Genomic DNA, 50,043 nt, shown 5'->3' on the forward strand with positions numbered 1-50,043 from the left:
ATGGCGCAGGTTGGGCTTGATGCGATCGATCCGGACACCCTGGTCGGCGAATTGGGCATCGGGCATCAGCAGATGGTCGAAATCGCCCGCAACCTGATCGGCGATTGCCATGTGCTGATTCTCGACGAACCGACCGCGATGCTCACGGCGCGTGAAGTCGAAATGCTTTTCGAGCAGATCACTCGCCTACAGGCGCGCGGCGTCTCCATCATCTATATATCCCACCGTCTCGAAGAACTGGCCCGAGTCGCGCAGCGCATCGCTGTGCTGCGTGATGGCAACCTGGTGTGCGTCGAGCCGATGGCCAATTACAACAGCGAGCAACTGGTCACGCTGATGGTCGGGCGCGAGCTGGGCGAACACATCGACATGGGCTCGCGCAACATCGGTGCCCCTGCGTTGACGGTCACAGGCCTGACTCGTTCCGACAAGGTGCGCGACGTCTCGTTCGAAGTGCGTGCCGGGGAGATCTACGGGATTTCCGGCCTGATCGGAGCAGGGCGCACTGAACTGCTGCGGCTGATTTTTGGTGCCGACGTCGCTGACAGCGGCACAATTGCACTGGGCTCGCCCGCGCGAGTGGTGAGCGTACGTTCGCCGGTCGATGCGGTGCGCAATGGCATCGCGTTGATCACCGAAGATCGCAAAGGCGAAGGCTTGCTGCTTAGCCAATCGATCAGCGCCAACATTGCCTTGGGCAACATGCCGGAAATTTCCAGTGGTGGTTTCGTCAACAACGGTGACGAAATCTCACTGGCGCAACGGCAGATCGACGCGATGCGCATCCGCAGCTCGAGCCCGACGCAGTTGGTGTCGGAACTGTCCGGTGGTAACCAGCAAAAGGTCGTGATCGGTCGCTGGCTGGAGCGTGATTGTTCGGTGCTGCTGTTCGATGAACCGACCCGTGGCATCGACGTCGGTGCCAAGTTCGACATCTATGCCTTGCTCGGTGAGTTGACGCGCCAGGGCAAAGCCCTGGTGGTGGTGTCCAGTGACCTGCGTGAATTGATGCTGATCTGCGATCGGATCGGTGTGTTGTCGGCGGGGCGTCTGATCGACACCTTCGAGCGCGACAGCTGGACCCAGGATGATTTGCTTGCTGCCGCGTTCGCCGGCTACCAAAAACGTGATGCGTTGCTCAATGAAGCGGCGCCTAGGGATCTCCCATGAAAACTGCATCTCCTGCCAGCAAGCGTGGTGGCAACTTTTACGGACTGGGCACCTATCTGGGGCTGGCCGGTGCACTGCTGGCGATGATTGCGCTGTTCTCGGTCTTGAGCAGCCACTTTCTGTCCTATAACACTTTCAGTACGCTGGCCAACCAGATTCCCGACCTGATGGTGCTGGCCGTCGGCATGACCTTCGTGTTGATCATTGGCGGCATCGATCTGTCGGTGGGCTCGGTGCTGGCACTCGCGGCATCAACGGTCAGCGTGGCCATGCTCGGTTGGGGTTGGAGCGTGTTGCCGGCGGCGTTGCTCGGTATGGCGGTGGCGGCATTGGCGGGCACCGTGACGGGTTCGATTACCGTGGCCTGGCGGATTCCTTCGTTCATCGTTTCTCTCGGTGTGCTGGAAATGGCCCGTGGTCTGGCTTACCAGATGACCGGCTCGCGCACGGCTTATATTGGTGATTCGTTTGCCTGGCTGTCGAACCCGATCGCTTTCGGTATTTCACCGTCGTTTATCATTGCCTTGCTGGTGATTTTTATTGCGCAGGCAGTTTTGACGCGCACCGTGTTCGGTCGTTACCTGATCGGTATCGGTACCAACGAAGAAGCGGTGCGGCTGGCGGGGATCAATCCAAAACCCTACAAGATTATGGTGTTCAGCCTGATGGGCCTGCTGGCCGGTATCGCCGCGCTGTTTCAGATTTCTCGCCTGGAAGCGGCGGACCCGAATGCCGGCTCAGGCCTGGAGCTGCAAGTGATTGCCGCGGTGGTGATCGGCGGCACCAGCCTGATGGGTGGGCGCGGTTCGGTCATCAGCACGTTCTTCGGTGTGCTGATCATTTCCGTACTGGCGGCCGGTCTGGCGCAGATCGGTGCAAGCGAACCGACCAAGCGCATCATCACCGGTGCGGTGATTGTGATCGCGGTTGTGCTCGATACCTATCGCAGCCAACGCGCCAGTCGGCGGGCTTGAAACATGGCGACAATCAAGGATGTGGCGGCGCTCGCGGGGATTTCCTACACGACGGTGTCTCACGTGGTGAACAACACACGACCGGTCAGTAAGGAGGTCCGGTTGAAAGTCGAGGCGGCCATCAAGAGTCTCGATTACGTGCCGAGTGCGGTGGCGCGCTCGCTGAAGGCCAAAACCACTGCAACCATTGGCTTGTTGGTGCCCAACAGTCTCAACCCGTACTTCGCCGAGTTGGCGCGGGGCATTGAGGATTACTGCGAGCGTAATGGCTACTGTGTGATTCTCTGCAACTCCGATGACAACCCGCAAAAGCAGCGCAGCTACTTGCGTGTCTTGCTGGAAAAACGCGTCGACGGCTTGATCGTCGCGTCGGCCGGCGGTGACAGTGGTCTGGCGCAGGGGCTGGCCGGGGTAAAGACGCCAATGGTGATTGTCGACCGTGGACTGGATGGCGTGGATGCCGATCTGGTGCGCATCGACCATGAGTACGGCGCTTACCTCGCCACCCGTCATCTGTTGGAGCTTGGCCACCGCGATATCGCGACCATTGGCGGTCCTGCGAGCACCAGCGTGGCGCAAATGCGTCAGGCCGGTTTTTGCCGGGCGCTGAAAGAGGCGGGCATCGAAGTGTCGCCAGCGCGCATGCTCGAGAGTGATTTCACCAGCACCGGCGGTTACAACGCGGCGACGACGCTGCTTGCGAACGATCCGCCGAGCGCAATTTTTGCCGGGAACGACATGATTGGCATCGGGGTGCTGCGAGCGGCGGCTGAGCGCAAGGTGCGAGTGCCGAGCGAGCTGTCGGTGATCGGCTTCGACGATATCCAGATGAGCCGTTACGTGTACCCGGCACTGACCACCGTCGGCCAGTCGATCCTGCAACTGGGCGAGATGGCGGCTGAAGTGCTGCTGCGAAGGATTGCTACCCCAGGCCTGGTCACTGATCAACGGATCGTGACCCCGAGTATTGTCTTGCGCGAATCGACTGCGCCGCTGTCCGGCGTGTTCACCGAGTACCGCTGAAACCGAATTGACGAGTAGTGATGTATGCCAGCAAATGTAGTGGTAATAGGCAGCCTGAACATGGATCTGGTAACCCGGGCGCCACGGCTGCCCCGGGGCGGTGAAACGCTGATCGGACATTCCTTCGCCACCGTCTCTGGCGGCAAGGGCGCCAACCAGGCGGTGGCTGCCGCACGCCTGGGCGCTGAAGTGGCGATGGTCGGTTGCGTTGGTAGCGACGACTACGGCGTGCAGTTGCGAAACGCGCTGCTGGCCGAGCAGATCGACTGTCAGGCGGTCAGCGTCGTCGAGGATTCGAGTGGCGTGGCGCTGATTGTGGTCGATGACAACAGTCAGAACGCGATCGTGATTGTCGCCGGTGCCAACGGCGCCATGACGCCGGCGGTGATCGACCGCTTCGATGCTGTGTTGCAAGCAGCCGACGTTATCATCTGCCAGCTCGAGATTCCGGATGCAACCGTGGGCCATGCGCTCAAGCGTGCGCGTGAACTGGGCAAGACCGTAATCCTCAATCCCGCCCCTGCCAGCCGTCCATTGCCGGCAGACTGGTTCGCAGCCATCGATTATCTGATTCCCAACGAAAGCGAAGCTGCTGCCTTGAGCGGGTTGCCGGTTGATTCGCTGGAAACTGCAGAAAGCGCGGCAAGTCACCTGATCGCGATGGGCGCAGGAAAGGTCATCATCACCCTTGGCGCTGAGGGCTCGTTGTTCGCCAACGGCAAAGGCTTCGAGCATTTCCCGGCGCCGAAAGTGAAAGCGGTCGATACCACGGCGGCGGGGGACACCTTCGTCGGTGGTTTTGCCGCTGCGCTGGCCGCCGGCAAGTCCGAGGCCGAAGCGATCCGCTACGGGCAGATTGCCGCCGCTCTGTCGGTTACTCGCGCCGGCGCGCAGCCTTCCATTCCAACCATGTCCGACGTACAGGCCTTTAAACCCGCATGAAAAAGACTCCTTTGCTGAACGTCGCGCTGTCGCGACTGATCGCATCTCTGGGCCATGGCGACATGGTGGTGATTGGTGATGCCGGCTTGCCGGTGCCGCCGGGTGTCGAGCTGATCGACCTTGCGCTGACCCATGGCGTCCCGGACTTCGTCAGCACCCTGAAAGTCGTGCTCAGCGAGATGCAGGTGGAAAGCCATGCGCTGGCCAAGGAAATCTTCGACAAGCAACCGACGGCGTTGCCCGTGCTCGACGCGTTGAATGAAGAAGGCGCACTGGGTCGTCGCGATCTGCTCAGTCATGAGCAATTCAAGGTTCTTAGCCGACAGGCACGAGCGATTGTTCGTACAGGCGAATGTCAGCCGTACTGCAACATCGTTCTGGTGGCTGGTGTAACGTTCTAACTTTCGATTTCACATGCACAAGGAATGCGCCATGCAACGCTATGCTCAAAAACTGCACCAACTGCTCCGGAGTCTGCTGCTTTTGTCCCTGATATCTGCAACCGGCGCTCACGCGGCGGAAAAAATCGACCTGATCATCGACACCGATCCGGGTGCCGACGACGTTGTTGCCTTGCTGTTCGCGCTGGCTTCGCCAGACGAGTTGAACATCCGTGCGCTGACCACCGTGGCCGGCAACGTACGCCTCGACAAGACTTCGCGTAACGCGCGTCTGGCTCGCGAGTGGGCAGGGCGCGAGGATGTACCCGTCTACGCCGGCGCGCCGAAGCCGCTGATGCGTACGCCGATCTACGCCGAGAACATCCATGGCAAGGAAGGCCTGTCGGGTGTCACCGTGCACGAGCCGAAAAAAGGCCTGGAAGAAGGCAGTGCGGTCAATTATCTGATCGATACCCTGAAAAAAGCCAAGCCGCACAGCATAACCATTGCCATGCTTGGCCCACAGACCAACCTCGCACTGGCTTTGATTCAGGAGCCCGAGATTGTGCAGGGCATCAAGGAAGTGGTGATCATGGGTGGCGCGCACTTCAACGGCGGCAACATCACCCCGGTGGCGGAATTCAACCTGTTTGCCGATCCGCAAGCTGCTGAAGTGGTACTCAAGAGCGGCGTGAAGCTGACCTATCTGCCACTGGACGTGACCCACAAGATTCTTACCAGCGATGCGCGTCTGAAGCAGATTGCTGCGCTCAACAACAACGCGAGCAAAATTGTCGGCGACATCCTCAACGAGTACATCAAAGGGGATATGGAGCATTACGGCATTCCGGGTGGCCCGGTGCATGACGCTACTGTCGTGGCTTATCTGCTCAAGCCAGAACTGTTCACCGGTCGCTCGGTGAATGTCGTGGTTGATAGCCGTGAGGGGCCGACTTTCGGTCAGACCGTCGTCGATTGGTATGACGGTCTCAAGGCTCCGAAGAATGCATTCTGGGTGGAAAATGGCGACGCTCAAGGTTTCTTCGATCTGCTGACCGAACGCCTGAAACGCCTGAAGTAAAACCCCGCCCGCAGGTGCCAGCCTGCGGGTTTATTCCCCCAGCGCGTGCTCGGTCTGTTCGACCGGGTACCGCTCGAAAATCTGCTTGATGAATTGCTGGGCCGCTTCGGTGCCCAGCTCTTTGACCAATAGATCGATACCAATAAGCGCCAACTCTTCGGTGGACCCCGGGCTGTAGGAACTGTGTCCGTCTGCCCATTTGGCTTTGATGTCGGCGTCGATGCTTACACTGGTCATGATGAGGCTCGAAAAGTCGGGAGGTCTGTGTACCGAGTTAACCATTTTGTCGGGCATTTGGCACTGCGACTTAGGCATGAGCGCAGTGCTATGCGACACTTGGTCTTTTCCGGCGAATCCAAGGACAGTGCTGTGCAGATCGATTTGAATACCCCTGACGGCCTTACGCTTGATGCTGTGCGTCGATTGCTGGCCTCGGCCAGCGATGATGAGCACACGCAGTTGCGAGTGACCAAGGGCGGTATGGCTTACATCTCTTCAGGTGTGACGGGCGGGCAGGATATCGATGGCTTGTTGTTTCGTCTGGAAACCTGGGCCAAGGGGTCGGGTTACGTTGGCAATGTCGCGGCCAGTGACGAGGTGTGGGTGATGCAGATTTTCAACGCGCTCAAGGAAAACTGGCCAAATCCGCCCTATGACTACATCGACGTCTACTGAGCTCGTTAATATTCAGTCACGATTGATTGAAGAGCCGCGTGCGCCTCTCAGGCACACTCTGCGTTTTTCCGATTGTGGGGCAGGGTGATGGCATTTGTCATGAAACCAAACGCCGGATCGGCGGTCGCACGATCTCAGCTAACTATTTGAAAACAAGGAGGCTTCATGCCTTTGAAGTTCGCATCACTGGGTGCACTAATGGCCGTTGCCATGTTGGCCGGTTGCAGCACAACCTCCAGCGAGTCGGCAAAGGATCCTGTGGCGACCGAAGCCGGTCATAGCCGCTGTGAAGCAACGGCTGCGGAGTTCGCCATTGGCAAGAAAGCTTCGCCCGCCCTGTTGGAGCAGGCCCGCGCCAAGGCCGGCGCGCAAAATGCCCGCTTCCTCAAGCCGGATGACATGATCACTCTGGAATACCGCTCTGATCGCTTGAACCTGAATACCGACAACAGTCTGGTGGTTACTCGCGTCAACTGCGGCTGATAGCCGGCAGCTTTTGTTGCAGGCATAAAAAACCCCGTCACATGGACGGGGTTTTTTTAGTGCGCGTAGAAATTACTCTGCGCGAACTTGTGCTGCTTGCATACCCTTTTGGCCTTTCTCAGCCACGAAGGAAACGGTCTGGCCTTCTTTCAGGCTTTTGAAACCGTCGCTTTCGATAGCTTTGAAGTGTACGAACAGGTCGTCACCGCCACCTTGAGGAGTGATGAAGCCGAAGCCTTTTTCATCGTTGAACCACTTAACGGTGCCGGTTTGGCGATTAGACATGGTGTATCTCCAAGAAACATATATTTTTCAGTACTGTGCTGCTCAGGCCAACTGGGCACACCGGGATATCATAGTCGAAATGTTCACTTTGTAACCCCCCGGACGTGCTGTTTGCCAATCAGTCGTGTTTTCTTTACGAGTCTTTTCGTCTGAAAGCCCCGGTTTAAAAGGCTTTCATCGAAAAGTAAAGACTATAAAAAAACCTGTAAAACCTGCATAAATCGATCAGAAAAGCTCAAATCAGCAGCTTTTTCTCAGGTTAAACCCGGCCCAAAATGAATTTTTTGTCACTTTTTCGCCGGGGTGTTGGCCTTGCATTTGGCAATCTGGCCCAGTGCTTTCTGTTGCAGTTCAGGCGTTGCCTTGTTGTCCATCAAAGCCTGAATGTCACTCGCCGGATAAGACTTGATGGCATCAGCGCCACACGCGCAGTGAGCCTTCGCCGCTGCAGCGCCGATCTGAGGCGTCGCGGCCTGCGAGCATTGCGCCATGTATTTCTCACGTTCGCCCTTTGGCCAGTCTGCGTGAGCGCTCAACGGCAGTAGCAGAACGATAGGGGCGACTACTGCGAACAGTTTATTCAGACGCATGGAAGGATGCTCCTTGTGGGTCAATGTCTTGTTATCTGATGGCTGAATGGCCAATCAAGTTCAGCACTCTGGCATAAAACGGACGATTTGCCTCACGGCAAGCCCAGAGTACATCGGCGACCGTTCATCTGTGCTAGCATGCCCGACTCGGGCGTTTGCAGGCTTCGGATGACCTTTGGTCCCGGCAGCGGCGGCGCACGAAAACTCCCGATTTGAATCCCAGTCACTCTGGTTCGGTTTTCCGGTTGGCCGCAAGGCTCCTGCCGCTGTAAGGCAGGCGTTCGTCATTGAATGGCCTGGATCGGATCTTGTACTGGCTCATCCCAACCCACGTGACCTTTGGTAGGGGTCACCACTAGGAGAGGAGGCGCCATGCCAACTATTACTCTTCCCGACGGCAGTCAACGTTCATTCGATCATCCGGTTTCCGTAGCCGAGGTCGCCGCATCCATTGGTGCTGGTCTGGCCAAGGCCACTGTGGCCGGCAAGGTCAATGGCCAACTGGTTGACGCCAGTGACATCATCGACAGCGACTCGACGCTGCAAATCATCACGCCAAAGGATGAAGAGGGGCTGGAGATCATTCGCCACTCTTGCGCCCACCTGGTTGGCCATGCGGTCAAGCAGCTGTACCCGACGGCTAAAATGGTCATCGGCCCGGTCATTGACGAAGGCTTCTATTACGACATCGCCTTCGAACGTCCTTTCACTCCGGACGACATGGCTGCCATCGAGCAGCGCATGCAGCAGTTGATCGAGAAAGATTACGACGTCATCAAGAAAGTCACTCCGCGCGCCGAAGTGATCGAAGTGTTCAAGGCTCGCGGCGAAGACTACAAGCTGCGTTTGGTCGAAGACATGCCGAACGAGCAGGCCATGGGCTTGTACTATCACGAAGAATACGTCGACATGTGTCGCGGCCCGCACGTGCCGAACACTCGTTTTCTGAAATCCTTCAAGCTGACCAAGCTGTCGGGCGCTTACTGGCGCGGCGATGCCAAAAACGAGCAATTGCAGCGCGTTTACGGCACTGCATGGGCTGACAAGAAGCAGTTGGCGGCCTATATCCAGCGTATTGAAGAAGCCGAAAAGCGCGATCACCGCAAGATCGGCAAGCGCCTGGGCCTGTTCCACACTCAGGAAGAGTCCCCGGGTATGGTGTTCTGGCACCCGAACGGCTGGACTCTGTACCAGGTGCTCGAGCAGTACATGCGCAAGGTGCAGCGTGACAATGGCTACCTTGAGATCAAGACGCCGCAAGTCGTTGACCGCAGCCTGTGGGAGAAATCCGGGCATTGGGCCAACTACGCCGACAACATGTTCACCACTCAGTCGGAAAATCGCGACTACGCCATCAAGCCGATGAACTGCCCGTGCCACGTGCAGGTGTTCAATCAAGGCCTGAAAAGCTACCGCGAACTGCCGATGCGTCTGGCCGAATTCGGTGCTTGCCATCGTAACGAGCCATCGGGTGCGCTGCACGGCATCATGCGCGTGCGTGCGTTCACTCAGGACGATGCTCACATCTTCTGCACCGAAGAGCAGATGCAGGCCGAGTCCGCTGCGTTTATCAAGCTGACCATGGACGTTTATCGCGACTTCGGCTTCACCGATGTCGAAATGAAGCTGTCCACTCGTCCGGAAAAACGCGTTGGCTCCGACGAATTGTGGGATCGCGCGGAAGCTGCATTGGCCGCAGCCCTTGACAGTGCGGGCCTTGCGTACGATCTGCAGCCGGGTGAGGGTGCGTTCTACGGTCCGAAAATCGAGTTCTCGCTCAAAGATTGCCTTGGCCGTGTCTGGCAGTGTGGTACTCTGCAGCTCGATTTTAACCTGCCTATCCGTCTGGGAGCCGAATACGTCTCCGAAGACAACAGTCGCAAGCACCCGGTAATGTTGCACCGGGCGATCCTTGGATCCTTCGAACGATTCGTCGGAATCCTGATCGAGCACTACGAGGGTGCATTCCCTGCGTGGCTTGCTCCGACCCAGGCAGTGATCATGAACATCACTGACAAACAGGCCGATTTTGCCGCCGAGGTTGAAAAAACTCTCAACGAAAGCGGATTTCGTGCCAAGTCTGACTTGAGAAATGAAAAGATCGGCTTTAAAATCCGCGAGCATACTTTGCTCAAGGTTCCCTATCTCTTGGTTATCGGGGATCGGGAAGTCGAGATGCAGACTGTCGCTGTGCGTACTCGTGAAGGTGCTGACCTGGGCTCGATGCCCGTCGCCCAGTTCGCTGAGTTTCTCGCGCAAGCGGTTTCCCGGCGTGGTCGCCCAGATTCGGAGTAATTACTATTAAGCGTGAAATGAGACAAGATAAACGAGCTGCACCGAAAGCCCCGATCAACGAGAATATCTCGGCACGCGAGGTTCGGTTAATTGGGGCTGAAGGTGAACAGCTTGGGATTGTGTCAATTGAAGACGCGCTTCTTAAGGCTGAAGAGGCCAAACTGGATTTGGTGGAAATTTCCGCCGATGCAGTACCCCCTGTTTGCAAACTGATGGACTACGGCAAATCGATCTTCGAGAAGAAGAAGCAGGTTGCCGCAGCCAAGAAAAACCAGAAGCAGATTCAGGTTAAAGAAATCAAGTTTCGTCCAGGGACGGAGGAAGGGGATTACCAGGTAAAACTGCGCAACCTGGTACGTTTCCTGAGTGATGGGGACAGGGCCAAGGTATCCTTGCGATTCCGCGGCCGTGAGATGGCCCACCAGGAGCTGGGGATGGAACTCCTCAAGCGAGTTGAAGGTGACTTGCTCGAGTACGGTTCGGTCGAACAGCATCCTAAGATGGAAGGACGCCAACTGATCATGGTCATCGCCCCGAAAAAGAAGAAGTAATCAATAGGGCACGGCAGGCCTTCTGATTATGTTTATCAACTGAATGCGGAGTACCGAACATGCCAAAGATGAAAACTAAAAGTGGTGCTGCTAAGCGGTTTCTGAAAACTGCTAACGGTATCAAGCACAAGCACGCTTTCAAGAGCCACATCCTGACTAAAATGTCGACCAAGCGTAAGCGTCAACTGCGCGGTAGCAGCTTGCTGCATCCGTCGGACGTTGCAAAAGTCGAGCGCATGCTGCGCCTTCGTTAATTTTAGTCAAGAATAGAGGAAGTAACTCATGGCTCGTGTAAAGCGTGGCGTCATGGCGCGTAAGCGCCACAAGAAAATTCTGAAACTTGCTAAAGGCTACTACGGTGCACGTTCGCGCGTATTCCGTGTTGCCAAGCAAGCGGTTATCAAGGCTGGCCAATACGCCTACCGTGACCGTCGTCAGAAAAAACGTCAGTTCCGCGCTCTGTGGATCGCTCGTATCAATGCTGGTGCTCGTGTTAACGGTCTGTCCTACAGCCGTTTCATCGCTGGCCTGAAAAAAGCGTCCATCGAGATCGACCGTAAGGTTCTGGCTGATCTGGCAGTGAACGAAAAAGCGGTGTTTGCTGCGATTGTCGAGAAAGCTAAAGCCACCTTGGCTTAAGTACCCCCGACAATCACCCGGCCTCACTTCCGTGGGGCCAGGTGGTAAACGTCTTAAATAGGGGAAGAGCCTTCAAGCTCTTCCCCTATTTTGTATCTGGAGTCTGTACATGGAAAACCTGGATGCGCTGGTCTCTCAAGCACTAGAGGCTGTGCAAAGCGCTGAAGATATCAATGCCCTGGAGCAAATCCGGGTTCAATACCTTGGCAAAAAGGGTGAATTGACTCAGGTGATGAAGACCCTGGGGAATTTGCCAGCAGAAGAGCGTCCGCAAGTCGGCGCCCTGATCAACGTTGCCAAGGAACGTGTTACAGGCGTTCTCAATGCGCGCATGGCCCTGTTTGAAGAAGCCGAACTGGCTGCCAAACTGTCTGCCGAATCCATTGACGTAACGCTGCCGGGCCGTGGCCAGACCTCTGGTGGTCTGCATCCGGTTACGCGGACTCTGGAGCGTGTTGAACAGTTCTTCACTCGCATCGGCTACGGCATTGCCGAAGGCCCTGAGGTCGAAGACGACTACCACAACTTTGAAGCGCTCAACATCCCAGGCCATCACCCGGCCCGGTCGATGCATGACACCTTCTATTTCAACGCCAACATGTTGCTGCGCACCCATACCTCGCCGGTACAGGTCCGCACCATGGAATCGAAACAGCCGCCGATCCGCATTGTCTGCCCAGGCCGTGTGTACCGCAGCGACTCCGATATCACCCACTCGCCGATGTTCCACCAGGTCGAAGGCCTGCTGGTCGATCGCGACATCAATTTTGCCGATCTCAAAGGCACCATCGAAGAATTCCTGCGGGTGTTCTTCGAGAAAGAGCTGGCCGTACGCTTTCGTCCTTCGTACTTCCCGTTCACCGAGCCATCCGCTGAAGTCGACATGGAATGCGTGATGTGCAGCGGTAAAGGCTGCCGTGTCTGCAAGCAGACTGGCTGGCTGGAAGTGATGGGTTGCGGCATGGTTCATCCGAACGTGTTGCGTATGTCCGGCATCGACCCGGAAGAGTTCTCCGGCTTTGCCTTCGGCATGGGCGTCGAGCGTCTGGCCATGCTCCGTTACGGCGTGAACGACTTGCGTCTGTTCTTCGACAACGACTTGCGGTTCCTCGCGCAATTTCGCTAGTCGTAACGAATTCTTAGGAGAGCAGGATGAAATTCAGTGAACAATGGCTGCGTGGCTGGGTTAGCCCGCAGGTAGATCGCGACGAGCTGGTTGCTCGTCTGTCGATGGCCGGTCTTGAGGTCGATAGCGTTACGCCGGCCGCCGGCGTATTCAGTGGCGTGGTCGTGGGCGAGGTGCTGAGCACCGAGCAACACCCTGATGCCGACAAATTGCGCGTTTGCCAGGTCAGCAATGGCGCGGAAACCTTTCAAGTTGTTTGCGGTGCGCCAAACGTGCGTCCGGGCTTGAAGATTCCGTTCGCCATGATTGGTGCCGAGCTGCCGGGCGACTTCAAGATCAAGAAGGCCAAGCTGCGCGGCGTCGAGTCCAACGGCATGCTGTGCTCGCAAGCCGAATTGCAAGTCGGTGAAGGCAACGACGGCTTGATGGAACTGCCGGCCGATGCCCCGGTGGGTGAAGATTTTCGTGTGTATCTGGAGCTGGAAGACGCCAGCATCGAGGTCGATCTGACCCCGAACCGTGGCGACTGCCTGTCCCTGGCCGGTCTGGCCCGTGAAGTCGGCGCGCTGTATGCCGCTCCGGTCACCCGTCCAGTGGTGCTTGCCGTTCCTGCCGTGCACGATGAAGTTCGCTCGGTAGAAGTGCTGGCGCCGGCCGCATGCCCGCGTTATCTGGGGCGTGTGATTCGTAACGTCGATCTGTCCAAGCCAACGCCGCTGTGGATGGTTGAGCGTCTGCGTCGCGCCGACGTGCGCAGCATCGACGCCGCCGTCGACATCACCAACTACGTGATGCTTGAGCTGGGCCAGCCGCTGCACGCATTCGATCTCGCCGAAATCAATGGCGGCATCCGCGTGCGGATGGCCGAAGAGGGCGAGAAGCTAGTGTTGCTCGACGGTCAGGAAGTCAGCCTGCGTAGCGATACGCTGGTCATCGCCGACCACACGCGTGCCCTGGCAATTGCCGGTGTGATGGGTGGCGAGCACAGCGGTGTCTCTTCGACCACTCGCGATGTATTCCTTGAGTCCGCGTTCTTCGATCAGATCGCTGTCGCTGGCAAGGCTCGTTCATACGGCCTGCACACCGACGCGTCGCATCGCTACGAGCGTGGCGTCGACTGGCAACTGGCCCGTGAAGCCATGGAGCGTGCCACTGGCCTGCTGCTGGAAATCACTGGCGGTGAAGCCGGCCCGATCATCGAGACCGTTAGCGAGCAACATCTGCCGTCGATCGCGCCGATCACCCTGCGTGCGCAGCGCATCACCCAGATGCTTGGCATGGAAATGGATTCGGCACAGGTCGAGCGTCTGCTCAGCGCCTTGGGTCTGAACATTTCTGCTGATGGAGCAGGGCAGTGGCGCGTAGAAGTGCCAAGCCATCGCTTCGACATCAGCCTGGAAGTTGATCTGATCGAAGAGCTGGCCCGTCTGTACGGTTACAACCGCTTGCCGGTTCGTTACCCGCAGGCGCGTCTGGCGCCACAAGCCAAGGCTGAAGCGCGCAGTGATCTGCCAGAACTGCGTCGCCTGCTGGTCGCTCGCGGTTATCAGGAAGCGATCACTTACAGCTTCATCGATCCACGGCAGTTCGAATTGTTCAACCCGGGCGTCGAGCCGCTGTTGCTGGCCAATCCGATCTCCAACGACATGGCTGCCATGCGTTCGTCGTTGTGGCCAGGTCTGGTCAAGGCGCTGCAGCACAACCTGAACCGCCAGCAAGATCGCGTGCGTCTGTTCGAAAGCGGCCTGCGCTTCGTTGGTCAGCTCGAAGGCCTGAAGCAAGAGCCGATGCTGTCCGGTGTTGTCTGCGGTAGCCGTCTGCCGGAAGGCTGGGCGCAAGGTCGCGACACCATCGACTTCTTCGACGTCAAGGCTGACGTGGAAGCAGTGCTGGGCTTCGCCGGTGCGCTGGATTCGTTCACTTTCGCTCCGGGCAAACACCCGGCGCTGCACCCGGGTCAAACCGCGCGCATTGAACGTGAAGGGCGTGAAGTCGGTTTCATCGGCGCTATCCACCCGGAATTGTCGAAAGCCTTGGGTCTGGACCGTCCGGTCTTCGTTTTCGAGCTGGTTCTGGCGGAAGTGGCGCTCGGTAAAATGCCGAAATTCCACGAGTTGTCGCGCTTTCCTGAAGTGCGTCGTGACCTTGCACTGATCGCGCACAAAGACGTCGCAGCCTCGGCTGTACTGGACGTAATCCGTGAAAATGCAGGCGAATGGCTCACAGATCTCAGGCTGTTTGACGTATATCAGGGTAAAGGTATTGATCCTGATAGAAAAAGCCTTGCAGTTGGCTTGACCTGGCAGCATCCATCGCGCACTCTTAATGACGATGAGGTGAATTCGACGACGCAAAATATCCTCACCTCGCTCGAACAAAGGTTGAACGCCACGTTAAGGAAGTGACGTATGGGGGCTTTGACGAAAGCTGAGATGGCGGAACGTCTGTATGAAGAGCTGGGCCTGAACAAGCGGGAAGCCAAGGAATTGGTGGAACTGTTTTTCGAAGAAATCAGGCACGCTCTTGAAGACAACGAGCAGGTCAAATTGTCCGGTTTCGGCAATTTCGACCTTCGGGACAAGCGCCAGCGGCCTGGCCGCAACCCGAAAACGGGGGAAGAAATCCCGATCACGGCTCGCCGTGTGGTCACCTTTCGTCCAGGGCAGAAGTTGAAGGCCCGAGTTGAGGCTTATGCTGGAACCAAGTCATAACGACGAACTACCCGTCATCCCGGGCAAACGCTACTTCACCATCGGTGAAGTCAGCGAGCTGTGTGCCGTAAAGCCACACGTGCTGCGCTACTGGGAGCAGGAGTTTCCTCAGCTCAACCCCGTCAAACGCCGCGGAAACCGCCGGTATTATCAGCGCCAGGACGTGCTGATGATCCGGCAGATCCGCGCGCTCCTTTACGATCAGGGGTTCACCATCGGCGGCGCACGCTTGCGTCTGTCCGGCGATGAAGCCAAAGACGACACCACCCAATACAAGCAAATGATCCGCCAGATGATCGCCGAACTCGAAGATGTGCTGGTGGTACTCAAGAAATAAAAAGCTGCGTTTGAATACTTCCAGTTTTCAAAAGCTTGCGATATATTCTTGAGCGTTCTTCGAGGTGAAGAACGAGATGCAAAACCAGTCGGGGCGTAGCGCAGTCCGGTAGCGCACTAGCATGGGGTGCTAGGGGTCGAGTGTTCGAATCACTCCGTCCCGACCATATTTTTCAATGACTTAGCCCAACTTTAGCCAGTTGGGCTTTTTCATTGGTGGGGAGTTTTTCGGGACTTCACCCAATTTTCCTTTTTAAGATCGTCAGCACCGGCCCGCGTGAGTCTGTTGCTGACACCATATTTGCAGCCTCAATCAGATGCCCGAGCTCGGCGCCCGAGTAGTGACTGGTGATGCTGCCGTTCTTGTGTCCCAGCAAAGCCTTTCGGTCTTCCTGAGTGACACCTGCCGCCCGAAGGCGACGGCCAAACGTGTGCTTCAAATCGTGCACCCTGATGGATGCATACCCTGGGTGAGCGGGGCGAAGGTTTTCCTCCTGCCAGAGTTTTGCGGCTCTCACCCGCGCCTTTTTCCAAGCCGAGTCGTTCATTCGATGTAGAGCAGTGCCGTTGTAAGGGAAAACCCATTCCTTGCTCAGGCCGCGCTGCTTTTCGATGACTGACTTGGCTACGGAGTTGAGCACCACCAGTCGCTCGTCTCCGTTCTTCACCCCCGATCGCTCGTTGCGGCCGCCGAAGTCGGACGGTATCAGGAACACGCTGGCGCCAAGCTCTGGCACCGAGATCTCCCAATCCCACCTCAACTTGCAGACCTCTTGCTCGCGACAACCCGTGTTCACCTTGAACAGGGCCATCGTTTGCAGGTGAGCCGGCAACTCTCCGAAAAGAATCGACTGTTCTTCCCAAGTCATTGGGTAGGGCTCGCGAACCTTCTTCTTCAAATCCAGCTTGGCCAGCATCGGAACTGAATCAAGCCAAGGCCTGCGCTCCTCGTCCCGCCACTTTCTTGCGCAAAGCGATAGAACCCGAATCACCCGCTCGATTGAGATATTGATCGTGCGAGGCGCTACCGGCTTCAACTGCTTCCCGCACGGCAACACCATTCCTTTCAAACGATCTTTCACGAACGGCTCAAGTGCTTGGTCATCGATGTGAGTCAATGGCAGATCCTTGAGATAAGGATTCAAATACTTCAGGTGGTGCGCCGTCAGCTTGATTGACGGCTGATCCTTGCTCTCGATCAAAAACCTAGTTGCTGCTTCTTCCCAAGTTCTGGTTCGGCGTACGCCGTATACCTTTTGCTGCCGAAGCTGCTCAAGGCGATGAATCAGGTACTGCTCTGCTTCTTGCCTGTCACCAGTTCCAGTGCTTTCTCGAAGTCGCTCACCTCGGAAAACCTTGTCGATTTGCCAGACCCCACCTTTCTGGTAGAGACCGGAGATCGCTTTTCTCGCCATGGTTTGCCTCCTTTGGCTTCACCCTGGCGCTCGCTGCGGGGGTGATTGTTGTCCTGATTCGCCGCCTTTTCAACCGACTTGCGCTCGACATAGGCGTCCGCCCATTCATCAAGCTCGATCCGGTCGAAGGCCACACCTTGTTTACCGATCGGGAATTCCCGAACGCTTGGGCGAACTGTTTTGTTGAATTCGTCCCGGCACATGCCGAGGTAACCAGGAGCATCGCCAAACCTGATGAAGCGCGGTTGAATGCTGCTGGCCTTTGCCGCTGTGGCGTTTGCCATGTGATGCTCCATGCCGCGCGTGGCGGCAGAAGGTGGTTGATATTGGTTGGTTGCGCATGGGCTACAGTTGATTCGAAAGGAAACTGATCTGGAGTAAATGGATGTTCAACAAGTATCCCGAGCAGAAGCAAAGCCGCGTGTCGCTAGGTCTGCTTGGTGCCGCACTCTTGACGCTGGGAATATTTCTCATCGTCATTGATGCAGTTGGTGGCCTTATTTTCGCCGTCGGCGGAGGCGGGCTTGTCATGCTGACCTGCCTAGCGAGCGAGCGAACATTCGAGAGAGCGTTGCGAGTGCTGAACTGGTTTTGAGTTGTCCCCCGCAACTTGGCCGTACACCGGCAGGCTGTTGAGTTGGGGGGAGGGGTTACTGCTGGATGAGTTCAGCGGGGATTTTCACGGTCGCCCCGCGCTTGGCGAAAACCACGGCGCGAAACACTGCGATGGTTCGGGTTTCGCCTGGCTGGCGGTTGAACGGATCGTTGATGACGTCGGCCAGCCAAGGCTTGTGGTGGCCAACATCGACCCAGACGCCGTACTTCGTGATCAGTTGCTCGGCGTCGGGCTGGGCGAACCGTTGAAGCTGGCCAGCAACTGGCTGCTGCTCACCCTCAATCGCGTTGATTGCCCAGTCCAGCGCCGGGCCGTTCAGTTCCTCGGTGCGGACGCTGACCATGCGGTTCATCGCTCGCGCCTCTGGAAGCCAGTGCAGCGCACGATCACCGTCTGCCCGTCGCTCGAAAGCGGCGGCATTGTGCTGAAGGGAAGGTGGCTGCAATTGCGGTGGGCGTGGGCGCAAGTGGCGCACATGCCTCCTTTGGGTTGGTGGGTCATGGCTTCTTCCACTTGAAGGGTAAGTCCGTAGGCGGGAAGAACAGGTGGCGCATGTTCGCGACGTTGACTATGTCGCGATCTGCCGGGAACACCTCCACCGCATCCCGGTCGCCGCGCCCGCACTCTCGCTTGAGGCGCATCAGTTCATCCCACGTCACCGGTCGACCCAGCTGTCTCCGTTGTGTGTTGACCGGCAGATGCTCATGCGCTGGTAACCGGCAGGCTCGGTATAGATCTGGACGAGGAAGTTGCGCGATCGCCAAACCTCAACGAGGTCGGGAGGCTTGAAGCCGGGCCACTGTTCCGGCGGGACTTGCTGAAGGTAGGTCGGAAGCTTGGCGTTTTCCTTTTCCAGCGTGCGGCGTTGTTGCCTGGACGGGTTCATCGCCACGGCCCCTTGTAGATGAGGTAGGCCATGTAGAGCGGGGCGAAGATCATGGCGTCACCTCGCGGCGTGCCCACCAGCAGACCGGGCCATCGTCGGTGTTGTGAATAGCCAGGCAGAACCAGCCTTCGCCTTCAGGGCGGTCAGGCTCCCAGTAACTGAAATCAGGGGCGTCGGCTTCGAAGTAGCGATCAGCAACGGCTTCGTCAGCGTATTCAAGGCAGACCTGTGTAACGGTCAGCCCCTGTTCCGCAACCCAGGCTTTGCACTTGTCGCCGTCACCCTCGTCGAAGTCGGGCATATCCGGATGCTGGAATGAGCCCATTTCGTCCCGCACGACTGGGGCTGACTGGATCAATTTGATTTCTTCAGGCATGACTTCGTCCTTGCCGCTATAGCGGCTGACTTTGAAGGGGGAGGGGGGTGTTCGTATCTAACAGCAGACTGGGGTGCCATACTGCTTTCATAGGAATATCGACTCGTATTTCCGAGTCAGTCCTGCTGGGCGTGCGTGTTCAAATGCTTACGGATGAAGATTTTCGATTCAAGGCTCACCACTACTTGCTCGACCTTGAAGCAACCAACAACCATCTTATGCTGCTTGTCGTCGCCGGTGAGGTGACGGGCAAGATTTGGAATGACGCACTTACAAGGCAGAAGTGCTCCTACGCGGCCTGGCTCGAAGCTGTCGATGCCAACGAAGTGTCTGACGTCCCCCTAAGCTAATTCGCTATGCGCTGCTCTATGTCACTGTTTTCGTCGATATTGAGCGATAAAGTGTCGCTTATCATCTGATGCATAATTGCGCATCCAAATAGAGGGTAGGCGATGCGCATACGCGGAAGCGTTTACTGGAAGTGGGCTGATCCTGAGATCCACTTTCGTAACAAAGATGAGCGATTGTCAGATGGCACATTTCTGAGCGTACAGGTTCGCACCTCAAGGACCGGCGAAACGCAGCTCTTCCTAGGCGTATACGGCCAACATGGAGCGATGTTGCTCGAAGAGTCCTTCGATTCCCGTCCGGGCGAAACGATGACTCAGGCCATGACTTGGGGATTGGCACGTGCAAAAGAGTTTGTCGCCATGACTAAGGGCTCCGCGCCGATTTCAAAACCCGAGCAACTCCCTCGCAAAGGCTCAAGCCGAGGTATTTAGATCTCCGAATTTAAAGCTGATGAAGTACCCCTTGCTGTCTCCATAGCGGCTGACTTTGAGCGCGGAGGGATGAGCGTAAAATTGACCGGTGGTCAGACCGCATGAATTATCAGAAGTGATCGTACTCGACTGTTCGAGGAGCAGCTGTTTCTCAATGGCGGTGAGTTCCGCGCAGGAGAAAGGTTATGCCTTCCATCGACGACTTCAGATTTGAGTCGCACCAGCTCCTTTTAGAGCTTGATGCTGCCACCATGGGAATGATGACGCTGGTTTCATCCAGTTGTGTATCAGGCCCAGCTTGGGATGCTGCCAACGAAAGGCAGCGCGAAGCCTATCGAAGTTGGGATGCTTTTATGAATACCCCGCCCATCGCTGACACCGACAAGCTTCCGGCTGAAGTCGAAACGTCGAATTAGGCGAATGGCGCTGACTTTGAAGGGGCAGGGAGTTACTGCTGGGTTGCGGCTTTGAGGCGTTGTTCGAAATCATCTGGGTATTCGCGTTCGTCCTTGAGGTACTTGAGCAGATCGACCGCTTCAGCCTGTTGAAAGGTCAACTCATCAATCCTCTGATCCGCTGCGTTCAGGCGCTGCTGCATGGCGTGACGCTCGGCGGTGATGCGATCCAGGTGTTGAGCCAGTGTGCACGCAAAGTCGCCCGCCAACCGCTCACTGATGTACTGCCGGTAGTCGTGGCGCTTGAGCACTGTTTTGAACAGGTTGGCGACGTAACCGCGTCCGCCATCTGGCGTATTCAGATTAAAGCCAAGTTCAGTGTTTTCTGAGGGCATGGGGCGTCCTATGCCGGGGCATGCCCGGGCGGTGGAGGGTGGAAGTTTTAAATGGGCTGAGCTAACTTTGCTGAAACAAGTCAGCGGCGCGGAAGGATTGAGTTCATGGAAGGCAAGAAGAGATTAACTAGGGCTGAGCGCCTTAAGAGAAAACATCCTTTCAAGGAAATGAAAGAACTGCTTGAGTCGACCCCATCTGAGTACCAGGCAAAACTCTATGAAAAGCTTGAGCGCGAGCGCATAGCTGCCAGCGCAGAGAAGTCAGGAAAGAAAAAGCGCGGAGGTTGGCCTTTTCTGCCGGGCAGCTTTGAAGGTGGCTCTCGTTGATCAGCGTTCAATCTGTCTCAGAATCCTCCTACCTATCCAGCGCACGACGGTGACCGCCTTGCTGTTCCCGATCGCCTTGTAGCGCGGCCCGTCAGCGTCACGGACATACCATGCTTTGCTCTTCTTCGCCTGTCGCACATCCATTCCATCGGCTAGGCATTGCTCCGGAGTCTCGTCCGCATCCAGCTTTCGCCATCCATCCCAAGGGATCAGGGTGTAGTCGTCGGGCATTCCTTGAAGGCGTTCGCACTCACGCGGGATCAATCGACGAACCTTAGAGCCGCCAACCAGCATTTCTGCCTCAGTCACCGGGTTGCTGTTGTTGCGCATGTTTCCTGATCTAAGCGTCGGCGAGACCGCCGCTACAATCGCAACTTGTCCGCCGCCATTGGCATGGCTACCGGAGTGATTCATAGCGCGCAGCGTGGGTGCGATATCGCCGGCGTCTGCACCGTGATCCTTGCAGGAGAAGGCGAGAATCGCATTCTCCTGTCCGTTATTGCGGCCGAGTGCGAAGGCTGTTGAGTCACTTACGCCCGGGTCTTGCGTGCCATGCACAACCAAAAGCCCGGATTCTGCATCCTGCTGAGTTGCGCTGCCGGCCGCCTTTCCGTTGGCATTGAGGGTGCCAGCCACAATAAACGCTTCAGAGTCGGCGCGGTGACTGCTCTGTGCCTGGGCCCGAAGTGCTGGCGCGGTGATTGGGATATCGTCAAGCGAGTAGCCTCCGGACTTGCGTCCGCCGCCTGCGAGCGTTGGCGCAACAAAGAAAGTCTCGCTTTCGAAGTCCTGCCGGCCGCCGTGATGGGTGAGGGTACTTGATCGCTGGACTGATCCTGAGCTGTTGCCAGCACCGAACGCCGGCACACCGCAGAACACATCAACCGCCGGCCCTTCGTCGCCCTCGCAGTTCGGACAGCCGTACTGCCCTAATGACTCGTCGAAGGTGTATCCGCATCCGCACTGGAGCGCAGGGCCGAAAGGAGCTGATCCGGTAACGTCTTGCCCCTCGCCTCGGCGCGGCGCAGTATCCCGGCGCATGCCTTCTCGCTCAAAAAGTACCTCGGTGGGATCGAATCCATCTCGAGCACTTGCGACAACGAACACACGGCGGCGTCGTTGGGCCAGGCCGAAATATTGGGCGTCCAGGATCCGCCACGCGATTGTTCTTTTGGGTCCATACACACAACCAGCGTCCGGCCATTTCTTCCCTGAAGGCTGCAGTTCGCAGTCTTCCCCAGCAAGCGCGCCAAGAAAGCATCCGAAGGCGTTGCCTTTGTCGCTGAGGACACCGGGGACGTTTTCCCAGACGATGACGCAGGGCGGCTTTCGCTGGCCTGCTCGAACATAGTCAACTGCATCTGCGAGCTCCACGTATTTGATGGTGAGGGCGCCGCGCGGGTCGGTGAGGCCTTCGCGCATCCCGGCCACGCTGAAGGCTTGGCACGGTGTTCCGCCGACGAGGACGTCCGGCGCGGCGATCTTGCCGGCCAGCACCTGGGCCCCGAGTTTTGTCATGTCGCCGAGGTTCGGCGTTTTCGGGTAGTGATGGGCCAGCACCGCGCTGGGAAAGGCTTCGATCTCGGCGAACCAGGTGGCGCGCATCCCGAGAGGCTTCCATGCGAGCGTTGCCGCCTCGATGCCGGAGCAGACCGAGCCGTAAGTGATGGGCATGATGGCCTCCTGCCGGTATATTGGGGCTTTGATTGTTTGGGATGGGTTATGAAAGTCTCGATAAAAGTCCGACACCCAAGTCGCTTGGATTGGATACGTAAAAACTACATATACCTTTTAGGTATCTTGGCACTTGTATTGTCAGCGATAATTACCTCTTTAGTTTTTGCGCACTTTCAGCTTGGGCTTGATTTGTGGCTTGTTAAAATTGAACATCCTGAAACCGCGCAATATTGGGGGCAAATAGGGGATTTCGTCGGCGGAATTTTGAATCCGATTCTTAGTTTCTGCGCGCTTATCGCAGTCCTTTACAACCTTTCTCTACAACGTGAGGAGCTTGCGCTTGCTCGTAAAGATGCCAGAGACGCTCAAAGCATACAAACCAAGCAGAGCGAAATATTTGAAAGGCAAAATTTCGAGTCGGTTTTTTTCAGACTGCTTGAGGCTCATTCGCGGTTATCAACGAACATGGAAATAACAGTGGCACATACTACTAAACAGCATTACTCAGGGGAGGAAGCGTTTCGGTATATTGCAAAAAGATATCTAAGACGGGATTATTTGATGTCTCAACAATATATTTCGAGTGAGGAGCAAATAAAAAACGTAACACTTAAATCTCAGGAGTTTCTCGATGCTCATGTTGGTTCGGTAGGCCACTATTTTAGGAATTTGTACCAGATATTGAAATATGTCGATGGGTTTGGGCGGACATCGTTTTCGTCTTCATCCAAGTCTCATTTAGGCATGGAGATGAGGCGGACGGTTCGTCTATATAGGGCTCAAAGAGATTATGCGAACATTTTAAGAGCACAGCTCAGCAGTAGCGAGGTTGCGTGCTTATTTCTTAACTGTCTTTCAGAGCAAGGGCGCGGCCTCAAGTTCTACGTAGAAAAATATTCTATGTTGAAGACGTTGGATCCACGCTCAATTGGCTCAAATGAATCCGTAAAAGCGCTCTATAACCCCCTAGCGTATGCAGATTTCGAAGAGATGGATATGAAAGATATTATTGATCTCGTACGCGACAAGTATGAAGAACGAGATCGTGGTAGGAAGCCATCTCGAATGGAAGTCGAGGAGGAATGATGCCTTACTGGCAGAAAATATTGCTCTCGGATCGCTGCGTTAACGTGAGTCAGGCACGGCCCTCTGTGACCGGTGGTGGCAATTTGGTAGGGGTTAAGACATTACGGGCGATCAACACAAAATCGGATAATCGGGTTTATGATTGAATTGCAGAGCAAAATAGACTCAATACTGCCTGTTAGTGTTCTAGCCGCTGTGATGTTGTTCATCATTAAGGAAGTTGTCGAATTCTTTAAGCGGTTCTCGGAGCGCAAAAGAAAAATATCAGCCTATAAAATACTTCTTTGTGAGGAGCTTGAAAAAAATCTTTGGACATTGAATTACTTGACGAGCATCTGTCATGCTATTGATGATGAGCACTTTACTGGCATTTCGTATAGGAGAACGTCTTCTGGATCTGAGCAGATAGCTGTCCATGTAGGCAGGGAGGGAGAGTATGGGCCGCTTTGGAACGTTTATACCTCTATATTCGATAAAGTAGTCGTAGACTTAGCAGTAATTGATAAGAAGCTGTTTGAAAAGTCAAAGGTCACCTACGAATGCCTTGCCGAGGCGAGACATATTCGAAGTTCGATTATTAGAATCTGTGAAGATAAGTTGTTAGAAGAATATGTGGACGGCTTTCCTGGATATGCTTTGAACGTTCTGAAAGAAGCAGTTGATGCGCTTGATGTTCTTTATAATGAGTGCGCTGGGAAAAAACTTGAGCGTCCCAAACTCCGATCCTATGTCTGATTTCGCCATAAATTCGATGATGCGAAAAGCCACGCAGGGCATCTAGGATTGCTCTTCGCCGAATGCAACCAGCAAAGTGGTTTATGCCTCGTCAGCGTCGAGCCGTGAGGCTTGGCGCTGTCCGCGAATGTAGAGTTCTACCGCCACGTTTTCGTTAACATCGTAAACGTGGCGCGAACGAAGAGCTTTACGCGCGCCGTCCGGACCGAGCGAGTGCACATATCGCAGAGATCCGGCCATAACCGACGCTTGCTCAGTGTCCTCAGTCCAAGCCATGAGGTCGGAAAGCATCTGCTTCTCACCCTGGCGGACACGGTGACGCAATTCTTCCTCGCCTCGCTCCTTGCGTTTCGCCGCGCTCTTTGCAGAGCGCTCCTGTCCAGTCTTGGCCATGGCGTACCTCTCCAATTCCGCTGGCCGGCAAGTCCAGCCAGGTCTGTCGTTTGCGTTGTTGGGGCCTTCGCTTCATCGAAATGCTGGCTTCAGCTTTGGGAAGTCGATCTCGTTGTCCCGGGTGATCCGGTCGAGCATGTTGTAACTGATCGCCAGAGCCTTGCAGCACTGGCTCCGGTTCATGCCGCCGGCGATGCATTCATTGATCTGAGCGACCAATCGCGCTTCCACATCTGGCGGCGCTTTGTTTGGCGCGGTGCCGATTTTCTGCCGAACTTGGAACTTGATGGCGTGTTTGGTGGCGATCGCCTTCAGCGTGGCCAGCGCGATTCCTTCCCGCTCACAGATCTCGTTCCGGGTCAGTGTCTTGGCCATTGCTCGGATTCGTGCGACGCGCGCAGTCGTTTCGTCCTTCGCACTCGGGCGCTGAAAGCTTGGTGGATGCTTCCGCTCGGAGGTGCTGGTGAACTTGATCGGCGCCGGTTCTGGCACGTCGAACTTTCCACCAGCGGCCAGGTACTGGGCAATCTGAGCGGAAAGGTCGTTTGCGTCCTGACGCCGACGCTCGACGTCGTTGAGGTGGTTACTGATCATGCTGGCCTCACTTGATCCGGATCGAGCTTTCGCCGCGCTCAAGGTGGGCCCAGGCCGGTTCCGGCAGCAGCTCATGCTCCGCGTCTTCGCCTGCATCGATGCGTTTGCGCACCGCATCGTTATGCTCGCGGATCTCCTTGAGCTTCACGGCGATAGTTTTCTTGTCTGGAGTGATCACGCTCTTCAACGTGACGAACTCGTCAGGAACTGCTTGCTCGTTGTCGACGATGACCCTCTCGGGCGAGAGCGCCAGTGTGATAGTGAACAGTGGTCGCTTGATCGACTTGATGTCTGCGGCCTCCATGTTCCGGCGCAGGTAATCGCTGAGTTGCCCAACGGTATTTTTCTTGATGCGCTTGAGCTCGTTCAGACGGTCGACCTCCTTGTCGATTGCGTCGATGTCACCTTCGATGTTGCGACGCAGCATGACGACGCTATCAGCCTTCACTTCGAACTCGCCTTTGATGCCGTCCATGGTGTCTTGGATGGCCTGGCGCAGTCCTTCTTCGTCGCTGTCAGCCAAGGCTGCGAGCTCGGCCATCTGCACATTCAGTTTGTAGAGATCGGTCATGCTGCGCCCTCCAAGGCATCTTCAAGGTCTGCTTTACGGGCGTCTTTGGCGCGCGTGAATTTGAGTTTGTGGGCAGCGCACTCTGGTTCGGTTTTGCGCAAGTCCAGCTTGCGCATCGCTGATTTGTAGAGCTGCTCCAACTCGTTGAGTGATTGCGCGGTACCGATCAGGCGGAGTGTTTCATTTAGCCAATCGCGGTATTCGGCAGCCAAACGTTCCTTCGCTTCGATCTTGTCCTCGGCGCGTTCAATTTCTGCTTCACCTAGGCGTTCGTTGACGTAGTGAATGTCGTCGTAAAGACCCAAGCGAACGTCGGCGGAGAAGCCGAGCTGACTCAGACACTTGCCGATCGCATCAGTGAGGGATTTCTTTGGGGCATCGAAGTCAGTGCTGATGCTCCCGAATTTGTTCTGAGTGATGAAAGGTGTGTGCCCGTAGTGCGTAATTGTCTTGCGCTCACCGTCGCCGCCCAAGTACCAAAGCGCGACCTTGAGGGTGTGCACCTGGGCATGTGCCAGCACCGAACCTTCTTTGTTCAAAAGTGGGCCGCCGATATCGAAGCGTTCCTCGATGACGTCGTAACCCCAGCCGGCACCGCATGGGCCGAACTGCTCAGTAGCGCGTTTAGCCAGATACTGGGCATTAACTGCAGTACCCGTGAAACCGCCGAGACCGGTGTATTCCTTTGTGAATTTTGGGTCGGTCTTTTCGACCTCTTCCCATAGAGCTAGGTTAGGTGCAGACATGACTATCTCCCGCCGCGCAGGAGGGCGGCTTTGAAAGATGGGGTTATTGAGTAATGCGATCGGCGAGGGCGCTGAGCAGCATCAGGAAGGTGAAAACGCCGAGGGAGGAGAACGCGCCGCGCCAGATGATCAGGCGGCGCGCCCATTGGCGAGCGGTCACGGCCGAACCTTCACGGCAATTCGTTTGCCCTTCATGGATGGCGCCAGGCGCTGCGGGAGATTAGCGACCAGCTCCTCGCGCTTGCGGCCGATCACCTCGTTGAAAGGAAGACCAAAGCCGAGCAGGGCAATCTTGTGTTCGATGTCTTCTAGCTGCTCGTCGATCAGCGATTTAACCGGTGCCGTACTCATGCGTCCTCCTTGCGCCGCTGACAGGTGTCACGCAGACGTTTGCAGTAGTGGTTGAACTCGTCGATGGTGATCGCGCCGTCAGTGAAGAGGCGGGTGATCAACCCCTGAACCAGAAGGCTGATGTCTTCTTCGCCGGCGGGCGCCGACACTCCATCAAGGGCTTGGTCGATCAGGATGTGAGGGCTCACAAGTCGCCATCCACATCGTCTTCGGCCGCCTCGCACTCCGCGGCTACGGCATTGGCAGCGTGCGGGCGGAGGAAGTCGGCGGCGATCGCCTCAAGTTGCGTGACTGGGCTGTTACTCCCCAGAAGGTGCTTGGCGTGCGTCAGCGCTTCGGACGGACTGCCGACCACGACGGCCAACACCAGGTTGGCGAACGAGTCGCGATCATCCAGCCCGTCGATCTGCCGCTGGTTCAGGTGGTGCTGCAGGTGTTCGGCATATTGCGCCTTGGTCACCTTCTGGACCGGGGCAAATCGGCGCTTCCATTCCACATCCGAACCGCACACCAACTGCTCAGCGGCGCTTTCCATCCACTCCCGTTGTTCGTCCGGCTCGCTCACCGCCGGAGGCAACTTCGCATCGTGCATGGACTGACAGATATTCATTGCTGCGTTCATGGTTGCCTCCAGAGCGGCGGGTGTTGATCCAACAAAACTCGGATGCACTCATCCGCTCCGCTGGTTGCCGTTGGGCGCGGAGGGGAGTGCATTCGGGATTGGTCGGGGAAAGTGGCCCGGTCTCGCTGCTGGCGACAGACCGGGTTTGCATCATCAAGTTGTCTTCGTGGGCTGGGGTGGCCTACCGCATTCGGCCGATGCGCGGTGACATCGACGGCCTACTGTCCGCTGCCTGTATGAGTGATGGGCGCCGGACTTCAGGCTTGCCGCGCCGCGCAGGTGAATCGCTCACTTTTACATGGCTGCCATTCCTCTGATTGAAGGCAACTGCCGAGCATTCCTCGGTAGTTGGTTGCGATGCAGGTGGGCGGTTATAGGCCGCAGTTTCGTCCGCATCGGGGTAGGATCTGGCCGGGGCTCAACCGGCATTAAGCGAATGGGGCAGTCCTGAAGACTACCTGTTGGCACATCCGCCGCCCAAGGCTTGGCCTCAGATCACACCCCGATGCGCTCTCGTAGAGAGGATCGGGCAGTTAACGACAGGGCTGTCGTGGCGCTGGTTGTTCAGCCGCTGATTGGGTGCCTCAGCGAATGGTCAAGGGCGTCGGATTTCGCTTTGTCACTGTCGAGAAAGCGAATCGCCCAAGGCATCAAGGTCTGGATCGTGCCATCAGCCATTTCGACGATTGCCACGCTGAAGTTTCCGGGCCCGCTCTCGAACTCTTCGTATTCAACTCCCCAGCCGTGAAACTTACCCTCGGCCGCATCTTCGATTCCTGTCCGGCGCCCGCAATTGTCGTGGAGCGCCTTCATCGTCATTACTGGTCGCATCGTCCTGCCCTCGGTTGATTTCCCGTCTGGCCCTGTCGCCAAGGCCAGCCAGTGAAATCTGTTTTTGAACCATGGCAAAAATTGCCAGAGTTCGATTTCCATCCCATGCTCGGCGCCGCGGTTTCCCCACCTGGCCGGCGTCACACATTTCGTGTTCAGTGTTATTCGCCGGCTGGCTTGCATGGTTTGGCGTCCTCCCATATGGGGAGTCCGGCAGGTTCCAGAGCCTGCATGGAGATCGAAGTTTGTGTTTCGCGCTATGCCCGTTTCCGGGGATCGATCCGCGAAGATTCCAAATTGTGAAAGAGCGGCGGGTCTCTTGAGGCCCTTCGCAGTGGCTGTGTGTCGCTGCGATGGGTGAACAATACCTCCGGTATTGTATATGGTCAATACCGCCGGTCATGTATTTTTCAAAAGGCATGAAAAAGCCCGCTCAGTGGCGGGCTTCGGATCAGATCGGGGAGGGCAGAAACAAGAAGCCCGGCGCTGGGCCGGGCTTGCTCACTGCTTACTTACTAGGCGTTTGGTTGGCCTTTATCTGTTCGAGCATTTGTTTATTTTCGAACGATTGCTGGCGAAGCTCTTGGAGGAGCTGTGCCGTATCCCTACCAGAATCGAAACTCGACGTACCATAAGCCATCACCGCGATGACGATACCAACGACAGCGATTACGGATAAAACCGAGTTTAGGATTATGGTGCCCTTGAGTCCTCGAAGACCAGCGAGGTCCTTGTCGAGCAACTGCAAGCTATGATTCATCTCTGTGAGACCATCAGAGACTCGCTGCTCGAATTTCCCAAGGCGAGCGTCGACCTTGAGGTCTTGGTTCTCAAGATGGGCTTTCAGCTCGTCACGCGTAATTTCAGTCATGTCTTCAGTATGGACAGCATCGTCTGGCTTGTCATCATTCGATAGTTTCGGTTCTTCTCGAACCCCCAAGTGTACGAAGGCATTCCTAACATGTTTGTCATAAAGCGGTAACGGCATCGGGCTCAGAAGGCTGTACATTTTCTGAAAATAGGAGTCGTGTAAAAAACCGAGAGGGCCTAGCGCTGCCTTTGATGTTAAGGATTTTTCATATCTTTCTAGCAGTCGTGTGAATTCATCAACTGAATAATCTGACTGAATGCCTTGCAGAACCTCATCAAGATTCTTGTTCTCGCAATCATCATTAGAAGGGTTGGTAGCAAGCCCTATGCCATTAGGAAGATGGTAGTCCTGAAACAATCTAGGATTGCTCATCCGACCGCTCCCGCAAGAGTTGGATACGACCTTGCACCATCGCTGCGTTGAGGAAAATCGTGTTTGCACACGTCAAGCAAGTCAGGGCGTAATGATAATTTGGAAGCTCCTTACCGTTCATTCCAACCGTACCGCCACCAGGTGCTCTTAGCGGGAATTGGCATGGGGCAACGACGTCTTTCGTAACCCCTGCCTCGTCTGTTAAGCCTATCGTCGAACAGCCCCATTGGTTACTTGAGCAAACCGGGCATAAAAATCTCGACCCTCTTTGAGGCGCAATCGTATCCAGGTAGGCGAAAATCTCCTTGGGCTCACACCAGTAAGGCATGTCGTGAATTCCACCAATATTCACCATATCCGGCTCTGTGCTCACGTGCTCTCCATGCGCTGCGCGCTTAATTTATTACTTACAGCATCCCGCCACGCCAAACGACGCGCCCGATGATCCGTACTTCGTTTATTTCGCCGTCGCGCAAAATCTCGTCGCCGTAACGCGCCTTGTCAGAGTTGTCGCTACGGATAATCCAGCCCTCGATATCCGACTTCACCAGGCGCTTCACGATCGTCCCTTTGGTGGCGCTCTGCATGGCGAAGATCTGGCCGTCTTTAGGCTCAATCTTTGATTCATCCACCAGCAGCACGTCGCCATCGTTGATGGTGGGCTCCATGCTGTGACCGTTCGCGTAAATGACGTCCAGGTGTCGCTGGTTCAGGTTGTTCGCGCGCAGCCAAGACGACTTGAACGCCATGACGCCACGAATCTCTACGTGAGGGTTGTCGTCGCCTTCACCGGTCGAGCCGCGTGCGGTGAGCTGCAATACGCCTGTGTAGGCCGGCTCATTTCGGAGATCGAAGCTCCTCGCCGGTACGCGAATGTCGTCTGTCTCTCGATGAGTAGGGCGCATATCCGGAAGCGAAGCCGCCATCTTCTCGATCTGAGCGGCAAGTGTTGGACTTATATCCGACACAGGGACCTGCAGCGCTTTCGCAAAAACCACAGCAGCATTGACGCTCAAGGCTGTGCGCCCATTCATAAAGTGGCTCACAGCGCCTTGCGTCACGCCATCGCCCAGTTCTGCGGCGAGTTTTTCTTGGGTGAGCTTCAGCTCCCCGCGCTTTGCCTGGAAGAGGGATTTCAGACGAGCGCTGTCTTGCAGCTGCCAGTCAGATAACGGAAGCCGTCGGGAGTCTTTTTTCATGGAGTGATGTTATTACCCACGGTATTTACTTAACCAATATCGCCGGTATTGACTGTTAACAATACCGGCGGTCATACTTGTGGCGAAATCTACGCAGAGGACGCCGCAATGCGCCGAATCCCACTCACCGAATTTGCCAAAGAACACGGGCATACAAAGGCCGCGCAGCTGCTCGGCTGTACGCAGGGCGCCCTCAGCAAGGCGATCCGCGTAGGCCGTGATGTGTACGTGACCCTCGAAGACGACGGCAGCTTGTCGGCGCAAGAGCAGCGTCCGTTTCCGTCCCAGAAATCCGCCGCATAACCAATTTCAACAGCCAGGAGCATCGAAGCATGTACATGGACCCCAATCAAAAGCGCGCCATCCCGGTGAAGGTTCGTTTTGAACCAGTGCTTGATCGGATTCTGCGTAAGGCCGCGACCAAAACCCGTATGCAGCACGCCACCTACCTCTACGAAATCATCGAGTGGGCAGTGGCCAATGGCGTGATCGAGGAACTCATGCAGGACAAACAAGAAGATATCGCGGGCTAGAGGCCTTTTGGAGGCCCGAATGAGCATTGAACTTGAAAAGCTGCCTCCGCAAACGCGGAAAAGGGTGGAGGAGTTGATGCGCGCCAATGGCTGGAGCTTCAGTCGCGCCATCAACGAAATGACCGAAACCGCCATCGCTAGTGGCGCGCTTTCGGAAGTTGGAAGGAGAAGGGCGAGGGTATTGGAATTGGTGCCCCGAATTAGCCCCTCTGAGAGGGACTCTTCGGGGTAGGCAAGAGGCCCTCACCAATCAGCGGGCACAAAAAAGCCGGGATTGCGCCCCGGCTAATTGCTACATCAAGTTGAGGCAATCTTATATGGAACAGGCAAAACAAAGCAATACCGTCGGTGTCGCGACACGTTTCGACTCCGAAGAAAAAGTGTCGCGGAGAGAAATCGAATCTCTTCTCACCCAAAAAGAAGCATTGGAGCTTTTTGAAATCCGGGATGGGAACCTCATCAATAAGGTGGCTCGCGGTCGGCGAGCAAAGCCAGGCTGTCTCGCTGGGTCTCCAAATGGTGATGGGTATTTGCGGGTCCGCGTGAAAGGCGCGCAGTTCCGTGTTCATCGAATCATTTGGCTTATGACTTACGGTCGCTGGCCTGAAGGACAGATCGACCACGTCAATGGTGTCCGAGACGACAACCGCATTGAGAACATGCGCGAAGTTACGGCCCAGGGAAACCAACGAAATCAGCACATCCGAATAGACAACACTTCCGGCGTGACCGGTGTCGCGCTTGAGTGCGGCCTCTGGACTGCTCGAATCAAGGTCAGCGGCAAGAAGATCCGTCTCGGCAGATTCTCGACTCTGAGCGAAGCAACGGCAGCGAGAAAGGCCGCTGAGCTGGTTCTCGGTTTCCATCCCAATCATGGCGCAACTGACGAGGCTCGGAAGTTTGGGCGTCGCAGATCGGCTGTGCCCCAAGCAAAGAGGGTTGCGTAATGGCCCGCGCACGTAACATCAAACCGGCATTGTTCAAGAATGAAATCCTTGGCGTCGCTGATCCGATGGCAACGCTTCTTTTCGAAGGATTGTGGCTGCTGGCTGACAAGGCTGGCCGTCTGGAAGATCGCCCTATGCGAATCAAGGGAGAGCTTTTCCCGTACCGCGACGGGCTGGATGTCGAGGGGCTTTTGAGGTTCCTCGCAAGCGAAGGCTTCATCGTTCGGTACTCAGTCGGTCCGAAGCGGTACATCCAGGTTGAGAACTTCGACAAACATCAGAACCCGCATCGTAATGAACCGGAGTCAGTTATCCCTTCTGCATCAGAGGGTTGTATCACTACCGATTTTGGCGGAAGTACTTCTGCCATTCTCGGTAGCGCTCCGGCTGATTCTCTGATTCCTGATTCCGGATCCCTGATTGCTGATCCCCTCAACGCGTCAACGCCTCCGGCATTGCCGACTTCGCCGAGTGACGACCTATTCCCGAAGTTCTGGAAGCTGTACCCGAACAAGAAGGGTAAGGCCGCAGCTGAAAAAGCTTGGAAGAAACTCAAGGTCACTGCTGACCTGTTCGGCCAGATTGCTGAAGGCCTGGCCGCGCAAGTCGTTTGCGAGGCATGGGTCAAGGATGGCGGACAGTTCGTTCCCCACCCAGCGACATGGCTGAACGGCAAGCGCTGGGAAGACGAAGTGAAAGTCGCCAGCAACGTGCACCCGTTCCCACAATCGCGCCACACCGGTTTCGCTGAACGCGATTACACCTCCGGATTGAAGCAGCGGGAGGATGGCAGCTATGCGCTCTGAGCCAGTCCAAGCAACACCAGAACTGCCGCCGGGAACCCGCATCCAGCCTGCTGAGTGCGAACCCCACGGCGCCTACGAGCAGAAGGTCTATGCCGTGCTCGGCCGGGAGCTCAGAAGCAACTGCCCCGAATGCAGCCGTATCGCCCGCGAGAAAGCCGACGCGGCCGAGAAGGCCAACAAGGCGATGGAACTGCGTATGTCCCTCGCTCGCAAGCTGGGCGATGCGCTGATCCCGAAACGCTTCACAACTCGCACCCTGGGCAACTACCAGGCCGAGAACGACGGCCAGCGCAAAGCCCTCCGGTTCTGCCAGCACTACGTGCAGATCTTCGACGAGATCCTGAAGTCCGGTCGCTGCATGGTGATGATCGGCAAGCCCGGTACCGGGAAAACCCATCTCGGCGCCGGTATGGCCAACGAGCTGCTGCACAACACGTCACGCACTGCCGTGTACCGCACTGTCGGCGCAATCCTGCAGGCGATCCGCTCCACGTACGACAAGCACAGCGAACGCAGCGAGGCCGAGATTCTGTCGAGCCTGATCGATCCCGATCTGCTGGTGCTGGATGAGGTGGGCGTGAGCAAGGAGCAGCCGAGCGACTTCGAACTGACGACCCTGTTCGCAATCATCAATGGCCGGTACGAGCAGGAGCGCCCGACGGTGGTGATCTCCAACCTCGAAGCCAGCCAGTTGCCGGCTGCAATGGGTGACCGCTGCGTCGATCGCCTGCGCGAGGGCGGAATGATCGTGGTCCCGTTCGATTGGGAATCTCAGCGCGGCAAGGAGGGCTTTTGATGACTGGACAATTCTTGATTGAGCCTGATTGGGACGCTGAAAAAGCGGCGTTCGAAGCGGACGCCAAAAGCAAAGGGATGAGGCTGGACAAGATAATTGGCGGTTTTTACGTCGATCACGGCACCCAGCATGCTTGGTCTGCGTGGGTAAAGAGCGCTGCTATCTCGTGCAATTTCGGCGAGGGGTCGAAGTGATGACCATCGACAAACAAAAACTCCAGAAGCTGCTGTGGGCTGAAGCCGCGTCCTACCGTGCCGACTGCGCAGACTGGAAGCGCAACACCGAGGCGCTGCAGGAATTCCTCGGGGAGAAGACCGTGGAGGAAGTAGCGCTGGAGTTGTTGGCTGAGAACAAGCGACTGCGCGAATACCTGTCAGACATCAGCAAAACATCTGGCGACAGAGGCGCCGTCATGGGTGCGCGCCAATTGCTGAGGGAGTTCGGGCAATGAACGAGTTCGCCATCCGCAGCCAGCGCGATATCAGCCGTCTGATGGGCGTCCTGCACGCCACCGACTTCACCAAACCCAAGATCGTGGTCATCAAGGACGAGAAACGCCCGGACGTCTGCAACCGGAAAATGTGGGCAATGCTCAAGGACGTATCCGAGCAGGTGATCTGGCACGGCAAGAAGCTGACCAGTGAGGACTGGAAGTGCCTTTTCAGTGCCTCGCTGGAGAAGCAGCGCGCAGAGCCAGGCCTCGACGGTGGCTTCGTGGTGATGGCCGTATCGACCCGCAAGCAGTCGCAGAAGTGGTTCAGCGATCTGTTCGAGCTGATGCATGCCTTCGGCGCCGAGCATGACGTGCGTTGGACTGAGTCTGACAAATGGGGAGGGCGCTACTGATGCGAGAAGCCAAAGCCTTCACCATCGCCGACGCGCCTACCAAGTGCCTTGTCACCTGGTATCTGCAGGGCACCGCGATCATCAAAACTGCCGAAGAAACGCCGCCAGAGTGTGGCGACACTTTCCGTCTGGGCTTCAAGGACTACACCGTAGTTTCGGTGTGCGGTGATTACAGCTATCGGTCTGCTCACGCGACGATTGTTCCCAAGGAGATCGAACAATGCGCGTAGCCCTCAAGGAGAAGAAGGCTCCGAAACCGAAGAAGTGCAAGAACCCAGCTTGCGGGGACTCATTCGTTCCGCAGCGACTCGGGCAGGCGGTGTGCGGATACAAGTGCGGCCTAGCCATCAAGGAAGTCAATCAGGCGAAGGCCGGCAAGGCGCTGGCTCAGATTGGTCGCCGCGAGATCAAGGTCCGCAAGGAGAAGCTAAAGACCAGGGCGGATCACCTGCGCGAAGCCCAGGCTGCGATCAACGAGTACGTCCGCCTGCGTGACGCTCACCTCCCTTGCATCAGCTGCGACTCGATGCCGAACGACAACGACCTGATGACGGGCAGCCGCTGGGACGCTGGCCACTACCGATCCGTCGGCGCCTGTCCTGAGCTGCGTTTCGAGCCACTGAACATTCATCGCCAGTGCGTGAAGTGCAACCGCAACCTGTCCGGTAACGCGGTCGAGTACCGCATCCGGTTGGTGCTGCGCATCGGCGCCGAAACCGTTGCTTGGCTGGAAGGGCCTCATGAGCCCCGCAAGTACACCGTCGAAGAAATCAAAACCATCAAGGCCGAATATAGGGCGAAAACAAGGGAACTGAAGAGGACGGCAGCATGAAAATCCATTCCGCGCGCCAAGCTTGGCACGACTGCAACTACAACCCGGCCCCGGGCCAAACTTCTGATGCTGCTGAATTGGGTGTGGTGGTGCAGAGCACTGAGCGAGGCCCGACAGCGAATCCCGCGATGCACGCAACGCTAGCCGGTCATATTCAGTCGGCTATCGCACGGCTTCACTTTCAACTTCGGGCTTTCGGCAATGCCATGTATGCGGCTCAGCCGACAGATGATGATCGGGAGGAGGCCGAAGCTGCGGTTTTCAATCTTGCATGTTCGCGAGCAGCACGCATGACCGCCAGCAAGCGGGAGCGGGCCGAGTACGTTGCCAAGGGCGTGTTCCGTCGTTACCGCTACATGCACCAAGGCGGACAATCGGCCAACGCAGATCCGCTGATAAAGCCCGAGTTGTTCCGAGCCTGGATGAAAGGGGAGTACGAAGTCGAGCTGCCGTCCGCAGCCTGGGGCCGTGATTGGGAGCCATTCGTGCAGCTTTGCTTCGATGCCTGTTACGACATCGACGCTCGGGCATTGAGTCCAATCGGCGGAGTGATTTACAAGATGAAAGAGGCCGCTTGACTTCCCGCACGGCTGAGGGCATCATTTCCCCATAGTTAGTATTTTGCCTACGGCAAGTTACTTAAAAACCGGCCAGCGAGCCGGTTTTTTTATGTCCGCCAGAAAGCAAAAAGCCCCGACATCTTCGGGGCTTTTTTATGCGCGCGGAAAAAAGAGAGGGCGACTCCAGAGGGTGCGCTAACACCCAAAAGAGACGCCAGATCGCAGATAGAGCCTGCAAGCCAGCCAAGGCCCTCACTGCTCGCGCGAGCGGGACGGAGCCTAGCAGAAAAACAAATGGACTTGCAGATGTTAAAAGAATGCAGATGCGGAAAATGCAACAGACTTCTCGCCCGCGTGGGTGAGTTTACCGAGCTCCAGATCAAATGTTCCCGATGCGGGACGTTGAATCATGAGAAGGCCACGAGCCTCGAGCGATCGCCTTTGAGCGAACTGCCTGCGGTTAAAGCTGCAGGATCCCTTTCGGCATAGGGCTGACGGGACAACTCTAAGGAGAAACACATGGATCGTTACGCAAACACTGTAAAAAATATCTTGGAAGGTTTCCGTGATGTCGCACCAATCGGTGGTGTCGATGCTCTGGCTGTTTTCAAGAAAAAATTCGGGCGGAACGGCAATGAGCTCGAGTACGCACACCTAAAACTGTTGCTTGATGCTGGTCATGTCGAGTACGCCGGGTTTGGCGTAGACGGCGTGCAGCTTTATCAGTTGACCTGGTCGGGCTACGACGTAGCTCTTGCTTACCGAACCGCCTAACACACGAATCTAAGAGCCGGGAGCTCATCTCGATCGCCTTTGAGCGACATGAAAGCGGAATCCTCCGCGAACAATCATTCGACTCAATAGGTGAACAACATGGCTGGACGTACACGTACTCCGTTTCAACGAAGCGGTACTTCGATTCTCCCTGCTTACCAAACAATGTCCGCAGGGCAGTTCCTACTTTCGCCAAACGGCCGATTCAAGCTGTTGCTTCAAACCGACGGTAACCTGGCGTTGCAGGACAATGGTGTAGTGGTTTGGGTCGCCAACGAAGCTACGCCTTACTCCTCCACCGTACCATTGCGGTACAAGGTGCCGGTGCAACTCTACGTTCAATATGGCGCGTTTCTCGATGATCCGACTCGGGGCCGTACCTGGCTGACAAACAACTCGACGTTCACCAGCGAGGATCAGTGGAACCGAACTCATATGTCGTTGCAGGACGACGGTAACATCGTGCTGATTGATTCTCAGGCGATTTGGAATGGCACTCCATCCATTCCGCTGGATCCGACTTCCGGCGCAATTCTGTTCGGAGGCCCAGCCGAGCTGCAGATGGGGGTGCCTTACAGCTGTGGCGATGGTGCACTGATCTTCCAAGGTGACGGCAACGTTGTGAACTACGGGCCGAACTGGAGTGTTCGCTGGGCCAGCTACACCCAGAATAAAGGTGCAGTTAAGGCCGTTTTTCAAGCGGATGGTAATTTCGTGGTGTACGCGGCGAATGACGTACCGATCTGGCAGGCAGGCACCGGCGGCCATCCTGGCGCTACTCTGCGTCTGCAGCCAAATGGCAACTTGTCTGTTATTCAGGAAAGCCCGGTTTGGGCTCGTTTCGGCTACACGCCGACTGTGCGTCGACGCAAGGTGTACTACCCCGATACCACCAGTCCTGAACATAACGGTACCGCGCCATACCCAACCTACGGCCATATCGGCTGGGAGTTCTGATCGTTACCCGCACAAACTTGCGGCGTAATGCCCAGGCTCAGCCCGCGCAGATGAGGCGGGAGTAGCAAAAGGGTTGCGCCTGTATGGGCGACCCTCTTAAAAGCGAGATGTTTCGCACCTATTTCAAGGCCTCGATATTGATCGGGGCTTTTTCGTTTTCGGCTCCCCACACCCATTGCTCCGAGCTGGGAGTGCAGCGGACGCCGACTTATTCAATCATGCACCCACGGAGTCGAGCGCATGGAGTACTTGCAGCGCCTGCTCGACAAGATCGACAGGTTTGAATTGCTGATCGCGGGACTGGTCGGCGCTGTCGTCGCGAGCTGGTGGCACAAGGACGATCTAGCAGACTGGCGTGCCTGGCTGATCTTCCTGATCACCGGTATCGCATGCTCGCTTTATCTCACGAGCATGGTCAGCACTTACTTGGGCGTGACTGAGCCGAAGATCGTCGCCGGCATTGGCTTTTTGCTCGGCACCTTCGGTGGTTCGCTACTGGCAGCCATCAACCGAGCCATCAAAGCCGCTGACCTCTGGGCGCTTATTCGCCAGCGGTTCGGGGGAGGCAATCCACCATGAATCTTGAACTGATCAACTCCATCGCCTGCGGCTTGATTGCCTTCTGGGCGAGCTGGTGTGTTCTTAGCGGACGAGTGCGGGACGGTGTCATTGGAAAGCTGATCTATTCGGCGATCGCCATCAGCGGTTTTGTCGTGATGAGCCGGGAGCAGAACATCTTCATGATGGGGCCGACCACCGCCGGGATTACGTTGCACGTATCGCTTGCGCTCGCAGGTCTGCGACACATCTTCATGGTCATTTGGTGGCAGCGAGTGAAAGCCTGGCTCTGCCGCACGATGAGCTGTGAACAATGCCTGAGCTGCGATCGCCAGACGGGATCGGACAAGCCTGGAGAGGCGCCGTCGAGAAAACTCCCGTGAGCGGTCTTATCCGGTTGGTCCCGATTTGGCTGTGGGTTGCCCTGGCTGCCGTTGGCTCCATTAGTTACCTGGCGATTCGGCTGGATAGCGTGAAGAGTGATCGAGCAGCCATTACGAGCGAGCGCGACACTGCAAACGCCCGTGTGGATTCGCTCACCAACACGCTCCGCCTTCAGCGCGAGATCACCAATGACATCAACCGAGTCTCCGACGATGCGAAAGCCAAGACTGAGCATGTTTCGGCTGCCGTTATTGTTGCTGATAACAGGGCTCGCAGCCTGCAGCAGCAAATCACCGACCTCCTCGCCAAGCGACAGTCCTGTTCTGCCGAGGTTGCCAGCGGAAGCCAGGCAAGAGCCGACCTTGCCGTTCTGCTCGCCGACCTGCGTAGAAGCGCTGACGAAGAAGCGGGAAGACTGGCAGAAGCGCTTGATCGAAGCCGAATAGCCGGCTTTGCGTGTGAGGCGGCATACGCCGCAGCACAGAAGAGCAAGTAGGTCGCGACACGTTTCGCGAGTGGGCAAATTGTGTCGCATCAAATGAACGACGTTAGGGGTGTACCACCTGCGTCAGGCTCTCTGCCTTTTCAACGTAACGGCGAGCATGGCTGTCGAGACTATTCCAGGCATTAGGAATATGCACGTGAGTTCGGGAAGCCCGCGCAGATAGTAAGCGAGAAACATCCCCCAAATCATGGCAGCCACAGCACCCAATGCGAGCGTTCGAGGGTTGCGCACGTTTGGTGACGCTGCCATCGCGAGGGCATAAATTTTCCATGTTGACCATATCGCAAGCAACGAGACGATGAAGGCGCATATACCTCCCAGCAGGACTAGAGGGCGCTCTTGGATGACAAGAAAGAGTGGAATGAGCAAACCCACGATGCCAGCTGCGAAGAGGAGGGTGATTGGCAGAAGCCCGACAAGTGCTCCGATTGTCAGCGCGACTCGCAATTTTGTCAGGTTTTCCATTTCCTACCTTAGTTCTGCACCGATGTTTGCGCGGACTTAATACCGGCATCCAGCCATCATTACAAGCCTCCGAGTAGCGCTATGACAACCAAGCAACCCGACTGGGAGGCGATCGAACGAGCCTACCGGGCTGGTTCGCTTTCCATCCGAACAATCGCTGAGCGCCAAGGTGTAAGCGACACCGCAATCAGGAAGAAGGCCAAAGCCCTTGGATGGGCGAGAGACCTTTCTGACCAGGTGCGCAAAGAGGTTCGCAGCAAGCTGGTTCGCGGAGAGGTTCGCAACGACCAAGGCGCGAACTGCGAACTTGATGCGGAGATCATCGAAGAGGCCGCAGAGGAAGGCGCCCGGGTGGTTCGCAGTCACCGGCGAGACATTCGCAAGGCGACGAATCTTGCGAACCTGCTGATGGATGATCTGCTGTCGACCATTCAGCGCCGCGTCGAGATCGAAGAAGACATCGAAGCGGAAACGTCCGAGGACAACAACGGCATGCGCCGGGCTTCGATGCTCGCCGCTGTGGCGCTGCCTAGCAATTCCAAAACACTGTTCCAGCTTTCCTCTGCGATGAAAAACTTGCAGGTGCTGGAGCGTCAGGCATACAGCCTGGACGAGAAGGAGAAGACGGACGAAGCCGACGAACTCTCGAAGATGATGGACGAATTATCGAAGGACGCCTGACATGAAGCCCGAGCACATGAAGCTGCTCCGGGATAAGCGTTGGCGGTTGAACAATCTCTACTTCATCACCGACAAGCAGGGTAAGAAAACCCGCTTCCGGATGACGGACGAGCAGATTGAATACTTCGATGGGATGCACACGCGAAACATCATCCTGAAGGCTCGTCAGCTCGGCTTCACCACTGAGTGCTGCATCATCCAACTCGACGCCGCACTGTTCGAGTCGGCCAAGTGCGCACTGATCGCCCATACCCTGAACGACGCCAAACGCCTGTTCCGGGAGAAGGTGAAGTACGCCTACGACAATCTGCCGAAAGAGATCCGCGCCGCGAACCCTGCGAGCAACGATGCCGCCGGCGAGCTGGTGTTCAGCAAGGGCGGTTCGCTCTATGTCAGCACCTCATTCCGGGGCGGCACGCTGCGTTACCTGCACGTCTCCGAGTTCGGGAAGATCTGCGCCAAGTTTCCGCACAAGGCGCGCGAAATCGTCACCGGCGCATTTGAGGCGGTGGCCACCGATTGCTTCGTCACGATTGAATCGACAGCGGAAGGCCGGGCTGGCTACTTCTTCGACTACTCGCAAACTGCCGAGAAGCAACTGCTCTCCGGCACGCCGCTGGGCAAGCTGGACTGGAAGTTTTTCTTCTTCAGTTGGTGGAAGAACAAGGCCTACTGGCTCGACCCGACCGACGCGGTTATCCCGCAGCGCCTGACCGACTACTTCAACGAGTTGTTCGCCAAGCACGGCATCGAGACCAATCCTGGTCAGCGCGCCTGGTACGCAGCCAAGGAGAAGACGCTCGGCGACGACATGAAACGGGAATACCCGTCTCTGCCGGCCGAAGCGTTCCAGCAGTCGATTGAGGGCGCTTATTACGCCAAGCAGTTCACCAAGCTATACGCCTCTCAGCGCATTGGCGCGCTGCCCGACAATAGTCATTTGCCGGTACACACGATTTGGGATATCGGCGTCGGCGACTCCACGGCCATCTGGTTTGTTCGGATCGTTGGCGAGGAATACCACGTCATCGACTTCTACGAGAACAGCGGGGAAGGTCTTCGGCATTACATGAAGGTGCTCAAGGATCGCAAGTACACATACGGCGATCACTGGGGCCCCCACGACATCGATAACCGTGAATTCGGCAGCGACGGCAAGACCCGGCGCGAACTGGCCCGAGAGGGCTACGAGATCGACGGGCAAAAATACAGCCTCAAGTTCAGCGTTGTTCCAAAGCTCGGTATCGACGAAGGCATTGAGCAGGTTCGGGAGATTCTTCCGGCCTGTGCCTTCGATGAGTCCAAATGCGAACTGGGTATTTCCTGCCTGGAGAACTACCGAAAGGAGTGGGACGACAAGCGCGGCTGCTGGAAAGACAAACCACTTCACGACTGGTCATCGCACGGCGCGGACGCCTTCCGCTACTTCGCTGTCTCGATGGGCCGACGCAAACGCACAGGCGGAACACGCCGAATTGGAGGCTTGGCCTGATGCCAGTGCAATCGACAAACCCCGACTACGACGCGCACATCGCCGAGTGGGAGATGATGGACGACGCCCTCGAAGGCGAATGTGCCGTCAAGCGCAACGACCGCAACCTGCCCAAGCCGAGCGGCATGGTTGAAGCCGAGAAGCTCGACGGTACCGGCAACAAATACCTCTACGAGAACTACACGAACCGGGCTCAGTACGAACACTGGGTGCGTGACTCGCTGCGTTCGATGATGGGCCTAGTCTCGCGACTGATCCCGGAAATTGAACTGCCCGCCGGCCTGAAGGGGCTGGAGGACAATGCCACGGCGGACGGCTTCGGCCTGAAGCAGCTGTTCTTCCGCATGGTGCGCCAGGCGGTCTCGCACGGTCGGGTGCCGCTGGTGGTGAACATCGATGATCGCGGCGAGCCGTACTTCTCGACGTATGCCACGCGCAACGCGATCAACTGGGATACCGCTGATCAAGGTGGGCGGCAGGATCTGGTTCTTTCGGTGTTCCGCGAGTTCCGCAAGAAGGGCGGCGATCGCTACAGCCACGACTGCGACACGGTTTTCCGTGAGTTCTTCATGAAAGACACTGTCTGCCACACCGCAGTGCGTAATGAGGGGGGCGAGCTCGTCGAGGATGAGAAGCCTTTGGGCACTACCGGCACAGACAACCGGCTGGTCAGAGGCCTGACCTACCTGCCGGTGATCTACTGCGGTTCTACCGACAACTCGCCGGACGTCGACGAGGTGCCTCTACTGACCATGGCGCGCGCCGCGTTGAAGTCGTACCAGCTGAGTGCTGACTACTTCACCGCGCTGCACCAGACCAGTCACCCTCAACCGTGGGTGTCCGGACTTGATGAGTCTGTAGAGCTCAGCGTGACCGGGCCATCAGCTGCTTGGGATCTTGGCCCGAATGGCGAGTGCGGTTACCTGGAGTTCCAAGGTGCCGGCATTGAAGCGGTCCACAAGGCCATGGAGGACCAGAAAAACGCCGCGCTTGAAGCCGGCGCTAAGGTCATGGACGTGGGCGGCACCGAGTCGGGCGAGGCCCGCAAGACCCGCCAAAACGACCAGCACGCCACACTACACAGCATCGTCATTACGGTGGCCGAGGCGGTAGAGCAGGGTCTGCGATACGCCGCTGAGTGGAAGGGGTACGACCCCACGCAGGTCAAGTTCAAGGTGAACCCTGAGTTCGTAACGCCTGAGGTGAGCGCCCAGGTTCTTGCCGAACTGCTCAAGGGCGTGATGGCTGGGACGATCAGCGCCGACACCTACTGGCAGTACCTCACCACCGGCAAGTTGCCGGATCGCCCCTACGAAGACGAAGCCGACCTGATCAGCGATGAGCGCGAGTCGGCCGGCATCAACTTGGACAAAGACGATGCCAACGACAAACCTGGCGCAGGCGGACAGCCAACTGCTGGAGCAGACGACGCGCCACTCGGTAATGCTGGAGCGGCTTAAGGCCGGCGAGGTCAAAAAATTCGAGAAGTACCTGCGCCAGATTGACAAGCTGGTGCGCGAGCAGTTGACCCGCAAGGAGCTGACTACCTACAGCCGGGACCGTCTTGAACAGTTTCTGGCCCGAGTGGACGGCAAGCTGCTGGAGATCTACAAGGCCTATGGTGATCTGGTGCAGGCCGATCTAGTCGATATCGCACTGTACGAGTCGACCTTCGAGGCCAACAGCCTGAGCAATGCGCTGTCCATCGACGCTGTGGTGCCGAGCAATACGGTCATTCGCGCGGCGGTGTTTTCTTATCCGCTGCAGGTGAAAGGCATCGACGGCGGCAAGCTGCTGAAGAGTTTCGTCAGCGGCTGGACGCGCACGGAGACGATGCGTGTGACGAACACAATAAGGCTCGGCTTCGGCCAGGGCCAGACGAACGCCCAAATCATTCAGGCGATTCGCGGTACCGCCGCGCAGAACTTCACGGATGGCATCTTGGCGGTGAGCAATCGCAACGCTGCATCCGTGGTGCAGACGGCAATCCAGCACGTGGCCACGACGGCACGAATGGAGACGCTGAAAGCCAATAGCGACGTGGTGCTGGGCTACCGCTGGGTGTCGACGCTCGATCGCAAGACATCGCAGCAGTGCAAGGGCCTAGATGGGATGCGTTTCGACCTGGGCAAAGGCCCGCTGCCGCCGGCGCACATCAACTGCCGGTCAACCACAGTGCCGACGACGCGGCTTTCGGAGCTGTTCGCCAAGGACGCCACGCGCGCTTCGGTGGGCGACAACGGCGGAGCACAGGTAGATGCGAGCCTGAACTATTACGAGTGGCTGGCGACGCAGCCGGCGAGCTTTCAGGATCATGCGCTGGGCCCTGTGCGAGCCAAGTTGTTCCGGGATGGCGGCCTGACACCTGAGAAGTTTGCCAAGTTGCAGCTCGACAAGTCGTTCAAGCCGCTGACGCTGGCGCAACTGAAAGCTGCTGAGCCGGACATGTTCATCCGCGCAGGCGTTACACTCGGCGCTCAACCAGGTTGAGATAGCACATGCAGATCATCGTTGAGGACGGGAAGGGCAGACCGGACGCGAATAGCTTCGTGCCGCTGGAGAAGCTGACCTTCTACCGCGACTACTACGGGTTCCGCATACCTGAAGCAGAAGCCGATCAGGTCGAGTTGCTGCTGCGCGCTGCAGCCGATATCAACGCTCGCCAGTGGAAAGGCAACAAGGCCAATCCCAAGCAGGCTATGGCCTGGCCACGGCGTGACTGCAAGATCGAATACCAGACGCTCTCCGAGACATTCGTGCCCTTTGAGCTTGAGTGGGGCCAGGTGCGGCTGGCGGTCGAGCTGTACGCCGACGAGCAGGGCTTCCAGATCAAAGAGCCAACTCACTGCACTGAGCCAAACGGCCGGCGTACGCGGTTGAACCGCGATACGCCCGGATTGCGCATGCGCCCGCCGCCATATGCGCCGAGCAGGACTCAATTCGCCGATTACCTAGTGATGCGCGGACTGTGGGTAGTCCCATCACCTAGAGGATGAGCAAATGATCTGGTATAAAGAATAAAACAAGGAGAGTTTTATGCTTAGAACATTTGAAATGTCTGTAGTGTTTCTGTTTGGTTGTTTAATCGGGGCTGCTGTATTTTGGTATTTTTCCGGCTCCGGTGCTTCCGCTGTAAATATAACCGCTTCTGGTAACGTAGGAGATTGGGTTTCAGCATTAGCCTCCTTTAGCGCCGCAGCTGTCGCTCTGTGGTTAGCATTGAATCAACGGTCTCGCGATCGTGCGATATGTAAGTTTCACCAGCAATTTGCTAACTGTTGCTGGAAGCTTACCCTGATATCGGAGGGTTTAGTCCCTGCGACGGTAATAGGCGTTTATCTTGCGCGGGCCGATACCAAGGATTTGGATCTTTTGCAGTTCAACAGGCCAGGCTCTGCTAATTTAAAAAACATCACCAGAGGGAGCGCAGAAAATATAGTCGATATCGACTCTACTGGCTTTCAGAGCCTTTTATACGAGTGGGGTGCACCCTACCTCGAAAAGCTAAAGCAGGATGGAGATTCGCCCGCCGATTATGAGGCAATTGCAGTTAATGAATCTTACTTTGAAAAGTTCCAGCTGATTTCAAACGAGACATTATTCATTAAGGTTGTAACTCTTCATAAAGATTACAAGATTAAAGCGCCAAAGCATCTCGTTGGCGATTTAGTCGCGAGGCTATCAAACGATCTGCGTGAGAAGAGATTCCAGGAAATAAGAAATCACACGGGGAGAGACCACCGCTCGTGATTTGATGGCCAGCTCAAGTCCCTGTAGAGGGGCTTTCTGAAAATTGTTAATCGTTTACGACCTCGGCCATGCCGGGGTTTTTTTATGCCCGTCAGGCGGGCCAACCAAATCCCCAGGGGACACCCATGCCATTTGAATTTGACCCGGCCGCCGCTGGCCTCACCCTCGACGCAACTCAGACCGCGGCCCTCCAGGAGGCGCTTGGCGGAAAGGTTCAGGAGTATCTGGACAAGGAAGTAAACGGGCTTAAGTCCAAGAACCAGGAATTGCTAGGTTCTAACCGGACCATCAAGACCGAACTGGACAAGCTGAAAGGTCAGTTTGAGGGCCTGGATATCGAAGCGGTAAAAAGCTTGCTCAACAAGGTCGGCCAGGACGAAGAAACGAAGCTGATTGCCGAGGGAAAGCTCGACGAGGTGATCAACCGCCGCACCGAGCGCCTGCGGACTGACTCCGATAAGCAAATCAAAGCCGCCAATGAGCGCGCCGACAAGGCCCAAGCCTTCGCCGCCAAGTACAGCGACAAAGTCCTTGCCGACTCCATCCGCGCTGCTGCCATCAAGGCCGGCGCGCTCCCTGAGGCTGCCGAGGACATCATCCTGCGCGCCCGGGGCACTTTCAAACTCAGCGAAGACGGCGAGGCGATCGCCACCGACCGTGACGGCGAGGTCGTTTACGGGAAGGACGGGAAAACCCCGCTGTCGCCGCTCGAATGGGCGGAATCGCTGCGTGAGACAGCAACACACCTGTGGCCAAGGGCTCAGGGCGCCGGACAGGTCGGCGATCAAGGTGGCAAGGCCACGAAAAAGTGGGGCGAGTACACGGAAACCGAGCGCGCTGCGATCGCCCGTGACAACCCCGAGCTCTTCAAGAAAATCCAGGCCACCAAAGGAACCTAATTTATGGCAACTACCCAACTGACCGACATCTTCGTCGGCGACTACTACGCCTCCCTGGCGCCGGTTAACAGCCCGGAAAAGACTGCTGTATACGAGTCGGGCATCGTGACTCGCTCGCCTGTACTAGACGCGATCGCGTCCGGCAGTCAGGGCACCGCGGAGATCAGCTACTGGCAGGATCTCAACGCTGATGAAGCTCCGAACATCAGCAACGATGACCCGAATGACCAAGGTGAAGTCGGCAAGGTCGAGCAGGACAGCATGCGTGCCCGTGTCCTTTACCTCAACAAAGGCTACGGCGTAACCGATCTGACAGCGGAGCTGGCCAACAACGAGCCACAGCAGCAGATCCGGAACCGCTTCGGCACCTACTGGACCCGTCAGTGGCAGCGCTACACCCTGGGTGCCGCTCGCGGCATCATCGCCTCGAACATCGCCAGTAACGGCGGTGACATGGTCATCGACGCGGGCGCGACCATCAACGCCAATGCCTTTCAGGATGCCGCGTTCACTGCGGGCGATGCCGCTGACCAATTCGGCGCGATCGGCGTGCACTCGGTCGTGATGAACCAGATGGTCAAGCAAGACTTGATCGAGTACCTGCGTGACTCCGACGGCAAGATCATCCTGGCTACCTACCTCGGCAAGCCAGTGTTCATGGACGACGCCCTGGTGTATGGCGCGGGCAAGTATCTGTCCGTGTTCTTCGGCCAAGGCGCTTTCGGCTACGGCGAGGGCACGCCGAAGGTGCCGGTCGAGCTGGAGCGTAAGCCAGGTGGTGGCAACGGTGGCGGTGCGGAAGTGTTGTGGGAGCGGAAGACCTACATCCTCCAGCCTGCTGGCTTCAGCTGGAAGGGCTCCGAGGCTCAGAACCTCAGCCCGACCGCGACCCAGTATGCCGCTGCTGCGAACTGGGAACGCGTGTTCAGCCGCAAGCAGGTCCCATTCGCCGCCGTCATCAGCGGTACCACCACGCCGTAATCCGGCCTTCACTTGCCCTGGCGTCCGCAAGGGCGCCGGGCTGCATTGAGGTGAATCATGAAAGTTATCTACACGGACAAACCGGGCAAAGAGCGCGGCGTGTGCTACCGCCTGCTGAGCGAATTCTTCGGCGTTATCGGCACAGCTACCGAGGTGGTCGTCGATGGTGACGCGCCCGAGATTTATGATGCCTACGAAGCAGCGGGCATCAAAGTCTCGGACGGCAAGGAGCCAGAAAACGCCGAAACCGACCCTCTGAAAATGAAGGTCCCCGAGCTGAAAGACTGGCTGACGGAGAAGGGCATCACCTTCGACCCGACTGCCAAGAAAGAAGACCTGCAGGCTCTGGTGCCAGCGGAATAAGGACGAGCAAATGACCGACTTCATCACCGTTGCGGATGTTGATGCCTTGCTAGGTCCTGGCTGGGCTGGCACCGGTGATCCGGTCCTTGCCGTGACCATGGCCAACGCCTGGCTCACGGCCAAGATTAAGCGGGTTGTTCCCGATCCAGTTCCGACCGAGATCAAAACAGCCGGCGCCCAGGTCGCCAAAGAGGCGTCTACGGGCAAGTTGTACACGGCCACGCAGAAGGAAGTGCAGAGCAAAACAGTTTCGGCTCAGCCCGGCACCTCCGTGAGCAAGACCTACGTGGCCGGATCTACTGATCAGTCGGCGGGTGTGAACTTCGCCCTGGCGCTGCTGGAACCTTGGATCAAGCGCTCCGGCGTGATGATGCTGAAAAGGATCTGATCATGGGTATGCGCGAAGAGATTCAGGCCGAAATGGCCGAGGCGTTCGACGATCCTGATGGTTTGGCTGACGCGGTCAAACCGGTGACCGGTGTGCGGAAGGTCGCGGGCGAGTACGACCCGGATCTGGGCGGCGAGACGCCGGACACCACCGTTACGTACATAGGGCGCGGTGTTCTGGGTAGCTACCTGTCCAAAGAAATCGACGGCTCGCTCATCCAGACCACCGACAAAAAGCTGCTGGTGCTGCAAAACGAACTCTTCGTGTCCGAGGAGGGTGGTCCGACGGCGGTTCCGGCTATCCCTGCCATCGGCGATATCGTCAACGGGCTGCGTGTGATGAACGTGTCTGCCGACCCTGCTGATGCAGCGTGGACCGCGCAGTTGAGGAAGTGAAAAACAATATGAAGCTGATAGCTTTCATTTAGATTTTTCGGTTTCTTACTCAATCTGCACGTGATTCTAAAAGGCTAATAACTAAGCATTTCGTCCAGCTGGTCAAGTGTTTCTGGGTTCACCTTTCCATCCCTGAGTTCTTGCTCAAGCACAATTAGAAGCTCGATGGTTTCGTCAGACAGTTCCAGGTCAGAGGGCATTTTGCCTGTTGCAAACTTTGTTACCCATTCGGGGTGAGATTCTCTACAACTAGCCGCAACGGCATCCCGGAGATTTTTTACGCTCTTAGTAAGATCTTTGCGGTTGGCCGTGTCGGCTTGTACTTGCTTCCTTGCATTCTCGATATTTTTAGCCGCCTGTTCACCAAATTTCAGTCCGGTGCTTGGAATGCTAGATCGTTGTGTATGCGGCTTTTTCATAGAGAGGATTTCCTTATGCGGTGGTTCTATGAGGGGTTAGCTAAATTAGCTCTACGAATTATCAGTCGAGGCCCGAGAAAGCTCAATCTGCTCGACAAATCGATCTTGTATAAGCTGCAGGTGCGTTCATGAGCCGGGCTGGCGCCGGTCAATCCGGCAGCTTCGCCCTGAGCCTGGTCGAGTTCGCGGCCCAGACCAGCGAAGCCATCGACGCAAGCGTGCGCGAGATCATCATCGAAGTCGGCAGCAGCCTGATCCGCATGTCTCCCGTGGGTAACCCGGAGATCTGGGCACAGAACGCTATCGCAACACAGTACAACAAGGCCGTCGACGACCACAACGCAGCGCTGCGTAGCGATCCGGCCAACTTGACTAAGAGCGGCAGGCTCAAGAAGGGGCGCAAGCTCAACGACGGCATGGATATCGCTGCCCCGGAAGGCTACGTCGGCGGCCGGTTCCGTGCGAACTGGCACATCTCGCTCGGCGTAGTCGAGAACGTCACCTTTGACGAGGTAGACCCGAGCGGCGCCGAAACCACTGCCGCGCTGGTCGCCGGAATGAGCGACTTCACCGCCGGCCAGATCGCTTACATCATCAACAACTTGCCCTATGCGATTCCTCTGGAGTTCGGCCATTCCACTCAGGCCCCCGGCGGCATGCTTCGGGTAACCATGGCTCGCTTCCAGCAGATCGTTCAGGAGGCCATCAGGAACAATCAGGTATGAGTCACGCACGCGCCCGTCAGGCCATAGAAACGAAGCTGGCCGCATGGTCGGCTGCGCGTCCGATACGAGTGGCCTACTCGAATCAGCCATTTACACCGGGTCCATCTGAAACCTATCTGCGGGCCTTCCAGCTACCAGCCAGCACCACCTGCCGTTATCTCGGCGGGGACGCCTACGAGTACACCGGCGTTTATCAGATCAGCATCATCTGTCCATCTGCCCAGGCCATGGCTACCGCAGAGACTCTTGTTGAAGAGCTGACACGGCTCTTTCGCGTGGACACGCCACTGGCCCGCAACGGGTTCGATGGACTCATCACTGAGCCGGTAGATCAGGGGCCAACCATCACAGAGTCGGCGACCTACACGGTCCCGGCCAGCTTCACCTACGCAGGTGTCGCAGACCAACCGCCCGCTGGGGCATAACCTACCGCCGTCAGGCGGGCATTCAAGAGGAAACACACCATGGCCGCACGCTTTCCGCTGC

The 50,043-nt window shown here is 56.9% G+C and carries 77 protein-coding genes and 1 tRNA gene (2 of these 78 cut by a window edge); 55 read left to right on the forward strand and 23 right to left on the reverse strand.

The annotated features are described in order from the left end of the window. The 6 genes in view from ICA16_RS22595 to ICA16_RS22620 are tightly spaced (at most 31 nt apart) and all read left to right on the forward strand, a layout consistent with a single transcriptional unit that may run on beyond the window. On the forward strand, nt 1-1,170 hold the 3' portion of the coding sequence (locus ICA16_RS22595) for a sugar ABC transporter ATP-binding protein (RefSeq protein WP_210701622.1). It extends 384 nt beyond the left edge of the window; the window shows 1,170 of its 1,554 coding nt (coding positions 385-1,554); the start codon falls outside the window, past its left edge; its stop codon occupies nt 1,168-1,170. Next, on the forward strand, nt 1,167-2,144 hold the full coding sequence (locus ICA16_RS22600) for an ABC transporter permease (RefSeq protein ID WP_210701623.1): 978 nt from the start codon (nt 1,167-1,169) through the stop codon (nt 2,142-2,144). Before ICA16_RS22595 ends, ICA16_RS22600 begins: the two co-directional genes overlap by 4 nt. Nucleotides 2,145-2,147: 3 nt before the next feature. Further along, nucleotides 2,148-3,167 (forward strand): LacI family DNA-binding transcriptional regulator, encoded by a 1,020-nt coding sequence (locus ICA16_RS22605; protein WP_210555609.1) that lies wholly within the window; start codon nt 2,148-2,150, stop codon nt 3,165-3,167. Nucleotides 3,168-3,191: 24 nt separating this feature from the next. Further along, nucleotides 3,192-4,109 (forward strand): ribokinase, encoded by a 918-nt coding sequence (rbsK, locus tag ICA16_RS22610; RefSeq protein WP_150601457.1) that lies wholly within the window; start codon nt 3,192-3,194, stop codon nt 4,107-4,109. Then, nucleotides 4,106-4,510 carry a D-ribose pyranase gene (gene rbsD / locus ICA16_RS22615; RefSeq protein WP_210701624.1) on the forward strand — a complete coding sequence of 135 codons (405 nt, stop codon included), beginning with the start codon at nt 4,106-4,108 and terminating at the stop codon, nt 4,508-4,510. Before rbsK ends, rbsD begins: the two co-directional genes overlap by 4 nt. A 31-nt stretch (nt 4,511-4,541) precedes the next feature. Next, nucleotides 4,542-5,570, forward strand: a complete 1,029-nt coding sequence (locus ICA16_RS22620) for a nucleoside hydrolase (protein WP_210701625.1) — start codon at nt 4,542-4,544, stop codon at nt 5,568-5,570. 30 nt (nt 5,571-5,600) lie between these two features. Here ICA16_RS22620 and ICA16_RS22625 read toward each other — a convergent pair whose 3' ends face one another. After that, a complete protein-coding gene (locus ICA16_RS22625) occupies nt 5,601-5,807 on the reverse strand; it encodes a hypothetical protein (protein ID WP_150616641.1) in 207 nt (68 codons plus the stop codon). A gap of 132 nt (nt 5,808-5,939) precedes the next feature. Here ICA16_RS22625 and ICA16_RS22630 point away from each other — a divergent pair, with 132 nt between their 5' ends. Both ICA16_RS22630 and ICA16_RS22635 read left to right on the forward strand, forming a co-directional pair. Further along, the gene (locus tag ICA16_RS22630; RefSeq protein WP_150616767.1) at nt 5,940-6,245 is read left to right on the forward strand and encodes a hypothetical protein; all 306 of its coding nucleotides are present in this window, start codon (nt 5,940-5,942) and stop codon (nt 6,243-6,245) included. Between the two features lie 165 nt (nt 6,246-6,410). After that, a complete protein-coding gene (locus tag ICA16_RS22635; protein WP_150601461.1) occupies nt 6,411-6,728 on the forward strand; it encodes an I78 family peptidase inhibitor in 318 nt (105 codons plus the stop codon). Nucleotides 6,729-6,800: 72 nt separating this feature from the next. Here the strand turns inward: ICA16_RS22635 and ICA16_RS22640 are convergent, their stop codons facing one another. Then, nucleotides 6,801-7,013, reverse strand: coding sequence for a cold-shock protein (locus ICA16_RS22640; RefSeq protein ID WP_007905882.1), 213 nt, complete (start codon nt 7,011-7,013; stop codon nt 6,801-6,803). A 287-nt stretch (nt 7,014-7,300) separates the two neighbouring features. Further along, entirely contained in the window at nt 7,301-7,603 is a 303-nt protein-coding gene (locus ICA16_RS22645) for a hypothetical protein (RefSeq protein ID WP_150601462.1), read from the reverse strand. 372 nt (nt 7,604-7,975) lie between these two features. Between ICA16_RS22645 and thrS the strand changes: the two genes are divergently transcribed. The 9 genes from thrS to ICA16_RS22690 all read left to right on the forward strand — a co-directional run bounded on the left by thrS (nt 7,976) and on the right by ICA16_RS22690 (nt 15,428). Continuing rightward, nucleotides 7,976-9,898, forward strand: a complete 1,923-nt coding sequence (thrS, locus tag ICA16_RS22650) for a threonine--tRNA ligase (protein ID WP_042558692.1) — start codon at nt 7,976-7,978, stop codon at nt 9,896-9,898. Further along, nucleotides 9,898-10,449, forward strand: a complete 552-nt coding sequence (infC, locus tag ICA16_RS22655; RefSeq protein ID WP_176469887.1) for a translation initiation factor IF-3 — start codon at nt 9,898-9,900, stop codon at nt 10,447-10,449. The genes thrS and infC overlap by 1 nt, the downstream gene beginning before the upstream one ends. Nucleotides 10,450-10,508: 59 nt before the next feature. Continuing rightward, nucleotides 10,509-10,703: a 50S ribosomal protein L35 gene (rpmI, locus tag ICA16_RS22660; protein ID WP_002553160.1), complete on the forward strand. Its 195-nt coding sequence runs from the start codon at nt 10,509-10,511 to the stop codon at nt 10,701-10,703. A gap of 28 nt (nt 10,704-10,731) precedes the next feature. Continuing rightward, nucleotides 10,732-11,088: a 50S ribosomal protein L20 gene (gene rplT, locus ICA16_RS22665; protein WP_042558693.1), complete on the forward strand. Its 357-nt coding sequence runs from the start codon at nt 10,732-10,734 to the stop codon at nt 11,086-11,088. A gap of 109 nt (nt 11,089-11,197) precedes the next feature. Beyond that, on the forward strand, nt 11,198-12,214 hold the full coding sequence (pheS, locus tag ICA16_RS22670; protein WP_003226365.1) for a phenylalanine--tRNA ligase subunit alpha: 1,017 nt from the start codon (nt 11,198-11,200) through the stop codon (nt 12,212-12,214). Nucleotides 12,215-12,240: 26 nt separating this feature from the next. Further along, entirely contained in the window at nt 12,241-14,619 is a 2,379-nt protein-coding gene (gene pheT / locus ICA16_RS22675) for a phenylalanine--tRNA ligase subunit beta (RefSeq protein ID WP_210555610.1), read from the forward strand. 3 nt (nt 14,620-14,622) lie between these two features. Further along, entirely contained in the window at nt 14,623-14,925 is a 303-nt protein-coding gene (gene ihfA / locus ICA16_RS22680; RefSeq protein WP_002553164.1) for an integration host factor subunit alpha, read from the forward strand. After that, nucleotides 14,906-15,262, forward strand: a complete 357-nt coding sequence (locus ICA16_RS22685) for a MerR family transcriptional regulator (protein WP_003179985.1) — start codon at nt 14,906-14,908, stop codon at nt 15,260-15,262. Before ihfA ends, ICA16_RS22685 begins: the two co-directional genes overlap by 20 nt. 89 nt (nt 15,263-15,351) lie before the next feature. Beyond that, nucleotides 15,352-15,428 (forward strand) — tRNA-Pro (locus ICA16_RS22690). A gap of 69 nt (nt 15,429-15,497) precedes the next feature. Here the strand turns inward: ICA16_RS22690 and ICA16_RS22695 are convergent. Then, the gene (locus ICA16_RS22695) at nt 15,498-16,661 is read right to left on the reverse strand and encodes a tyrosine-type recombinase/integrase (protein WP_338049958.1); all 1,164 of its coding nucleotides are present in this window, start codon (nt 16,659-16,661) and stop codon (nt 15,498-15,500) included. After that, a complete protein-coding gene (locus tag ICA16_RS28355) occupies nt 16,547-16,960 on the reverse strand; it encodes a hypothetical protein (protein WP_338049955.1) in 414 nt (137 codons plus the stop codon). Before ICA16_RS28355 ends, ICA16_RS22695 begins: the two co-directional genes overlap by 115 nt. A gap of 101 nt (nt 16,961-17,061) precedes the next feature. Between ICA16_RS28355 and ICA16_RS22700 the strand changes: the two genes are divergently transcribed. After that, complete coding sequence (locus ICA16_RS22700; RefSeq protein ID WP_210701627.1) at nt 17,062-17,271, forward strand: hypothetical protein; 210 nt, start codon at nt 17,062-17,064, stop codon at nt 17,269-17,271. Nucleotides 17,272-17,326: 55 nt separating this feature from the next. Here ICA16_RS22700 and ICA16_RS22705 read toward each other — a convergent pair whose 3' ends face one another. The 4 genes from ICA16_RS22705 to ICA16_RS22715 are packed head-to-tail and all read right to left on the reverse strand — an operon-like array spanning nt 17,327 to nt 18,554. After that, complete coding sequence (locus ICA16_RS22705) at nt 17,327-17,767, reverse strand: hypothetical protein (RefSeq protein ID WP_228734212.1); 441 nt, start codon at nt 17,765-17,767, stop codon at nt 17,327-17,329. 22 nt (nt 17,768-17,789) lie between these two features. Continuing rightward, nucleotides 17,790-17,951: a DUF7694 domain-containing protein gene (locus ICA16_RS28575; protein WP_422662533.1), complete on the reverse strand. Its 162-nt coding sequence runs from the start codon at nt 17,949-17,951 to the stop codon at nt 17,790-17,792. Further along, nucleotides 17,948-18,178, reverse strand: coding sequence for a hypothetical protein (locus ICA16_RS28240; protein ID WP_228734213.1), 231 nt, complete (start codon nt 18,176-18,178; stop codon nt 17,948-17,950). Before ICA16_RS28240 ends, ICA16_RS28575 begins: the two co-directional genes overlap by 4 nt. A 49-nt stretch (nt 18,179-18,227) precedes the next feature. Next, nucleotides 18,228-18,554, reverse strand: a complete 327-nt coding sequence (locus ICA16_RS22715; protein WP_210701628.1) for a hypothetical protein — start codon at nt 18,552-18,554, stop codon at nt 18,228-18,230. Nucleotides 18,555-18,601: 47 nt separating this feature from the next. Here ICA16_RS22715 and ICA16_RS22720 point away from each other — a divergent pair, with 47 nt between their 5' ends. The 3 genes from ICA16_RS22720 (at nt 18,602) to ICA16_RS22725 (ending at nt 19,752) form a co-directional block, all read left to right on the forward strand. Next, on the forward strand, nt 18,602-18,904 hold the full coding sequence (locus ICA16_RS22720) for a hypothetical protein (RefSeq protein ID WP_338049956.1): 303 nt from the start codon (nt 18,602-18,604) through the stop codon (nt 18,902-18,904). Nucleotides 18,905-19,006: 102 nt separating this feature from the next. After that, the gene (locus ICA16_RS28245) at nt 19,007-19,336 is read left to right on the forward strand and encodes a hypothetical protein (protein ID WP_228734214.1); all 330 of its coding nucleotides are present in this window, start codon (nt 19,007-19,009) and stop codon (nt 19,334-19,336) included. A 185-nt stretch (nt 19,337-19,521) separates the two neighbouring features. Next, nucleotides 19,522-19,752 (forward strand): hypothetical protein, encoded by a 231-nt coding sequence (locus ICA16_RS22725; protein WP_210701629.1) that lies wholly within the window; start codon nt 19,522-19,524, stop codon nt 19,750-19,752. Nucleotides 19,753-19,784: 32 nt separating this feature from the next. On the opposite strand, the gene ICA16_RS22730 is transcribed toward ICA16_RS22725, so the two are convergent. Next, nucleotides 19,785-20,126: a hypothetical protein gene (locus ICA16_RS22730; protein ID WP_210701630.1), complete on the reverse strand. Its 342-nt coding sequence runs from the start codon at nt 20,124-20,126 to the stop codon at nt 19,785-19,787. Nucleotides 20,127-20,231: 105 nt separating this feature from the next. On the opposite strand from ICA16_RS22730, the gene ICA16_RS22735 reads away from it, so the two are divergent. Then, a complete protein-coding gene (locus tag ICA16_RS22735) occupies nt 20,232-20,453 on the forward strand; it encodes a hypothetical protein (RefSeq protein ID WP_210701632.1) in 222 nt (73 codons plus the stop codon). Here the strand turns inward: ICA16_RS22735 and ICA16_RS22740 are convergent, their stop codons facing one another. Then, nucleotides 20,454-22,127: a DNA cytosine methyltransferase gene (locus ICA16_RS22740; RefSeq protein ID WP_210701634.1), complete on the reverse strand. Its 1,674-nt coding sequence runs from the start codon at nt 22,125-22,127 to the stop codon at nt 20,454-20,456. Nucleotides 22,128-22,175: 48 nt separating this feature from the next. Here ICA16_RS22740 and ICA16_RS22745 point away from each other — a divergent pair, with 48 nt between their 5' ends. Then, nucleotides 22,176-23,216: a putative phage abortive infection protein gene (locus tag ICA16_RS22745; protein ID WP_210701636.1), complete on the forward strand. Its 1,041-nt coding sequence runs from the start codon at nt 22,176-22,178 to the stop codon at nt 23,214-23,216. Nucleotides 23,217-23,354: 138 nt separating this feature from the next. Then, nucleotides 23,355-23,951 carry a hypothetical protein gene (locus tag ICA16_RS22750; protein ID WP_210701637.1) on the forward strand — a complete coding sequence of 199 codons (597 nt, stop codon included), beginning with the start codon at nt 23,355-23,357 and terminating at the stop codon, nt 23,949-23,951. Nucleotides 23,952-24,032: 81 nt separating this feature from the next. Here ICA16_RS22750 and ICA16_RS22755 read toward each other — a convergent pair whose 3' ends face one another. The 10 genes from ICA16_RS22755 to ICA16_RS22800 all read right to left on the reverse strand — a co-directional run bounded on the left by ICA16_RS22755 (nt 24,033) and on the right by ICA16_RS22800 (nt 30,501). Beyond that, a complete protein-coding gene (locus ICA16_RS22755) occupies nt 24,033-24,344 on the reverse strand; it encodes a hypothetical protein (RefSeq protein WP_210701639.1) in 312 nt (103 codons plus the stop codon). Between the two features lie 72 nt (nt 24,345-24,416). Next, complete coding sequence (locus tag ICA16_RS22760) at nt 24,417-24,938, reverse strand: hypothetical protein (RefSeq protein WP_210701641.1); 522 nt, start codon at nt 24,936-24,938, stop codon at nt 24,417-24,419. A gap of 7 nt (nt 24,939-24,945) precedes the next feature. Next, complete coding sequence (locus tag ICA16_RS22765; protein ID WP_210701643.1) at nt 24,946-25,509, reverse strand: siphovirus Gp157 family protein; 564 nt, start codon at nt 25,507-25,509, stop codon at nt 24,946-24,948. Continuing rightward, the gene (locus ICA16_RS22770) at nt 25,506-26,255 is read right to left on the reverse strand and encodes a hypothetical protein (protein WP_210555434.1); all 750 of its coding nucleotides are present in this window, start codon (nt 26,253-26,255) and stop codon (nt 25,506-25,508) included. Before ICA16_RS22770 ends, ICA16_RS22765 begins: the two co-directional genes overlap by 4 nt. Nucleotides 26,256-26,411: 156 nt before the next feature. Next, on the reverse strand, nt 26,412-26,606 hold the full coding sequence (locus ICA16_RS22775) for a hypothetical protein (RefSeq protein WP_210555435.1): 195 nt from the start codon (nt 26,604-26,606) through the stop codon (nt 26,412-26,414). Next, nucleotides 26,603-26,794, reverse strand: coding sequence for a hypothetical protein (locus tag ICA16_RS22780; protein WP_210555436.1), 192 nt, complete (start codon nt 26,792-26,794; stop codon nt 26,603-26,605). Before ICA16_RS22780 ends, ICA16_RS22775 begins: the two co-directional genes overlap by 4 nt. Further along, entirely contained in the window at nt 26,791-27,228 is a 438-nt protein-coding gene (locus ICA16_RS22785) for a hypothetical protein (RefSeq protein ID WP_210701645.1), read from the reverse strand. The genes ICA16_RS22780 and ICA16_RS22785 overlap by 4 nt, the downstream gene beginning before the upstream one ends. A gap of 564 nt (nt 27,229-27,792) precedes the next feature. Next, nucleotides 27,793-28,161, reverse strand: a complete 369-nt coding sequence (locus ICA16_RS22790; RefSeq protein WP_210701647.1) for a hypothetical protein — start codon at nt 28,159-28,161, stop codon at nt 27,793-27,795. Nucleotides 28,162-28,567: 406 nt separating this feature from the next. Further along, nucleotides 28,568-29,302, reverse strand: a complete 735-nt coding sequence (locus tag ICA16_RS22795; RefSeq protein WP_210701648.1) for a hypothetical protein — start codon at nt 29,300-29,302, stop codon at nt 28,568-28,570. Nucleotides 29,303-29,709: 407 nt separating this feature from the next. After that, on the reverse strand, nt 29,710-30,501 hold the full coding sequence (locus ICA16_RS22800; protein WP_210701649.1) for a LexA family transcriptional regulator: 792 nt from the start codon (nt 30,499-30,501) through the stop codon (nt 29,710-29,712). Between the two features lie 108 nt (nt 30,502-30,609). On the opposite strand from ICA16_RS22800, the gene ICA16_RS22805 reads away from it, so the two are divergent. The 17 genes from ICA16_RS22805 (at nt 30,610) to ICA16_RS22885 (ending at nt 38,990) form a co-directional block, all read left to right on the forward strand. Beyond that, nucleotides 30,610-30,804 (forward strand): Cro/CI family transcriptional regulator, encoded by a 195-nt coding sequence (locus tag ICA16_RS22805; protein ID WP_028236757.1) that lies wholly within the window; start codon nt 30,610-30,612, stop codon nt 30,802-30,804. Nucleotides 30,805-30,833: 29 nt separating this feature from the next. Beyond that, nucleotides 30,834-31,034, forward strand: a complete 201-nt coding sequence (locus tag ICA16_RS22810; protein WP_039012569.1) for a hypothetical protein — start codon at nt 30,834-30,836, stop codon at nt 31,032-31,034. Nucleotides 31,035-31,351: 317 nt separating this feature from the next. Continuing rightward, nucleotides 31,352-31,981: an HNH endonuclease gene (locus tag ICA16_RS22815; RefSeq protein WP_210701650.1), complete on the forward strand. Its 630-nt coding sequence runs from the start codon at nt 31,352-31,354 to the stop codon at nt 31,979-31,981. Next, complete coding sequence (locus tag ICA16_RS22820; protein WP_210701651.1) at nt 31,981-32,787, forward strand: phage replication protein; 807 nt, start codon at nt 31,981-31,983, stop codon at nt 32,785-32,787. The genes ICA16_RS22815 and ICA16_RS22820 overlap by 1 nt, the downstream gene beginning before the upstream one ends. Beyond that, nucleotides 32,777-33,583, forward strand: a complete 807-nt coding sequence (locus tag ICA16_RS22825) for an ATP-binding protein (RefSeq protein WP_210701652.1) — start codon at nt 32,777-32,779, stop codon at nt 33,581-33,583. The genes ICA16_RS22820 and ICA16_RS22825 overlap by 11 nt, the downstream gene beginning before the upstream one ends. Further along, nucleotides 33,583-33,777 carry a hypothetical protein gene (locus ICA16_RS22830; protein WP_210701653.1) on the forward strand — a complete coding sequence of 65 codons (195 nt, stop codon included), beginning with the start codon at nt 33,583-33,585 and terminating at the stop codon, nt 33,775-33,777. Before ICA16_RS22825 ends, ICA16_RS22830 begins: the two co-directional genes overlap by 1 nt. Beyond that, complete coding sequence (locus ICA16_RS22835) at nt 33,777-34,034, forward strand: hypothetical protein (RefSeq protein WP_210701655.1); 258 nt, start codon at nt 33,777-33,779, stop codon at nt 34,032-34,034. Before ICA16_RS22830 ends, ICA16_RS22835 begins: the two co-directional genes overlap by 1 nt. After that, nucleotides 34,031-34,429 (forward strand): recombination protein NinB, encoded by a 399-nt coding sequence (locus tag ICA16_RS22840; protein WP_210701657.1) that lies wholly within the window; start codon nt 34,031-34,033, stop codon nt 34,427-34,429. Before ICA16_RS22835 ends, ICA16_RS22840 begins: the two co-directional genes overlap by 4 nt. Then, nucleotides 34,429-34,659 carry a hypothetical protein gene (locus ICA16_RS22845; protein WP_210701659.1) on the forward strand — a complete coding sequence of 77 codons (231 nt, stop codon included), beginning with the start codon at nt 34,429-34,431 and terminating at the stop codon, nt 34,657-34,659. Before ICA16_RS22840 ends, ICA16_RS22845 begins: the two co-directional genes overlap by 1 nt. Then, nucleotides 34,650-35,261, forward strand: coding sequence for a recombination protein NinG (locus ICA16_RS22850; RefSeq protein ID WP_210701660.1), 612 nt, complete (start codon nt 34,650-34,652; stop codon nt 35,259-35,261). Before ICA16_RS22845 ends, ICA16_RS22850 begins: the two co-directional genes overlap by 10 nt. Next, a complete protein-coding gene (locus tag ICA16_RS22855; RefSeq protein WP_210701661.1) occupies nt 35,258-35,839 on the forward strand; it encodes a hypothetical protein in 582 nt (193 codons plus the stop codon). The genes ICA16_RS22850 and ICA16_RS22855 overlap by 4 nt, the downstream gene beginning before the upstream one ends. Nucleotides 35,840-36,127: 288 nt before the next feature. Beyond that, entirely contained in the window at nt 36,128-36,310 is a 183-nt protein-coding gene (locus tag ICA16_RS22860; RefSeq protein ID WP_210701778.1) for a Com family DNA-binding transcriptional regulator, read from the forward strand. Between the two features lie 30 nt (nt 36,311-36,340). Further along, a complete protein-coding gene (locus tag ICA16_RS22865; RefSeq protein ID WP_210701662.1) occupies nt 36,341-36,595 on the forward strand; it encodes a hypothetical protein in 255 nt (84 codons plus the stop codon). 99 nt (nt 36,596-36,694) lie between these two features. Continuing rightward, nucleotides 36,695-37,552, forward strand: a complete 858-nt coding sequence (locus ICA16_RS22870) for a putidacin L1 family lectin-like bacteriocin (protein ID WP_210701663.1) — start codon at nt 36,695-36,697, stop codon at nt 37,550-37,552. 240 nt (nt 37,553-37,792) lie between these two features. After that, nucleotides 37,793-38,131: an MFS transporter gene (locus ICA16_RS22875; protein ID WP_210701664.1), complete on the forward strand. Its 339-nt coding sequence runs from the start codon at nt 37,793-37,795 to the stop codon at nt 38,129-38,131. After that, the gene (locus ICA16_RS22880; RefSeq protein ID WP_210701665.1) at nt 38,128-38,493 is read left to right on the forward strand and encodes a hypothetical protein; all 366 of its coding nucleotides are present in this window, start codon (nt 38,128-38,130) and stop codon (nt 38,491-38,493) included. Before ICA16_RS22875 ends, ICA16_RS22880 begins: the two co-directional genes overlap by 4 nt. Beyond that, nucleotides 38,490-38,990: a DUF2514 family protein gene (locus ICA16_RS22885; RefSeq protein ID WP_210701666.1), complete on the forward strand. Its 501-nt coding sequence runs from the start codon at nt 38,490-38,492 to the stop codon at nt 38,988-38,990. Before ICA16_RS22880 ends, ICA16_RS22885 begins: the two co-directional genes overlap by 4 nt. A 72-nt stretch (nt 38,991-39,062) precedes the next feature. On the opposite strand, the gene ICA16_RS22890 is transcribed toward ICA16_RS22885, so the two are convergent. Then, nucleotides 39,063-39,464 (reverse strand): hypothetical protein, encoded by a 402-nt coding sequence (locus tag ICA16_RS22890; RefSeq protein WP_210701667.1) that lies wholly within the window; start codon nt 39,462-39,464, stop codon nt 39,063-39,065. Between the two features lie 81 nt (nt 39,465-39,545). Here ICA16_RS22890 and ICA16_RS22895 point away from each other — a divergent pair, with 81 nt between their 5' ends. The 11 genes from ICA16_RS22895 to ICA16_RS22945 all read left to right on the forward strand — a co-directional run bounded on the left by ICA16_RS22895 (nt 39,546) and on the right by ICA16_RS22945 (nt 48,413). Next, nucleotides 39,546-40,145 carry a hypothetical protein gene (locus ICA16_RS22895; protein ID WP_210701668.1) on the forward strand — a complete coding sequence of 200 codons (600 nt, stop codon included), beginning with the start codon at nt 39,546-39,548 and terminating at the stop codon, nt 40,143-40,145. Between the two features lies 1 nt (nt 40,146). Beyond that, nucleotides 40,147-41,637: a terminase large subunit gene (locus tag ICA16_RS22900; protein ID WP_210701669.1), complete on the forward strand. Its 1,491-nt coding sequence runs from the start codon at nt 40,147-40,149 to the stop codon at nt 41,635-41,637. Beyond that, a complete protein-coding gene (locus tag ICA16_RS22905) occupies nt 41,637-43,097 on the forward strand; it encodes a DUF4055 domain-containing protein (protein WP_210701670.1) in 1,461 nt (486 codons plus the stop codon). Before ICA16_RS22900 ends, ICA16_RS22905 begins: the two co-directional genes overlap by 1 nt. Beyond that, complete coding sequence (locus ICA16_RS22910; protein WP_210701671.1) at nt 43,015-44,127, forward strand: minor capsid protein; 1,113 nt, start codon at nt 43,015-43,017, stop codon at nt 44,125-44,127. Before ICA16_RS22905 ends, ICA16_RS22910 begins: the two co-directional genes overlap by 83 nt. A gap of 8 nt (nt 44,128-44,135) precedes the next feature. Beyond that, nucleotides 44,136-44,633, forward strand: coding sequence for a DnaT-like ssDNA-binding protein (locus tag ICA16_RS22915; protein ID WP_210701672.1), 498 nt, complete (start codon nt 44,136-44,138; stop codon nt 44,631-44,633). A 40-nt stretch (nt 44,634-44,673) separates the two neighbouring features. Then, a complete protein-coding gene (locus ICA16_RS22920) occupies nt 44,674-45,387 on the forward strand; it encodes a hypothetical protein (protein ID WP_210701673.1) in 714 nt (237 codons plus the stop codon). A 125-nt stretch (nt 45,388-45,512) separates the two neighbouring features. Then, the gene (locus ICA16_RS22925; RefSeq protein WP_210701674.1) at nt 45,513-46,286 is read left to right on the forward strand and encodes a hypothetical protein; all 774 of its coding nucleotides are present in this window, start codon (nt 45,513-45,515) and stop codon (nt 46,284-46,286) included. A 3-nt stretch (nt 46,287-46,289) separates the two neighbouring features. Next, nucleotides 46,290-47,267, forward strand: a complete 978-nt coding sequence (locus ICA16_RS22930) for a major capsid protein (protein WP_210701675.1) — start codon at nt 46,290-46,292, stop codon at nt 47,265-47,267. 57 nt (nt 47,268-47,324) lie between these two features. Continuing rightward, entirely contained in the window at nt 47,325-47,630 is a 306-nt protein-coding gene (locus ICA16_RS22935; RefSeq protein ID WP_210701676.1) for a HeH/LEM domain-containing protein, read from the forward strand. 10 nt (nt 47,631-47,640) lie between these two features. Next, nucleotides 47,641-48,018 (forward strand): hypothetical protein, encoded by a 378-nt coding sequence (locus ICA16_RS22940; protein ID WP_210701677.1) that lies wholly within the window; start codon nt 47,641-47,643, stop codon nt 48,016-48,018. A 2-nt stretch (nt 48,019-48,020) separates the two neighbouring features. Beyond that, nucleotides 48,021-48,413 (forward strand): hypothetical protein, encoded by a 393-nt coding sequence (locus ICA16_RS22945; protein ID WP_210701678.1) that lies wholly within the window; start codon nt 48,021-48,023, stop codon nt 48,411-48,413. 74 nt (nt 48,414-48,487) lie between these two features. On the opposite strand, the gene ICA16_RS22950 is transcribed toward ICA16_RS22945, so the two are convergent. After that, entirely contained in the window at nt 48,488-48,832 is a 345-nt protein-coding gene (locus ICA16_RS22950; protein ID WP_210701679.1) for a hypothetical protein, read from the reverse strand. Nucleotides 48,833-48,960: 128 nt separating this feature from the next. Between ICA16_RS22950 and ICA16_RS22955 the strand changes: the two genes are divergently transcribed. The 3 genes in view from ICA16_RS22955 to ICA16_RS22965 are tightly spaced (at most 39 nt apart) and all read left to right on the forward strand, a layout consistent with a single transcriptional unit that may run on beyond the window. Next, nucleotides 48,961-49,557 carry a hypothetical protein gene (locus ICA16_RS22955; RefSeq protein WP_210701680.1) on the forward strand — a complete coding sequence of 199 codons (597 nt, stop codon included), beginning with the start codon at nt 48,961-48,963 and terminating at the stop codon, nt 49,555-49,557. Next, nucleotides 49,554-49,982, forward strand: coding sequence for a phage tail terminator-like protein (locus ICA16_RS22960; RefSeq protein ID WP_210701681.1), 429 nt, complete (start codon nt 49,554-49,556; stop codon nt 49,980-49,982). The genes ICA16_RS22955 and ICA16_RS22960 overlap by 4 nt, the downstream gene beginning before the upstream one ends. Before the next feature lie 39 nt (nt 49,983-50,021). Beyond that, nucleotides 50,022-50,043, forward strand: the 5' portion of a protein-coding gene (locus ICA16_RS22965) for a phage tail protein (RefSeq protein ID WP_210701682.1). 638 nt of this gene lie beyond the right edge of the window; the window shows 22 of its 660 coding nt (coding positions 1-22); its start codon is at nt 50,022-50,024; the stop codon falls past the right edge of the window.

Origin of the sequence: Pseudomonas anatoliensis (assembly GCF_017976235.1) — a bacterium.
GTDB classification, from domain to species: domain Bacteria; phylum Pseudomonadota; class Gammaproteobacteria; order Pseudomonadales; family Pseudomonadaceae; genus Aquipseudomonas; species Aquipseudomonas anatoliensis.

What these genes read in the sequence shown, in the direction of transcription:
- ICA16_RS22600 (WP_210701623.1), top strand. Translation starts at nt 1,167, where the DNA reads ATGAAAACTGCATCTCCTGCCAGCAAGCGTGGTGGCAACTTTTACGGA.
- ICA16_RS22605 (WP_210555609.1), top strand. Translation starts at nt 2,148, where the DNA reads ATGGCGACAATCAAGGATGTGGCGGCGCTCGCGGGGATTTCCTACACG.
- rbsK (WP_150601457.1), top strand. Translation starts at nt 3,192, where the DNA reads ATGCCAGCAAATGTAGTGGTAATAGGCAGCCTGAACATGGATCTGGTA.
- rbsD (WP_210701624.1), top strand. Translation starts at nt 4,106, where the DNA reads ATGAAAAAGACTCCTTTGCTGAACGTCGCGCTGTCGCGACTGATCGCA.
- ICA16_RS22620 (WP_210701625.1), top strand. Translation starts at nt 4,542, where the DNA reads ATGCAACGCTATGCTCAAAAACTGCACCAACTGCTCCGGAGTCTGCTG.
- ICA16_RS22625 (WP_150616641.1), bottom strand. Translation starts at nt 5,807, where the DNA reads ATGACCAGTGTAAGCATCGACGCCGACATCAAAGCCAAATGGGCAGAC.
- ICA16_RS22635 (WP_150601461.1), top strand. Translation starts at nt 6,411, where the DNA reads ATGCCTTTGAAGTTCGCATCACTGGGTGCACTAATGGCCGTTGCCATG.
- ICA16_RS22640 (WP_007905882.1), bottom strand. Translation starts at nt 7,013, where the DNA reads ATGTCTAATCGCCAAACCGGCACCGTTAAGTGGTTCAACGATGAAAAA.
- ICA16_RS22645 (WP_150601462.1), bottom strand. Translation starts at nt 7,603, where the DNA reads ATGCGTCTGAATAAACTGTTCGCAGTAGTCGCCCCTATCGTTCTGCTA.
- thrS (WP_042558692.1), top strand. Translation starts at nt 7,976, where the DNA reads ATGCCAACTATTACTCTTCCCGACGGCAGTCAACGTTCATTCGATCAT.
- rpmI (WP_002553160.1), top strand. Translation starts at nt 10,509, where the DNA reads ATGCCAAAGATGAAAACTAAAAGTGGTGCTGCTAAGCGGTTTCTGAAA.
- rplT (WP_042558693.1), top strand. Translation starts at nt 10,732, where the DNA reads ATGGCTCGTGTAAAGCGTGGCGTCATGGCGCGTAAGCGCCACAAGAAA.
- pheS (WP_003226365.1), top strand. Translation starts at nt 11,198, where the DNA reads ATGGAAAACCTGGATGCGCTGGTCTCTCAAGCACTAGAGGCTGTGCAA.
- pheT (WP_210555610.1), top strand. Translation starts at nt 12,241, where the DNA reads ATGAAATTCAGTGAACAATGGCTGCGTGGCTGGGTTAGCCCGCAGGTA.
- ihfA (WP_002553164.1), top strand. Translation starts at nt 14,623, where the DNA reads ATGGGGGCTTTGACGAAAGCTGAGATGGCGGAACGTCTGTATGAAGAG.
- ICA16_RS22685 (WP_003179985.1), top strand. Translation starts at nt 14,906, where the DNA reads ATGCTGGAACCAAGTCATAACGACGAACTACCCGTCATCCCGGGCAAA.
- ICA16_RS28355 (WP_338049955.1), bottom strand. Translation starts at nt 16,960, where the DNA reads ATGGCAAACGCCACAGCGGCAAAGGCCAGCAGCATTCAACCGCGCTTC.
- ICA16_RS22700 (WP_210701627.1), top strand. Translation starts at nt 17,062, where the DNA reads ATGTTCAACAAGTATCCCGAGCAGAAGCAAAGCCGCGTGTCGCTAGGT.
- ICA16_RS28240 (WP_228734213.1), bottom strand. Translation starts at nt 18,178, where the DNA reads ATGAACCCGTCCAGGCAACAACGCCGCACGCTGGAAAAGGAAAACGCC.
- ICA16_RS22715 (WP_210701628.1), bottom strand. Translation starts at nt 18,554, where the DNA reads ATGCCTGAAGAAATCAAATTGATCCAGTCAGCCCCAGTCGTGCGGGAC.
- ICA16_RS28245 (WP_228734214.1), top strand. Translation starts at nt 19,007, where the DNA reads ATGCGCATACGCGGAAGCGTTTACTGGAAGTGGGCTGATCCTGAGATC.
- ICA16_RS22725 (WP_210701629.1), top strand. Translation starts at nt 19,522, where the DNA reads ATGCCTTCCATCGACGACTTCAGATTTGAGTCGCACCAGCTCCTTTTA.
- ICA16_RS22730 (WP_210701630.1), bottom strand. Translation starts at nt 20,126, where the DNA reads ATGCCCTCAGAAAACACTGAACTTGGCTTTAATCTGAATACGCCAGAT.
- ICA16_RS22735 (WP_210701632.1), top strand. Translation starts at nt 20,232, where the DNA reads ATGGAAGGCAAGAAGAGATTAACTAGGGCTGAGCGCCTTAAGAGAAAA.
- ICA16_RS22740 (WP_210701634.1), bottom strand. Translation starts at nt 22,127, where the DNA reads ATGCCCATCACTTACGGCTCGGTCTGCTCCGGCATCGAGGCGGCAACG.
- ICA16_RS22745 (WP_210701636.1), top strand. Translation starts at nt 22,176, where the DNA reads ATGAAAGTCTCGATAAAAGTCCGACACCCAAGTCGCTTGGATTGGATA.
- ICA16_RS22750 (WP_210701637.1), top strand. Translation starts at nt 23,355, where the DNA reads ATGATTGAATTGCAGAGCAAAATAGACTCAATACTGCCTGTTAGTGTT.
- ICA16_RS22755 (WP_210701639.1), bottom strand. Translation starts at nt 24,344, where the DNA reads ATGGCCAAGACTGGACAGGAGCGCTCTGCAAAGAGCGCGGCGAAACGC.
- ICA16_RS22760 (WP_210701641.1), bottom strand. Translation starts at nt 24,938, where the DNA reads ATGATCAGTAACCACCTCAACGACGTCGAGCGTCGGCGTCAGGACGCA.
- ICA16_RS22765 (WP_210701643.1), bottom strand. Translation starts at nt 25,509, where the DNA reads ATGACCGATCTCTACAAACTGAATGTGCAGATGGCCGAGCTCGCAGCC.
- ICA16_RS22770 (WP_210555434.1), bottom strand. Translation starts at nt 26,255, where the DNA reads ATGTCTGCACCTAACCTAGCTCTATGGGAAGAGGTCGAAAAGACCGAC.
- ICA16_RS22775 (WP_210555435.1), bottom strand. Translation starts at nt 26,606, where the DNA reads ATGAGTACGGCACCGGTTAAATCGCTGATCGACGAGCAGCTAGAAGAC.
- ICA16_RS22785 (WP_210701645.1), bottom strand. Translation starts at nt 27,228, where the DNA reads ATGAACGCAGCAATGAATATCTGTCAGTCCATGCACGATGCGAAGTTG.
- ICA16_RS22790 (WP_210701647.1), bottom strand. Translation starts at nt 28,161, where the DNA reads ATGGAAATCGAACTCTGGCAATTTTTGCCATGGTTCAAAAACAGATTT.
- ICA16_RS22795 (WP_210701648.1), bottom strand. Translation starts at nt 29,302, where the DNA reads ATGAGCAATCCTAGATTGTTTCAGGACTACCATCTTCCTAATGGCATA.
- ICA16_RS22800 (WP_210701649.1), bottom strand. Translation starts at nt 30,501, where the DNA reads ATGAAAAAAGACTCCCGACGGCTTCCGTTATCTGACTGGCAGCTGCAA.
- ICA16_RS22805 (WP_028236757.1), top strand. Translation starts at nt 30,610, where the DNA reads ATGCGCCGAATCCCACTCACCGAATTTGCCAAAGAACACGGGCATACA.
- ICA16_RS22810 (WP_039012569.1), top strand. Translation starts at nt 30,834, where the DNA reads ATGTACATGGACCCCAATCAAAAGCGCGCCATCCCGGTGAAGGTTCGT.
- ICA16_RS22815 (WP_210701650.1), top strand. Translation starts at nt 31,352, where the DNA reads ATGGAACAGGCAAAACAAAGCAATACCGTCGGTGTCGCGACACGTTTC.
- ICA16_RS22820 (WP_210701651.1), top strand. Translation starts at nt 31,981, where the DNA reads ATGGCCCGCGCACGTAACATCAAACCGGCATTGTTCAAGAATGAAATC.
- ICA16_RS22825 (WP_210701652.1), top strand. Translation starts at nt 32,777, where the DNA reads ATGCGCTCTGAGCCAGTCCAAGCAACACCAGAACTGCCGCCGGGAACC.
- ICA16_RS22830 (WP_210701653.1), top strand. Translation starts at nt 33,583, where the DNA reads ATGACTGGACAATTCTTGATTGAGCCTGATTGGGACGCTGAAAAAGCG.
- ICA16_RS22835 (WP_210701655.1), top strand. Translation starts at nt 33,777, where the DNA reads ATGACCATCGACAAACAAAAACTCCAGAAGCTGCTGTGGGCTGAAGCC.
- ICA16_RS22840 (WP_210701657.1), top strand. Translation starts at nt 34,031, where the DNA reads ATGAACGAGTTCGCCATCCGCAGCCAGCGCGATATCAGCCGTCTGATG.
- ICA16_RS22845 (WP_210701659.1), top strand. Translation starts at nt 34,429, where the DNA reads ATGCGAGAAGCCAAAGCCTTCACCATCGCCGACGCGCCTACCAAGTGC.
- ICA16_RS22850 (WP_210701660.1), top strand. Translation starts at nt 34,650, where the DNA reads ATGCGCGTAGCCCTCAAGGAGAAGAAGGCTCCGAAACCGAAGAAGTGC.
- ICA16_RS22855 (WP_210701661.1), top strand. Translation starts at nt 35,258, where the DNA reads ATGAAAATCCATTCCGCGCGCCAAGCTTGGCACGACTGCAACTACAAC.
- ICA16_RS22860 (WP_210701778.1), top strand. Translation starts at nt 36,128, where the DNA reads ATGTTAAAAGAATGCAGATGCGGAAAATGCAACAGACTTCTCGCCCGC.
- ICA16_RS22865 (WP_210701662.1), top strand. Translation starts at nt 36,341, where the DNA reads ATGGATCGTTACGCAAACACTGTAAAAAATATCTTGGAAGGTTTCCGT.
- ICA16_RS22870 (WP_210701663.1), top strand. Translation starts at nt 36,695, where the DNA reads ATGGCTGGACGTACACGTACTCCGTTTCAACGAAGCGGTACTTCGATT.
- ICA16_RS22875 (WP_210701664.1), top strand. Translation starts at nt 37,793, where the DNA reads ATGGAGTACTTGCAGCGCCTGCTCGACAAGATCGACAGGTTTGAATTG.
- ICA16_RS22880 (WP_210701665.1), top strand. Translation starts at nt 38,128, where the DNA reads ATGAATCTTGAACTGATCAACTCCATCGCCTGCGGCTTGATTGCCTTC.
- ICA16_RS22890 (WP_210701667.1), bottom strand. Translation starts at nt 39,464, where the DNA reads ATGGAAAACCTGACAAAATTGCGAGTCGCGCTGACAATCGGAGCACTT.
- ICA16_RS22895 (WP_210701668.1), top strand. Translation starts at nt 39,546, where the DNA reads ATGACAACCAAGCAACCCGACTGGGAGGCGATCGAACGAGCCTACCGG.
- ICA16_RS22900 (WP_210701669.1), top strand. Translation starts at nt 40,147, where the DNA reads ATGAAGCCCGAGCACATGAAGCTGCTCCGGGATAAGCGTTGGCGGTTG.
- ICA16_RS22905 (WP_210701670.1), top strand. Translation starts at nt 41,637, where the DNA reads ATGCCAGTGCAATCGACAAACCCCGACTACGACGCGCACATCGCCGAG.
- ICA16_RS22910 (WP_210701671.1), top strand. Translation starts at nt 43,015, where the DNA reads ATGCCAACGACAAACCTGGCGCAGGCGGACAGCCAACTGCTGGAGCAG.
- ICA16_RS22915 (WP_210701672.1), top strand. Translation starts at nt 44,136, where the DNA reads ATGCAGATCATCGTTGAGGACGGGAAGGGCAGACCGGACGCGAATAGC.
- ICA16_RS22920 (WP_210701673.1), top strand. Translation starts at nt 44,674, where the DNA reads ATGCTTAGAACATTTGAAATGTCTGTAGTGTTTCTGTTTGGTTGTTTA.
- ICA16_RS22925 (WP_210701674.1), top strand. Translation starts at nt 45,513, where the DNA reads ATGCCATTTGAATTTGACCCGGCCGCCGCTGGCCTCACCCTCGACGCA.
- ICA16_RS22930 (WP_210701675.1), top strand. Translation starts at nt 46,290, where the DNA reads ATGGCAACTACCCAACTGACCGACATCTTCGTCGGCGACTACTACGCC.
- ICA16_RS22935 (WP_210701676.1), top strand. Translation starts at nt 47,325, where the DNA reads ATGAAAGTTATCTACACGGACAAACCGGGCAAAGAGCGCGGCGTGTGC.
- ICA16_RS22940 (WP_210701677.1), top strand. Translation starts at nt 47,641, where the DNA reads ATGACCGACTTCATCACCGTTGCGGATGTTGATGCCTTGCTAGGTCCT.
- ICA16_RS22945 (WP_210701678.1), top strand. Translation starts at nt 48,021, where the DNA reads ATGGGTATGCGCGAAGAGATTCAGGCCGAAATGGCCGAGGCGTTCGAC.
- ICA16_RS22950 (WP_210701679.1), bottom strand. Translation starts at nt 48,832, where the DNA reads ATGAAAAAGCCGCATACACAACGATCTAGCATTCCAAGCACCGGACTG.
- ICA16_RS22955 (WP_210701680.1), top strand. Translation starts at nt 48,961, where the DNA reads ATGAGCCGGGCTGGCGCCGGTCAATCCGGCAGCTTCGCCCTGAGCCTG.
- ICA16_RS22960 (WP_210701681.1), top strand. Translation starts at nt 49,554, where the DNA reads ATGAGTCACGCACGCGCCCGTCAGGCCATAGAAACGAAGCTGGCCGCA.